Source organism: Streptomyces sp. H51 (assembly GCF_035656535.1).
In the GTDB taxonomy this organism is placed as follows: domain Bacteria; phylum Actinomycetota; class Actinomycetes; order Streptomycetales; family Streptomycetaceae; genus Streptomyces.
Genome location: NZ_JAYMHD010000051.1, coordinates 1 through 57,671, shown reverse-complemented (window position 1 = coordinate 57,671; position 57,671 = coordinate 1). Strand labels below are relative to the sequence as shown.

Genomic DNA, 57,671 nt, shown 5'->3' with positions numbered 1-57,671 from the left:
TGTCGAGTCTAGTGTTCCGCCGTTGCGGTCGGGCTCCGGGCGGTGCGTCGTAGGTCACGCGTTCGGCTGTACCCATGATCGGACCGTCCTACGACCCGTCCTACGGCATGTCCTACGACACGGCTGTGCCCGGCACCTCCGTCGGTGCCGGGCACAGGGGTCGGGGGGCGTTACGCCCGCCCGGCCGTCTTCTGCGTCTTGCGGGTGACCGAGTCGATCACGACCGTGGTGAGCAGGACCGCCGCGGTGATCATGTACTTCACCGGCTCGGCGATGGACTCGAGCTGGAGGCCGTACTGGATGGAGACGATCACCAGGACACCCAGCAGGGCGTTCCAGGTGCGGCCGCGGCCGCCGAACAGCGAGGTGCCGCCGATGACCGCGGCGGCGATCGCGTTCATCAGCAGGTCGCCGGCGCCGGCGCTCTGGTTGGCCGACGCGATCTTCGAGGCCAGGAACAGGCCGCCGACGGCCGCGAAGCCGCCGGAGATCGCGAAGACCGAGATCCGGATCGCGGTGACGTTGATGCCCGCACGCCGCGACGCCTCGACGCTGCCGCCGAGCGCGAAGATCTTGCGGCCGTAGGCGGTGCGGCGCAGCACGAAGTCGGTGCCGATCAGGAACACCAGGAAGATCACCGTGGCCAGCGGCAGGCCCTTGTACTGGTTGTACATCGCGGCCGCGGCGAAGGAGACCACGGCCAGCAGCACCGTGCGCAGGATCGTGTCGCTGAGCGGCCGGGACGGGACGCCCGCGGCCTCCCGGCGCCGGTTGCCCAGGAAGGAGGTGACGAAGAACACCGCGACCACGGCGACGGCCAGCCCGTAGGCGGCGGCCACGTCGGAGAAGAAGTACGTGGTCAGCTTGCCGACCAGGCCGTCGCTGTCGAGGTTGATGGTGCCGTTCTCGCCCAGGATCTTGAGCATGAACCCGAGCCAGAACAGCAGGCCGGCCAGGGTCACGGCGAAGGCGGGGGCGCCGAGCACCGCGAAGAAGAACCCGTGCAGCGCGCCGATGGCCGCGCCGGCCGCGACGGCGACGAGCACGGCGGCCCACTCGGGCCAGCCCTGGTTGACGGCGAGGACGGCGGCGATGGCGCTGGCCGCGCCGCTGACCGAGCCGACAGACAGGTCGATCTCGCCGAGCAGCAGCACGAAGACGATGCCGACGGAGATCATGCCCGTGCCGACCATCGTGACGGTGATGTCGCTGAGGTTCTGCGCGGACAGGAACTGGGAGTTCAGGCTCTGGAAGATGACGCAGATGGCGATCAGGCCGATGACGACCGGGATGGAGCCCAGCTCGCCGCTCTTCATCTTGCGCTTGAACTCGCCGATGTAGCCCGTCAGTCCCTGCTCGCGCACGAGCAGCCGCGGGTCGACCGCGGTCACCGCGGCCGCGGCGGCCTCGGGGTTCTCGACGACGGGTGCGCCCTTCGCGGTCGCGGAGGTCTTGTCGGCGCTCACTGGGAAGCCTCCCCGTTCGTGCTGGTGGCGCGGGCCGCACGCCGGGTCACGGCGTTGTCGGTGGCGCCGGTGATGGCGGAGATGATCTCCTCCTGGGAGGTCGTCTTGACCTCGAAGACGCCGTTGTTGCGGCCCAGACGCAGCACGGCGACCTTGTCCGCCACGGCCTTGACGTCGGCCATGTTGTGGCTGATGAGGATGACGGCGTGGCCGCGCTCGCGCAGCCGCTCGACCAGGTCGAGGACCTGGGCGGTCTGCTCGACGCCGAGCGCCGCGGTGGGCTCGTCGAGGATGACCAGCTTCGGCTCGCCGAGCATGGAGCGGGCGATGGCGACCGTCTGGCGCTGACCGCCGGACAGCGAGGCGATCGGGATGCGCACGCTCGGAATGCGGATGGACAGCGTCCGCAGCAGTTCCTGGGAGCGGCGCTCCATCTCGACCTCGTCGAGGACGCCCCACTTCCGCAGCTCACGGCCGAGGAAGAGGTTGCCGACGACGTCGATGTTGTCGCACAGCGCGAGGTCCTGGTAGACGGTCGCGATGCCCAGGGCCTGGGCGTCGTGCGGCCGGTTGATCTGGACGGCCTTGCCGTCCCATTCGATGACGCCCTCATCGATGGGGTGCACGCCGGCGATCGTCTTGACCAGCGTGGACTTTCCGGCGCCGTTGTCGCCCACCAGGGCGACCACTTCACCGGCGTGGACCTCAAGCTCTACGTCGGTGAGCGCCTGAACGGCACCGAACCGCTTGGAGACCCCGCGCAACGCCAGCACGGGCGTAGCGGACACGTGAACCATCTCCTTCGCCGCCTGACCCGGCGGAAGGTTGTGCAGAAAGTGGGGGAGGCTTGTTCCGTCCGGCGCCCCGCACGAGCTGCGGGGCTGGTGGACGCGGGGCGCCGGAGGAGCCTGGAGCGTCACGTCCCGAGCGGGAATTCGAGGACGAATTCCCGTACCTGGGAAGGGACGTGCGACTGCTTACTGAAGGCCGATCTTCTTGCAGGCCGCGGCGTACTTGCCGGTGCAGATCTCGGACACGCTGTAGACGCCGTCCTTGACGACGGTGTCGTTGATGTTGTCCTTGGTCAGCGAGGTGACCGGGACCAGGACCGACGGGACGTCGGTGGCGCTGCCGCTGGAGACCTTGTCCTTGGCGACGGAGTCCAGGGACTCGCCCTTGGCGAGCGCGACGGCCATCTCGGCGGCCGCGTCGGCCTCCGGAGCGTACGGCTTGTAAACGCTCATGTACTGCTCACCGGCGACGATGCGCTGCACGCCCGCGAGTTCCGCGTCCTGGCCGGTGACCGGCACGGAGAGGCCGGCCGCCTTCAGGGCGGTGATGATACCGCCGGCCATGCCGTCGTTCGCGGAGTAGACGCCCGCGATGTTCTTGGCGCCGACCGCCGAGATCGCGGCCTCCATCTCGGAGTTGGCGTTGTCCGGCGACCACTCCTTGGTGTCGTACTCCTTGGCGATGGTGACCTTGCCGTCGAGGACGGAGTGCGCGCCCTTCTTGAACTGGGCGGCGTTCGGGTCGGTGACCGAGCCGTTGACCATGACGATCTTGGAGGACTTGGTCGCCTTGCCGCCCAGCGCCTTGAGCAGGGCCTCGCCCTGGGTCCGGCCGACCTCCTCGTTGTCGAACGAGGTGTAGGCGCTGATCGGGCCCTCGGCCAGGCGGTCGTAGGCGACGACCTCGATGCCGGCGTCCTTGGCCTTCTGGACGGAGTTCTTGATGGCCTTGGCGTCCACGGCGTCCAGGATCAGCACGTCCACCTTGTTGGTGATCATCGTGTCGACCTGCTGGGCCTGGAGGCTGGCGTCCTGGCGGGCGTTGTTGTACTGGATCGTCGCCTTGTTGTTCGTCAGCTCCTTGATCTTCTTCTCGATCAGCGGGCGGTCGAACTTCTCGTACCGGGCGGTCTTGTTCTCCGGCAGGAGCAGACCGACCTTGATGTTGTCGCCCTTCGCGGCGGACTTCGAGGAGTCCGCCTTGTCGCCGGACTCCTTCGCGCTGCCACAGGCGGCGAGGGATACGGCCATCGCACCGGCGGCGACGGCAACGGCGGCACGACGCATACGCGTGTTCACTTCAGAAACCTCCCTGACGAGGCCGCGTCGTTGCGGCCGAGGTGGCTGGAAGTCAACTCGGCCATACGTGCGACGTCAAGAAGTAAATCCTTAACGGGTTGGCAACGGTGCCATCCGTTATCTAAGTGAAGGCAGGCGCGGCCGCGTTGAGCGTTCCGTCCAAAAGGGTCGAATCACCCATCTCGCTGAGCGCGAGGGCGAGCGCTCCGAGCACCTCCGCACGGCCGCCAAGTGCCCCTGGAAGTACGGACAGTTGACGCGCCGCACTGGGGATCGCGTACCGCCCGACGGACTCCCTTATCGGCCCGAGCAGCAGCTCGCCGGCCTCGGCCAGATCACCACCCAGGACCACCCGGCTCGGGTTCAGAAGGTTGCACAGGTTGGCGACTCCGCTGCCGATGTGGCGGCCGACGTCGGCGATCACCCGACGGCAGCCCGGATCCCCTTCCCGGGCCAGCCGCACGACACCCTCCATCGTCAGGTCGGTGCCGTGACTGGGCTGGAGCAGGGGCAGCACGTAGCGTGCGGCCGTGAAGGTCTCCAGGCAGCCCCGGTTACCGCAGCGGCAGACCGGGCCGGACTCGTCAAGAGTGATATGTCCTATTTCTCCGGCCGTGCCCCCCGGGCCGCGGTAGATCTTCCCGTTGATCACCAGCCCCGCGCCGACACCGCTGGCGACCTTGATGTACGCCAGGTCGCGCACCCCCCGCCCGGCGCCCCAGACCAGCTCGCCGAGGGCGCCGAGGTTGGCGTCGTTGTCCACGTGCACGGGCACGCCGAGCCGCCCCCGCAGTTCCTCGGCGGGCCTGGTGCCGCCCCAGCCGGGCAGGATCGCGGTGGAGCCCAGCGTGCCGGACTCGACGTCGATCGGGCCGGGCACGCCCAGACCCACCCCGGCGATCTTCGACCGGTCGACCCCGGTCGCGGCGATCAGGCGGTCGACCAGCTCCTCCGCCCGGTCGAAGCCCTGGTCCGAGGACGCGTCGACGTCCAGCGGCTCGGATTCCTCGGCCAGCACCTGATGAGCGAGGTTCCCGACCGCGACCCGCAGGTGCGTATGCCCGAAATCCACGCCTATGACGATGCCGGCGTCCCCGCTCAGCGAGACGCTGCGGGCCCGGCGGCCACCCGCCGAGGTGGGCGTGACCTCGACCGTCCCGCCGTCCTTGAGTTCGCGGACGATGTTGGAGACCGTCGCCGCGGACAGTCCCGTGGTCCTCGCGATCTCCGCCTGCGTGAGCGACCCGGCCAGCCGGACGGCACGTACGACCCGCTCCAGGTTGGCTCGGTGCAGCGACGACTGCGACCCTGGAGTCTCCACGACGACCTCCTGCGCACGGGGCCGCTTCGATGAGGCCCCGTCTTTGTCCAACTAGTGAACTCTAAGCTGAGCCGTTCGGGTCGCCTCCCGTCAAGAGGTTGAACCGTTTCGGGGTGCATCCAGACATAACCGCGCGCCCCGCCCCGGTCCGGGAACGGCGCGCGGTCGGACGGCTGCGCAGCGCTACTTCAGCGTCGCCGACGTCAGGCCCGCCTGCACCTGGCGCTGGAAGGACAGGTACACCACCAGCATAGGAACCATCGCGATGGTCACACCCGCGAAGAGCACGGGCAGGTCGGAGGCGTAGCCCTGCTGCTGTTGCAGCTGGATGAGACCCTGGGTGAGGACGTAGCGCTCGGGGTCGTCGCCGCTTTGCGGCTGCATCAGGACCGTCGGCAGGATGAACTGGTTCCACTGGCCGAGCGTGTTGAAGATCCCGACGCTGATCAGACCCGGCTTCGCCATCGGCAGCATGACCTGGAAGAAACTCCGGGTGTGCGAGGCCCCGTCCAGGATCGCCGCCTCGAACACCGCCGTCGGCAGGGTCCGGAAGAAGGCGTGCATGAAGAACACCGTGAACGGCATCGAGTAGGCGATGTAGACCAGGACCAGGCCCTGGTAGGTGTTGAGCATGTCCAGCCGCTTGACCATGAAGAACAGCGGGACGAGGGCCAGGAAGACGGGGAACATGGCGCCGGCGACGAAGAAGTAGTACAGCAGCCGGTTGCCCCAGAACCGGTAGCGGGCCAGCACGTACGCGGCCATGGAGCCGAACAGCATCGTCAGCGGCACGGAGAAGACCAGCACGATGACGGTGTTGAGGAAGTAGTCGCCGATGCCCTTGTCCCAGGCGCGCCGGAACACGTCGAAGGTCCAGTTCTCGGGCCAGCCGAAGGCCGAGCCGCCGATCTGGGCGTCGGTCTTGAAGGAGCTGAGCACCAGCCACAGCAGCGGCAGCACGATCAGCAGGGCCCACAGCGCCAGGAAGCCGTGCGAGAAGACGTTCAGGACGACGCCTTCGCCGCCGCGGTCGGGCCGTACGGGGGCCTCGGCCACGTCCGGCCGCGGCTCGGCGGTGCCGCCCTGGGGGGCGGTCTCCTTGAGGGGTGCGCTCATCGTCGTATCTCCCGCTCAGAACTCGACGCGGTCGCGGCGGGTGGCGCGCAGCATGACCACGGACAGGACCAGGGTGAGCAGCAGCATGACGACGCCCATGGCACAGGCGTATCCGCTCTTGCCGAAGTACTGGAAGTTGCGCATCATCACCGTCGACATCACGTCGCTGTGATGGTCGGGGCCGCCGCCGTAGGCGCCCATGTTCTGGGTCATGGAGGACACCAGGACGAACATGTCCATCGCGACGATGCCCAGGTAGACCCAGGCGGTCTGCACGGTGTCCCACAGCAGCGGCAGGGTGATGCGGAAGAAGGACTGGCCGCGGCCGGCGCCGTCGATGAGGGCGGCCTCGTAGACGTCCTTCGGGATGGACTGCATGGCGGCCGAGAACAGCACCAGGTAGAAGCCGACGCCGTGCCACACCACCGCGACGATCAGCGCCCACAGCACCATGTCGGGCTCATTGAGCCATTCCACCGGGTTGTTCGCGTCGACCAGCCCGGTTTTGATCAGGAAACCGTTGAGCAGGCCGCCGCCGTCACTTCTGTACACCGCGTTGAACAGCACCGCGACGATCGCCAGCGACAGCACCTGCGGAAAGAAGTAGACGACCTTGTAGAACCGGGATCCGGCGACGCCCTGAACTCCGCCGGCCCTGCCGCGCCCGCCCGCGTTCACCATGAACGCGAAGAACAGGGCGAGCAGTATGGTGATCACCGGGATGAAGATCAGGAACAGGATGTTGTGCCAGATGGCCTGCAGGAAGACGTCGTCCTTCAGCAGCGTCCGGTAGTTGTCCAGTCCGACGAACCTGAAGGTCTGCGACTGCCCCTTCCAGTCGGTCAGCGAATAGCCGAACGTCTGGATGTACGGCCAGATCACGAAGATCAGATAAAGCGCCACGGGAACGAAGAGGAATCCCGTGACGAACCTGTACTGCCCTGTGCGCATTGGCGTTTCCTGCCCCTGGTGTCCCGCCCCGGGCCGGATCGCTCCGGCCCGGGACACGGCGTCGCGGTCAGTCCCGGTGGTTCTTCTTGGAGGACGGGTCCTTGGCCTGCTTGTCGACCGCCGCCTGACAGCGCTTCAGCCATTCCTTCGGCTGGATGCGCTTGGCCATCAGCTCGTTGGACGCGGCCTCGATGGCGGCGCCCATCTCGCTGTACCACTCGGTGTACAGGTAGCGGAAGGTGCCGTCACCGGCCGCCTTGGACGCCTCGACCGTGGACTGGGTGCCGGGGCGCAGCTCGACGGTCGGGTCGACCCCGTCCTTGAGGATGGTCAGCGAGTTGGCCTCCTTGGCGAACAGCGTCGACCACTCCTTGGAGAGCATGCGCCGCATGAACTCCTTGGCTCCGGCGAGGTTCTTCGCCTTCGCCGGGATGATGAAGGGCTCGCCGGAGCCGGCCCGGATCGCCTCGAACGGCAGCTTGCTGTCCGGCAGCAGCGGCATCGGCAGGAACTTCATGTCGAAGTCGGCCGGCGTCTGCTTCAGCTGCTCGTTCTCCAGCCACGAGCCGCAGGTGATGAAGGCGGCCTTGTACTGGTTCCAGCGGGTCTGCGACTCGGTGTGGGTCAGGCCGTTGGTGCCGGGCATCAACAGGCCCTTCTCGACGACCTCGTAGATCGCCTCGACGCCCGCCTGCGCCGCCTCGGAGCCCACGAACGCCTTGGGGTCGAGGTTGTCGATCGCCTTCATGGCGTCCAGACCGCCCTTCTTGGCGATCATGTCCATGATGGCGACGTTGATGTAGTACGGGTACTTGCCCTGGTGGGCCAGGCCGCCGATGCCCTGCTTCTTGGCGTCCTGGCAGACGGCGATGAAGTCGTCCCAGGTCTTCGGCGGCTCCCAGCCCTTGTCCTTGAAGAGCTTGCCGGAGTACCACAGGCCCCACACGGTGTAGATGTAGTTGAGGGCGACGATCTTGCCCTCCTGCATGCCCGCGTCCAGGGTGCCGGGGATGATCATGTCCCGGACCTTCTTGGACGGGTCGTCGACCGAGGGTGCGTCGAGCACCGGGGCGAGGTCCAGCAACTGTCCGTTCTTGTACAGGACGTCGACCTTGATCTGCTGGGCGCCGGAGTCGTCCACGATGTCCGGCGGGTTGCCCGCGTTGAAGCGGGGCTGGAGCTTGCCGGTGATCTCCTGCGTGCCGGTGTGGGTGGAGGTGATGCCGAGCTTCTGCTTGTAGCTCGCCTCCCACGCCTTGGCGTAGTTGTCGCCGTAACCGCCCTTGAAGATGACGACGTCGAGCTTGCTGCCCTTCTGCACTCCGAAGGGGTTCGACTTCGAGGTCTTGCCCTGGCCGGAGTCGCCCTCGTCGTCACCCCCGCCGCCGCTCGCGCACGCGGACAGGAGGCTCATCGCGGGTACGGAGATCAGTCCGAGCGCCGCGGACCGCCTGATCAGATCGCGGCGCCCCACACCCGATGTGCCGGTGCCGCCGGTGCCGTTGTTCTCGGCGGAAGTGGATCCCATGCTCAAGTCCTCGCCTTCTCCAGGACTCAGGCGGTGAACCGGATCCTCCCCGGCACCGCGGTCGGTCAAGCAGGGTCATGCAGGAAGTGCGGATCGGTGAATCGCCGACAGGTATAGTCCACTTCCCGCCGACGGAGCAAGATCGAATGCAAGGTTCACCGATGGTCTTATCCGAGTTGAGACCTCGGGGAAACGTGCGGCCCCGCCGGGCACGCTGCCGGAAAAATCCGCGACACAGGCCCCGAATGCCGCAGCCAACACCCTGGACATCACTGCCGACTTGGCCACTGCTGCTCTCCGCGCGACAGAGGTGACAACGTTGTCCGACATGCAGGGAGGGTGCTGTCGCATGCGCTACAGTGCTCGGCACAGACGGGGTCCGGCGGTCGCCTTGACGGCCGCTTTCGCTTTCTTCGCCGGATCCCAGGGGGCGGCGACCGCGCCGCCGGCGAAGGCCGCGGCGGCCGACCGGGGGTGGTGAACCGCTTGTGGCCGACTGCGCACGGGTACGTCCTGGCGTGCGTGCGTGGGTGTCCGGGCTGCGGCGCGTGCACCCGCACGGGCGGGAAGGAGGGTCCGGCACGGGGGACCCTTCGGGGCTCCGCCGACGGCACCCGCTGGAAGACGCTCGACAGACGGTCCGGCGAGTCCTTCGCCTGGGACCGGCAGACCCGCCCGTTCACGGTCGCGTCGCCGGGCGCGTACGCGAAGTACCGCCTGTCCTCGACGGCGAGGCGGACGTCTCGGAGGTCGAACCGCCGGCCTGAGCGCCGCGTCCGGGCGCCGATGCCGGCGTGCCCCCGGCCCACGCACGTCACGTGGGCCGGGGGCACGTCGGCACTCCCTGGCGGGGCCTAACCGACCCGGCAGGGCAGGGTGGTCGCCGTGTCGCCGCCGTCGCCGGTGACGACGTAGCCGAAGGTGGTGCTCGCCCCTGGACTCAGCGAGCCGTTCCAGTCGGCGTTGTGGACCATCACCTCCTGGCCGGTGTAGGTGGCGTTGCCGTTCCACAGGCTGTCGACCTTCTGGCCGGCCGGCAGCGTCCAGTCGACCATCCATCCCAGCATCGGCACGTCACCGGTGTTGGTGACGGTCACCTCGGACTGGTAACCACCGCTCCAGGTGCCCGTGGTCTTGCGGGTGGCCGAGCAGGTGCCGGGGACCGGATCCGTCGGGTCGCCCGGGTCGTGGATGCCGGTGACCTCGCCGTTTCCGCCGTCGAAGACGACGTCGGAGCAGGAGTAGAAGGTCTCCGTGCTGTCCGAGCGCTGCCACACCATGTAGATGATGTGCCGGCCCGACTTGCCCTCGGGGAGCTTGCCGGTCCAGGAGTAGTTGGCCTCGACCGTGCCCGGCGTGCCGTTGAGCGGCGGGTGGTCGACGTCGAGGAAGGGGGTGTCCTCGATGTCGTTCCAGGTCAGCGTCTTGGTCGGGTCGTAGCCGTCCTTGGTGACGTAGACGTGGAACCAGCCCGGGTGCGCGGCCCAGGCGTTGTACGAGAAGTCGACCGTCGCGCCCGACGTGAGGTGGGTCAGCGGCCAGTCGTCGCGCGGCAGGTCGAAGCCGGTGAAGTTCGGGTTGCCGCCGCTGCACAGTTCGCCGTCCGGCACGAAGCCGCGGGTGCGGCCGGCGCCGTCCGAGCGCAGCACCGAGAACCAGTTGTAGAACGGCGTGGTGCCGCTGATCTGCTGGGCGGCCTTGCAGGCCGGGTTGACCGGCTTGATCTCACCGGTGTCGGTGAGGGCGTCCTGCCAGCACAGGAAGGTACGGCTGCCGGGCTTCATCGGAGTGCCGTGGGCCTGGGCCGGCATGCCGGCCGTCAGCACCAGGGCCAGGGCCGGGACGGTGGCGAGCAGGGAGACCAGGACCAGGAAGAGGGCCTTGGTCCGGGTGGAGGGCGCCGTTCGGCGCGCGGTCGTCTCTATTGGCGGGATCATGACATTCGGATTCCTTCAGCTGCGGCCGTGTGTGGGTTACGGGCGTGCGTCGATGGTCCGAGCGTGCGAGGTGGGAGCGCCCCTTGGCGGCGGGTTCCGGTCCACCGTCATGGGAGCGCTCCCACCCCACCACTGGCGAAGCTAGCGTCGAGTGGCCGTGTTGTAAACGCCTGTGACACGGAGGACGTACGCAACGTACGCGGAGGGACGCCCGGGGCCGCCGGATGCGGACACGGCCGAGGGCCGCACCCCCGTCACCGGGGATGCGGCCCTGAACTGCCTTGTGCCGCCGCCTACTTGCGGATCAGGTTGCGCAGCACGTACTGCATGATGCCGCCGTTGCGGTAGTAGTCGGCCTCACCGGGGGTGTCGATGCGGACGACGGCGTCGAACTCGACACCGGTGTCGGTGGTGACCTTGACCGTGCGCGGCGTGGTGCCCTCGTTCAGCTCGGTGACGCCGGTGATGGAGAAGGTCTCCTCGCCGGTCAGGCCGAGGGACTCGGCGGAGGCGCCCTCCGGGAACTGCAGCGGCAGGACGCCCATGCCGATGAGGTTCGAGCGGTGGATGCGCTCGTAGGACTCGGCGATGACGGCCTTGACGCCGAGCAGGGCCGTGCCCTTGGCCGCCCAGTCGCGGGAGGAGCCGGAGCCGTACTCCTTGCCGGCCAGGACGACCAGCGGGACGCCGGCGGCCTGGTAGTTCTGCGAGGCGTCGTAGATGAAGGAGACCGGACCGCCCTCCTGCGTGAAGTCGCGGGTGTAGCCGCCCTCGGTGCCCGGCGCGATCTGGTTGCGCAGGCGGATGTTGGCGAACGTGCCGCGGATCATGACCTCGTGGTTGCCTCGGCGGGAGCCGTAGGAGTTGAAGTCACGACGCTCCACACCGTGCTCGGTGAGGTACTGGCCGGCCGGGGTGTCGGCCTTGATGGCGCCGGCCGGGGAGATGTGGTCGGTGGTGACCGAGTCGCCCAGCTTGGCGAGCACCCGGGCGCCGGAGATGTCGGAGACCGGCTCCGGCTCCATGCCCATGCCCTCGAAGTACGGGGGCTTGCGCACGTACGTCGACTCGGCGTCCCACTCGAAGGTGTTGCCGGTCGGGATGGGCAGCGCCTGCCACTGGGCGTCGCCGGCGAAGACGTCGGAGTAGGACTTGTTGAACATGTCCTCGCCGATGGCGTTCGCCACGACGTCGTTGACCTCGGCCTCGGTGGGCCAGATGTCCTTGAGGAAGACCGGGTTGCCGTCCTGGTCGGTGCCCAGGGCGTCGCGCGTGATGTCCACCTTCATGGAGCCCGCGATGGCGTACGCGACGACCAGCGGCGGGGAGGCCAGGTAGTTCATCTTGACGTCGGGGTTGATGCGGCCCTCGAAGTTCCGGTTGCCGGAGAGGACCGAGGTGACCGCGAGGTCGTGGTCGTTGACGGCCTTGGAGACCTCCTCCGGCAGCGGGCCGGAGTTGCCGATGCAGGTGGTGCAGCCGTAGCCGACGAGGTTGAAGCCGACCTTGTCGAGGTAGGGGGTCAGGCCCGCCTTGTCGAAGTAGTCGGTGACGACCTTGGAACCCGGGGCGAGGGTGGTCTTGACCCAGGGCTTGCGGGTCAGGCCCTTCTCCACGGCCTTCTTCGCGACGAGCGCGGCGGCGACCATCACGTACGGGTTGGAGGTGTTGGTGCAGGAGGTGATGGCGGCCACGGTGACGGCGCCGTGGTCGAGCTCGTAGGTCGTCCCGTCGGGGGCGGTGACCTGGACCGGGTTGCTGGGCGCGCCGTTGGGGGCGACGGCGGGGGCGTCGGAGGCCGGGAAGGACTCCTGGCCCGCCTCGTCCACGACGTCCACGTAGTTGCGTACGTCCTGCTTGAACTGCTCGGCTGCGTTCGCGAGGACGATCCGGTCCTGCGGGCGCTTGGGGCCGGCGATGGACGGGACGACCGTCGACAGGTCCAGCTCGAGCTTCTCGGAGAAGTCGGGCTCGGCCTTCGGGTCCAGCCAGAGGCCCTGCTCCTTGGCGTACGCCTCGACGAGCGCGACCTGCTGGTCGCTGCGGCCGGTCAGACGCAGGTAGTTGAGGGTCTCGTCGTCGATCGGGAAGATCGCGGCGGTGGAGCCGAACTCCGGGGACATGTTGCCGATGGTGGCGCGGTTGGCGAGGCTGGTGGCCGCCACGCCCTCGCCGTAGAACTCGACGAACTTGCCGACGACGCCGTGCTTGCGGAGCATCTCGGTGATGGTGAGCACGAGGTCGGTGGCGGTGGTGCCGGTGGGCAGCTCGCCGGTGAGCTTGAAGCCGACGACGCGCGGGATGAGCATGGAGACCGGCTGGCCGAGCATGGCGGCCTCGGCCTCGATGCCGCCGACGCCCCAGCCGAGCACGCCGAGGCCGTTGACCATGGTGGTGTGCGAGTCGGTGCCGACGAGGGTGTCGGGGTAGGCCTGCCCGTTCCGGACCATGACCGTGCGGGCCAGGTGCTCGATGTTCACCTGGTGGACGATGCCGGTGCCCGGCGGGACGACCTTGAACTCGTCGAACGCGGTCTGGCCCCAGCGCAGGAACTGGTAGCGCTCCTTGTTGCGGCCGTACTCCAGCTCGACGTTCTGCTTGAAGGCGTCGTTGGTGCCGAACTTGTCGGCGATGACGGAGTGGTCGATGACCAGTTCGGCCGGGGCCAGCGGGTTGATCTTCGCCGGGTCGCCGCCGAGCTCCTTGACGGCCTCGCGCATGGTGGCGAGGTCGACGACGCAGGGCACGCCGGTGAAGTCCTGCATGATCACGCGGGCCGGCGTGAACTGGATCTCCTGCGAGGGCTGGGCCTGCGAGTCCCAGCTGCCGAGGGCACGGATGTGGTCGGCGGTGATGTTCGCGCCGTCCTCGGTGCGGAGCAGGTTCTCCAGCAGGACCTTCAGGCTGTAGGGGAGCCGGGCCGAGCCCTCCACCTTGTCCAGGCGGAAGATCTCGTACGACTCGTCGCCCACCTGCAGCGTGCTGCGGGCGTCGAAGCTGTTCGCCGACACGACAGTCTCCTTCATTGATGTGCGCGTACCACCACACCGCAAACCATATGCGGCTACCGCCGCGTGGTGCCGCCACGGCCTCTGGACCAGTCCGCCGGGGCACGACCAGGTAAGGCATGCCTCAGCGGGGTGGCGACTGCGGTGCACCTCGGCAGATATCTCGATGTCGAGATAACTCTAGTACATGGGGGCCGGATGGTCATGCGGGGTCCTTGATCCCTCGCGGTGAAGGTTGAGCGTGGCCGGCGAGAACCGGTGACCGCCGGGTGGTCCCGGCGAAGGTCGAGCGGCTGCCTGCGGAGGCCTCGGGGGGATCCCGTCCCCGGCGGCTTCGCTCCGGGCTTCCTCGGCGAGCGCGAGAGCCGCCGCGCCTGCCCCGATAATGTGTCTTCGCATGACCGGCTCCGAGATCGAGATCACCGCAGGCCTGGTCCGCGACCTGCTGGAAGAGCAGCATCCAGACCTTGCGGGGCTGGCCATCCGCGAGGTGGCGGGCGGCTGGGGCAACCGGATGTGGCGTCTCGGGGACGAGCTGGCCGTGCGCATGCAGTCCATGGACCCCACCCCGGAGGTCCAGCTCAAGGAGCGGCGGTGGCTACCCGTGCTGGCTCCGCGCCTGCCGCTCCCGGTGCCGACTCCGGTGCGGTTCGGTGAACCGTCCGAGCGCTTCCCCAAGTACTGGACCGTGATGACGTGGGTTTCCGGCGAGCCGCTGGACCACGGCTCGATCAGCCGCGGCGACCACGCGGCCGACACGCTGGCGGGCTTCCTCCGGGCCCTGCACGTGGAGGCGCCCGCCGAGGCGCCGATCAGCTCGGACTTCGGCGCTCACCCCAAGAAGTGCACGGACGGCTTCGACTGCTTCTTCGACGCCGTTGTCCCCGCCGGCATGGCAGACGAGGTCCGGGCGGTCTGGGACGATGCCGTCGCGGCCCCCGAGTGGGAGGGCCCGCCGGTATGGGTGCACGGTGACCTTCATCCCGCGAACGTCGTCGTCTCGGACGGAACGCTCTCGGGCATCGTCGACTTCGGTGCCCTGTTCGCCGGCGACCCGGCCTGGGACCTCGCCGCCGCATGGGTGCTGCTGCCCGCGGGCACGGCCGCACGGTTCTTCGGCACGTACGCCCATGCGGACGAGGCGGCGATCCGGCGCGCCCGCGGGCTGGCCGTCGTGAAGAGCCTCTTCCTGATGCTCATGGGACAGAACGGAGACCGGGGCCTTCCCGGGGGCAAGCCGCACTGGGGCCCCGCAGGCCGGGCGGCACTCGATCGTGTTCTGAGATGGGATCCGACGCGGCGGACACGGTGAGCGCTCAGCGAGGGTCGAGTGGCCGCTGCGACCCGGACTTCTTCCGGGGCGAAGTCCAGCAGGACCAGCCGGTCCCGCTCCAGCCACGACCCGTGGCCGACACGGCCGTCGGTCGTCGGCGCGTGGTACCGGCCGGGGAAGCCGCGATCCCTGGTGCTCGGATTCCTGTCGAAGACACACGTGCGCCCCAGCTGTGCACGCAAAGGTAACTGCGCGTTCCGCTACGACGGTTGTGTGCCCATCGGCCGAACGGGGATGCTCACTGCACCTGCTTCACACGATGAACAGGAGCAGCGGGAGCTCAGCAACACACCAACACCGAGAGGGTCGTTGCCGATGAGACTCAGCCTCCGCGCACTCATATGTGCGCTGGTCTCCGCCGTGGCGCTGGCATCCGCCGGTGCCGTTCCGGCGGTGGGCGCAGCCACCACCCCGATCCCCTCGCAGGGATCATCGACGCAGCTCGACGTGGGCAACTGGAACGTCGAGTGGTTCGGTTCGCCGGACTTCGGCCCGACCGACGAGGCGCTGCAACAGGAGAACGTCCGCGACGTCATGTCGGGGGCCGACATGGACGTCTGGGGCCTGTCCGAGGTGGTCAGCACCTCGGCGTTCGACGCGCTCGTCGCCGGCATGCCCGGCTACACCGGCGTCGTGGCGAACGACCCGGTCGTGACGAACGGTGCGCAGTACTACTCCGACTTCGGCAACACCGAGCAGAAGGTCGCGCTCGTCTGGCGCACCAGCATGGCCACGCTGGTGAGCGCGAAGGTCATCCTGACGGACCAGAACAGCAACTTCGCGGGCCGCCCGCCGGTGGAGTTCACGTTGCGGGGAACCTTCGACGGCGTGACCCGGGACCTCGTCTTCATCGTCCTGCACGCGAAGTCCGGGGCCACCGCGGATGCGTGGAACCTCCGCAGCTCCGCGTCGCAGGCTCTCAAGTCCTACCTCGACACCACCTACCCGACGCAGAACGTCTTCGTCATCGGCGACTGGAACGACGACGTCGACACGTCGATAGTGTCCGGGAAGGCATCGCCCTACGCCGACTTCGTGAACGACACGGCCCGCTACGGCTTCCCGACGCGTGCACTGTCGCTGGCCGGGGTGGCGTCGACGACCGGCTACCCGGACTTCATCGACCACCAGCTCAACACCGACGAGGTCCAGGCGAAGTACGTCCCGGGCTCGGCGACCGCTTTCCAGCCCCAGGCGTACGTTCCGAACTACGCCACCACGACCAGCGATCACTACCCGGTGCTGGCCCGCTACGACTTCGTCACCGGCGGGGGCGGGGTGAACCAGCCGCCCACCGCGTCGTTCACGCACTCCTGCACCGATCTCGCGTGCGCCTTCACGGACGGCAGCACCGACGCCGACGGCACGATCGTGAGCCGCAGTTGGGACTTCGGCGACGGACAGAGGTCGAGCGCGACCGACCCGAGCGTCACCTACGCGTCGGCGGGCACCTACCCGGTGTCCCTGACCGTGACGGACAACGGCGGCGCCACGCACACCACGACCGAGAACGTCACCGTCACGGCGGGCGGCGCAGGGGGTCCGGCCAACGTGGTCGTCAACGAAGTGCTGGCCAACGAGCCGGGCAGCGACACCGCGGGCGAGGGCGTCGAGATCGTGAACATCGGCGGCACCGCGATCGACATCGGGGGCTGGACCATCCGTGACGGGACGGCAGTACGCCACACCTTCGCGTCCGGGACGACGTTGCAGCCCGGCAAGGCGATCACAGTGTTCGGCGGAGCCTCCGCCATCCCCGGCGGCATCGTGGCGGTGGCTGCGAGCACCGGTGGCCTCAGCCTGTCCAACAGTGGTGATCAGGTGATCCTCAGGGATTCGGCCGGTGCGACGGTCCAGTCGATGAGCTACTCCTCGAGCCTGTCGAACACCGACGGCGTGTCCGCCAACCGCAGTCCCGACGGCTCCGCGTCCGGGGCCTGGGTCAAGCACAACACGATCAGTTCGCTGGCGCAGTCGCTGGGTCGGCGCGCCGACGGAACGGTGTACTGAGCAGGCAGGCATCGACAGACGCCGGGACCGCTCGGCCGCAGGACGGCGACATCACTTCGTCGACTCCAGAATGCGGTCGAGTGTCCGGCGTCCCGTTCGGCTCATCGTCGGATTGCTCTCGGCGTAGTAACCAGACAAGACCCATCGCCTGTTCGAACGCCCATGCCTTGCCGCGCTCCCATTCCAGATCGTCGCAGGCCAGTGTCCGCCGGAGCACTTCCCGTGGGCCCGGTTGCAGCAGGTGCCAGCCGCTGACCAGATCCAGCGCGGGGTCGGCCGGGCCGAAGCCGCCGGTGTCGAGGACGCCGCTGAGCCGGTCTCCGGCGACCAGTACATTGCCGGGAATCAGGTCACCATGGCTCATCACGTCGGCGGCCGTGCGTGGCAGCTCACGGAAGTGGCTCCACAGTCGGCGCAGCCGGGGCACGTCGAGCAGCCCCTCGCTCTCCTCGAAGCACTTCGCCATCCAGTCGTCGTGGTGAGCGAGAACGCCGCCACGGTTCTCGCCGCTGAAACGCCGCCCGCGCGTCCCGGCGTCCCGCAGGGCTGCGATGAAGGCCGCAAGGTCCTCGGCGAAGGCGTCCGATCCGCTCGGGTCGGCATCGAAGGCGACCGTTCCCGGCAGCCATGTCTGGACCGACCACGGCATGGGGTAACCCGCTCCGGGCCTTCCCAGGGCGACGGGTTCCGGCACGGGGAACCGAGACACCTGTGCCAGCTCCGCGCTCGCCCGGGCTTCCCGTTCCAGAACCGCCGACGTCTCCGCGGGATCCGTCAGGCGCAGCGGGAAACGCGCGGAGAGGTCGTCCCCGATGCGGAAGACGGCGTGGACCGTCCCGGTCGACGGCAGCGGTCGGATCGCCTTGCCGCTCCATCGAGGGAACTGTTCTTGGATCAAGGTCGCGGCGATGTCGGTGGTCACGTCGATCTGGTCATCGTGCATGGTCAATCTCGCAGGCCCTTCCACGTGTCCGTGCGGAACGACGGAATCAGTCCGGAACGACTGAGCCGACAGCAAGTATTCGGACGCCGGGTTGCGGATCAACTGAGATTCTTCGGCGGACGTGGTGTTCCGTCCGGTCCGCGGGGTCTCACCGAGCCGGGTGGGGGCGGCCCGGCCCGGCGGGCGGACGCGTGATGCGGGGCTGGACGCGCTGCCGGAGGCCGTCGCGGGCGGCTGGGCCGGGGCCGGCGCGACGGTCGGCGGGCCTATCCGATCGTGCCGGTCGCGGCGCTGTAGGCGGTGCCGCTGGTGAAGGAGGTGCGGGTGCCCTTGACCCGGACCTTGATCTTGTGGCCCTTGTCGGCACTGGTCAGCTTGTAGGTGGCGGCCGTGGCGTGGGAGATGGCCGTGCTGCCGCGGTACCACTGGTAGGTGCAGGCGGTGGGCTTCACGGACCAGGAGCCGTTCTTCGCGGTGAGGATCGAGCCGACCTTCGCGGTCCCGGAGACCGTGGGGGCCTTGTAGGCGCTGATCCGCTGCCCCGCCAGGGCGGTCAGCTCGCTCCTGTCCCCCGTTCCGGTCAGCTGGTAAAAGCCGTTGTAACCGACACCGAGCACCACGCCGTCGGCGTCCCGCACCAGGGTGTCAGACCCGGCGCCGGCCACTTCCACGATCCGGGCCTTGCTGGGCTGGCCGGGGGCCGTCCGCAGGGCGTCGGCGACGGTCACCGGGGAGCCGATGTCGCTGAGCTGGCCGTAGTTGGCACCGGTGCCGTAGACGACGCCGTACTGGTCCACCGCGAGCACGCTGCTGTGGCCCGCCTCGATGGCGACCGCCTGGTCGATGCCGGGGATCCGCCGGGCCAGCGGATGGTCGTTCGTGTCGACGGTGCCGAGCCCGAGCTGCCCGTACTCGTTCTCACCGGTGACCCACACGTGACCGTCCGAACCGAGCAGGACGACGTTCTCGTAGCTGGCGGCGACGGCCTTGACGCTCAGACCGGCCGGAAGGCCGGTGAAGGCGGTCAGCTGCTTGACCGTCGCCTTGGACGTCAGCGAGCCGCGCACGCTGTAGCCGGCGCCGTACACGCTTCCGTCCGATGCCAGTACGACCGTCTGGAAATGGCCGGCGTCGATGGCGGTGGCGCGCACGCCGGAGGGCAGGCCGGCCAGCGGGGCCAGTTTGTAGTTCGCGCCGACCGGCATCGACGTGGTCAGCTCGCTGTTGCTGTTCCAGCCGGTGCCGTAGACCTTGCCGTCGGAGCCCAGCACCAGGGAGAAGGCTTGCCCGGCCGCCACCGCCTTGGCGGACACCCCGCTGGGCAGCCCCGCCAGCGGGGTCAGCGTGTTCTTCCAGCCCTGACTGTGATCGGCGCTGGTGTCGGTGAGCTGGCCCCCGTCGTTCATGCCGGTGCCGTAGACCTTGCCGTTGGACCCGAGGACCAGGGCGAAGTGGTACCCGGCGGCGATCGACTGAGCCCGCACCCCGCTCGGCAGCCCGGCCAGCGGGGTCGGGGTGGCGCGGGTCCCGGAGCCCGCCTGCACGTCCCAGCCGGTGAGGTAGATTTTGCCGTCACCGCCGATGAAATAGGTGCTGTCGCCGCTCACCGCCATCGTCACCGCGTGCGCCTTGACGGTGGGCGTGTACGCCTGGGCCGGCTGCACGGTCGCGCATATCACGGCGGCCGCGACACCGGCCGCACACGCGAGCTTCTGAACGCGTCTCATCTCGTTGCTTCCCGATTCTCTTCCCGGGGCGGCGCCGCGTAGGAGACCGGCCCGCATGTGCGGCAAACCTAGCGAGCCGCGCAGGTCCAGCAGAGACATGATGGAGACCCGGTGATGATCCGTTACAGCACCCGGACAGTGGAACTCCGCGGAGGGGGACGTGGTGACAACGTCCCCCTCCGCGCGCCGTCGACGCCGGGGACTGAGCGCGCCGGGCCTGGGCAGCCGACAGGGGACCGGTACGTCCCCGAACCACGGGAGGAGACACGGCATGGCCCTCACGTTCCGCAAGAGTTTCCGGATCCTTCCGGGAGTGCGCCTGAACATCAACCGGCATTCCTGGTCCATCACCACCGGCGGTGCGCACGGCCCGAAGCACACGCACAGCAGTACCGGACGTCGTACGACATCGGTGGATTTGCCGGGACCTTTCGGGTGGCGCCGCACCCGTTCCGCGAGGCGCCGTTGACAGCGCGTCACCCGAACGGACCCCCCTGAGATGCCCCATCTCATATCTGAGATAGCCTCAGCCTCATGGCAGACGACTACCTCGTACGCATCGGCAAGCTCATCCGTGACGCCCGGCAGCACCGGGGCTGGACACAGGCGCAGCTCGCGGAGGCTCTGGGCACCAGCCAGAGCGCGGTCAACCGCATCGAGCGCGGCGGCCAGAACATCAGTCTTGAGATGATCGCCCGCATCGGTGAGGCGCTGGAGAGCGAGATCGTCTCGCTGGGCTACGCGGGCCCGATGCATCTGCGGGTGGTGGGCGGCCGACGGCTGTCGGGGGCGATCGACGTCAAGACGAGCAAGAACGCCTGCGTGGCACTGCTGTGCGCCTCGCTGCTCAACAGGGGCCGCACGGTGCTGCGCCGGGTGGCGCGCATCGAGGAGGTGTACCGACTCCTGGAGGTGCTCAACTCCATCGGCGTACGCAGCCGTTGGATCAACGACGGGGTCGACCTCGAACTCGTGCCGCCCGCCCGGCTCGACATCGACGCCATCGACGCCGAGGCGGCCGTGCGCACGCGGTCCATCATCATGTTCCTCGGCCCGCTGCTGCACCGCATGGACAGCTTCCGGCTGCCGTACGCGGGCGGTTGCGACCTGGGGACGCGGACCATCGAGCCGCACATGATCGCGCTGCGCCGGTTCGGTCTCGACATCGCCGCGACCGAGGGGCAGTACCACGCCCGGGTCGACACCTCGGTGCGGCCCGGCCGTCCGATCGTGCTGACCGAGCGCGGCGACACGGTGACCGAGAACGCGCTGCTGGCCGCCGCCCGGCACGACGGCGTCACCGTCATCCGCAACGCCTCCTCCAACTACATGGTCCAGGACCTGTGCTTCTTCCTGGAGGCGCTCGGCGTGCGGGTCGAGGGCATCGGCACCACCACCCTCACCGTGCACGGCGTGCCGGAGATCGACGTCGACGTCGACTACTCGCCCTCCGAGGACCCGGTCGAGGCGATGAGCCTGCTGGCGGCCGCGGTGGTGACGGAGTCGGAGCTGACGGTGCGCCGGGTGCCCATCGAGTTCCTGGAGATCGAGCTGGCGGTCCTGGAGGAGATGGGGCTCGACCACGACCGCACGCCCGAGTACTGCGCGGACAACGGCCGTACCCGCCTGGTCGACCTCACCGTGCGGCCCTCCAAGCTGGAGGCGCCGATCGACAAGATCCACCCGATGCCGTTCCCCGGCCTGAACATCGACAACGTCCCGTTCTTCGCGGCCATCGCCGCCACCGCGCAGGGCAAGACGCTGATCCACGACTGGGTCTACGACAACCGCGCGATCTACCTGACCGACCTCAACCGGCTCGGCGGACGCCTGCAACTCCTCGACCCGCACCGGGTCCTGGTCGAGGGCCCGACCCGCTGGCGCGCCGCGGAGATGATGTGCCCGCCCGCGCTGCGGCCCGCCGTGGTGGTCCTGCTGGCGATGATGGCGGCCGAGGGCACCTCGGTGCTGCGCAACGTGTACGTCATCAACCGCGGTTACGAGGACCTCGCCGAGCGCCTGAACACCATCGGGGCGCAGATCGAGATCTTCCGGGACATCTGACGCGCGAAGGCCGCCGCACCCCGTCTGACCCGCTGTTCAGCAAGGCAGGGAGGGGTGCGGCGGCACCTCTGGGACTTTCCGGGACCCTGCCCCGGCGGGCTACGCCATGTTCGCCCGCATCGCTCGGGGTGGTTGTCGGCGGTGGTGGCGGGCAGGCCGCGCCGCTGGTCCGGGCGGACGGTGTCGATCGCGGTGCCGGCAGTCCGTTCGGTCGGACCTCGTGCGCGGGGGCAGAGGCACTGTGTCTCTCCCGCTCCGAGGACAGCGCTGCTCGTCGCGGCCCGCACCGGTGCCGTACCCGGGCTGCGAACAGAGCACCGCGCACCGTCGACTCCCGCAGCCGGGCGGCCGGTTCACGGTGAGGGCCTCGCGGGTTGGGTGTGGAGTGCGCCGTCCACACCGGCCGAGAGGCCCTCGTGCGCCACCACACTGAACGCCCTCCTGATTCGCCCTGTCACTGCTGCCCTTCGGGGCTGCGGCCGGGCGGATCAGGTGCCTTGAGGAGCGATGTTCCCGATGGTTCCTACCGTTCTTGCGGCCACCCGTCCGGTTCGGCGGCGAGGCGGCTCGCGATGTCGGTCCGCAAGGCCTTCTTGTCGATCTTGCCGACCTTGGTGGACAGCAGCTTCTCCACGATCACCAGACGCTCGGGCAGCTTGAACCTGGCCACCCCGATCTCCTCCATCGCGGTGCGGACCTCCTCCAGCGTGAGCGATGTGCCCGGGCGCAGGACCGCGTAGACGCACACTCGCTCGCCGAGGACGGGATCCGGCATGGCGACCGCCGCGACCTGGCTGACCGCCGGAAGCCTGTAGACGAGGTTCTCGACCTCCTCGGCTGAGATTTTCTCACCACCTCGGTTGATCATGTCCTTGTCGCGGCCCTCGACGACCAGATTGCCCTCCCTCGTGCGGCGGCAGATGTCGCCGGAGCGGTACCAGCCGTCGGCCGTGAAAGCGCGGGCGTTCTGCTCGGCGGCCCGGTAGTAGCCGCGCGGGGTGTACGGGCCCCGGGTGAGCAGAAGGCCGGGTTCGCCGTCGGGGACGTCGCGATCGTGTTCGTCGACGATCCGGACCTCGTCGGCGGGGCATACCGGGCGGCCCTGCGTGGTGCACACGATGTCCTCGGGATCGTCGAGGCGGGTGACGTTGATCAGTCCCTCCGCCATGCCGAAGACCTGCTGCAGCGCCACACCGAGCACCGGCCGGATCTTGCGGGCGAGTTCGTCGGCCAGGCGCGCGCCGCCCACCTGGAGCACTCGCAGGCTCGCCAGCTGCTCCACGCCCTGCTCGGCGGCGTACTCGAGCCAGCGGCCCGCTACCGCCGGGACGACTGCCGTGTGGGTGACCCCCTCGGCGGCGATGGTGGCGAAGGACCGCACCGGTTCCGGCGAGGGCAGGGTGACGACACGTCCGCCGGCGAGCAACGTACCGAGAATGCCGGGGCAGGCCAGCGCGAAATTGTGGCCCGCCGGAATGCTGACGAGATACGCGGTGGTCCCGTCCACCTGGGCGCACCGCGCAACGGCTCGGGCGTTGTAGGCGTAGTCGTCGTGGGTGCGGGAGATGAGCTTGGGCAGTCCGGTCGTACCGCCGGAGAGCAGGAACAGCGCCACGTCGCGGCTGCCGGGCGGGGCGGCGTCCAGCCGCGCCCGGTGTGCCCGGTCGGCCGCGGGGTCCGTCGGCGCCGCGCACAGCGCGGTCAGGTCGATGCTGTCCGGCGCGACGTCGTTCCCCGCGACGAGCACCCGCCACTCGGCTCCGGTGACCGTCCGGACCTCGTCGGCCAGTTCATGGGCGAGAGCCTGGTGATCGAAGTCCCGCATGACGTCGGGCACCGCGATGGCGACGGCCTCGGCGTGAACGGCCAGGTGACCCAGCTCGCTGCGCCGGTGCGCGGGCAGCGCCATGACGGGGATGATGCCCGCCCGCAGACAGGCCAGGGTCAGGACGACGAACTCCCAGCCGTTGCCCAGCTGAACGATGATCCGGTCGCCCTTGCGGATGCCGAGGTCCAGGAGGCGTACCGCTGCCGCGTCGGCCCGTGCGGCGAGTTCCGCGTGGGTCAGCCGCACGCCGGTGCCGGCGTGGGCCACCACGTCCACGAGGGCGGGATCGTCCGGGATGCGGTCCGCTACCGCCCGCAGCAGGTGACCGAGGGGTGCCCCGGCCCAGTAGCCCTCGGCGACGTACCGCGCCGCCTCGTCCTGCGGCCAGGGAATGACGTGGTCAGAGACAGGGCTTGGCATCGTCGGCCTCCTTACGCGTGATCACGGCGTCCAGCGCGACGAGTCCGTGGGCGGTGAGCCGCAGCGGGTTGACCTCGACGGCATCGATCGTGGGATGGGCTACGAGCAGGTCGCCGAGGGCGACGAGGACCCGGCTCAGTTCCTCACCGTCGAGCGCGGGGCCGCCGCGCCACCCGGCGAACAGGGCGCGGCCCGCCAGCTCGTCCGGCATGCCGGCGGCCTCGGAGGAGAAGAGGGGGGCTGTGCGGATCGCGACATCGGCGAGGGCCTCCGCTGTCGTCCCGCCGAGCCCGAGCAGGACGACAGGACCGAAGACAGGGTCGCGGCGGGCGCCGACGATCAGGTCGACACCGGACGGTGCCATCGCCTCGACCAGAAAGCGACGGGCGCCGATCGCCTCCAGGGCGTCCAGCGCGGCGTCGAGGCCGTCCGGGGTCGTGATGCCGAGGTGGACGCCACCGATCTCCGTCTTGTGCAGGACGTTCTTGTCGAGCAGCTTGACCGCCACCGCGTCGCCGCCCAGCTCCGCGAAGGCGGCGTGGGCCGAGGCCCGGTCCTCGCAGGCCCGGCGCGGCGGTGTGGAGATGCCGAGCTGGGTGAGGAACTGCTTCGCCTGGTGTTCGTCGTAGGAGGGAGCGAGGACGACGGAAGCCGGGGCGGCGGCGAGTGGTTCTGTGCGGATGCGGTCCTGGGCGCCGGTGCCGGTGCCGTGGCCCCGGGGTCCGGGGCGGAGGGCAGGAGCGTCGGCCGCCGGGGCTCGGCCGTTCGCCTCGTGAGCCCGTGCGTGGGCTGCGCGAGCCCGGGCATCGGCGAGCAGTGCGGCCGTCGCCGCGGCGACGCCGCGCGGGTCGGCGGCCACGGCGAACCCGCCGTCGACCAGGGCTCGCCGGGTGCGTGTGACCTGCTCACCCGTGCCGCCGACGCCGAGCACCACGGGGACGTCACCCAGCCGCGCGTTCTGCACGGCCGCCACCAGGTCGACGGCATCGGGCTCGTGCAGGGCGTATCCGGCAATCACATCGATGCCCGGGTCGGCGCTGACGGCGGACAGGACACGTCCGAACTCCGGTCCGGGGCGTCCGGTGTCCACCGGGTTGCGCTGGAAGGTGAGCGGCGGCAGCAGCCCGGCCAGCGTCTCCTGTGTCGCGGCGGTCAGTTCGGGGACGTTGGCCCGCCTGCCGCGCAAGTCGTCCAGGAGCAGCAGGCCGGGGCCGGCCTGGGCGGTGACCACGCCCACGCCCGGATCGGCGGACAGGCGGGCACGGGTGACCGCGAGTGCGCAGACCGCGTCCACCAGTTCCCGCTCGTCGTCCACGACCACCGCTCCGGCCTGAGCGAGCGCGGCCCGGGTGGTGCGCCAGGAAGTGGCCAGGGCACCGGTGTGGGAGGCGGCGAACGCGCCGACGTCGTGCCGTCCGACCACCAGGGCCACCACCGGCCGACGGGCCGTGAGCCTGCGTATGCTGGCCACCAGCCGGGGGCCGTCGGCGACCGACTCGATGTGCAGCGCGACGGCCGAGGTGTGCGGATCGTCCGCGAGATGGTCCAGGACGTCCGCGGCGGTGACGTCCACTGCGTTGCCGAGGCCGACAGCGAGACTGACGCCGTGTCCGGCCTCGGCGAGCAGGAACGCCAGCGCGTGATTGACCCCGCCGCTGGCCGCGACCACCGCCACACGGCCCGCAGGGATCTCGGCCGCGCCCGGCACGAAGCTGGCGGTGACCCCGGCGCGCGGGGAGATGAAACCACTGGTGTTGGGGCCGAGCAGCCGGATGCCTGTTTCGGCGACGATGTCGGCGAGCCGCCTCTGGTACTCGATGCCGGGCCCGCCCGCCTCGGCGAATCCGCCGCCGCAGACGACGGCGGCACGGACCCCGGCGGCCGCGGCCGCGGCCAGGACGTCAGGGCAGGCGGGAGCGGGGACACACAGCATGGCGAGGTCGGTCGGGCCGCCGTCGTCGGCAGCGGCGCGGATCGATCCGTACATGGTCTCGTCCCGGCCGTTGACCAGCGCCAGACGGCCGCCCCCCGCAGCGAAACCGGACAGCGAGCGGGCCAGCGCGGCACCGAGCTTGCCCGGCCTGCGGGAGGCACCCACGACGGCGATGCCACGCGGTGCGAACAACGGCGTCAAAGGGCTTGCGGACGCGGAGGTCCGGGCGGCAGCAGGTGGCCGCGCGGCCGCGGAGGCGGGGCCGGTCACGGGGAGCGGGGAGACGGTCTCGGTCATGCCTGTACTCCGACGAGGTCGGCGCGACCGGACAGGACGGTGGTCACGCCGTGATCACGGTCGGCGTCCGGCTCGATCAGCAGGGCCGGAAGCTTCTCCGCCATCCGGGCCTGTTCGCACAGCAGCGTCCGGGTCAGCGGCGTACCGCCGTACACCGCAGCCAGTACGGGCCGGTCGCGATCCGGGAGCGCCGCGAACCGCGCGAGCCTGCCACATGCCTCGGGCAGACCGGCCTCGGTGCCGGGGGCGGCCAGCAGCGCACCCCAGCGCCCGGGCAGGGGGGATGCGGCGAGGGGCAGTTCCTCGGTGCCGTGCACCGCGGTCGGCGTGCCGTCGGCGTCCGTCGCCACTTCCACGAACCGGCCGGGGGCCGCCCAGCCGGCCCGCTCGAACCGTGTCGCCAGCGGATCGGTGGTGTACTCGGCGCTCCAGGCACGATGGCTGGCGTCGATGAAGTCCGGGGCGCGGCGGGCGAGCCGGGCGTCACTGATGCTGCGCGTGAGGAAGTGGTACGCGAACTGCCAGGGCTCGAAGACGTCGTGGTAGCGACCGAAGTGTTCCCACCACGACAAGCTGGGCCGCGCCGAGTCCTGGATCCTGCGGACCGACGGCTGCGCGGCCTCCTCATAGGCCTCGAGTGCGGCCGGGAGGTCGCCGGAATGGTCGGTGAGGGCGCGGGCCAGGGCCATCGCGTCCTCCATCGCCATCTTCGTACCGGATCCGACCGAGAAGTGCGCGGTGTGCACCGCGTCTCCGACGAACACCACCGGCCGCGGTGCCAGGGTGTGCCAGCGGCGGGTGCGGCGCGTATGGAAGTTGCCCCAGCGGGAGTTGTTGGTCAGCAGCCGCCCGCCGTCGATCTGCTCGGCGAACAGCTTCTCCACGTACTCCTTGGAGACGACGTCGCTCACACCGGCCGGCTGGGTGGCGTCGAACCCGTCCAGCCCGGCGCGGCGCCAGGAAGCCTCGTCCGTCTCGACGATGAACGTGGACATCGTGTCGGAGATCGGATACCCGTGCACGGCGAAGACGCCGTGCGGGCCCCGCTCGTGCACGAAGGTCAGCCCGTCGAAGAGGTAGTCGGTGCCGAACCAGATGAACTTGGCCGTGGCTGACTCCACCTGCACGCCGAGGTCGTCGGCCAGCTGTTCGCGGATGCGTGAGCCGGTCCCGTCCGCGGCGACAACCAGGTCGTAGCCGCCCAGATCGTCGAGTCCGACCTCGGTGGAGAAACACAGTTCGGCCCCGACCTCCTGGGCGCGGGACTGCATGAGCGTGAGCAGGGTCCGCCGGACCACCGCGGTCATGCCGTTGCCGCCGCAGCGGATCCGCTCGCCCTTCAGTCGTACCTCGATGTCGTCCCAGCGCCGGCCGTGCCGGTCCAGGGCCTCGCGCAGTACCGGATCCGCCTCGTGGATACCGGCCAGAGTGCGATCGGAGAAGACGACTCCGAAGCCGAAGGTGTCGTCGGCCTTGTTGCGTTCGAAGACGGTGACCTCGATCGAGGGATCCATCCGGCGGAGGAGGGTGGCGAAGAACAGCCCTCCCGGGCCACCGCCGGCTACAGCTATGCGCATTACTTCCCCTGGTGAGACGCGGGGGCGGGGCGGGTGGAGCCCCGTCGGTTCGAGCGGCACCAGCTGTGACACCGCTCGGCGCAACGTACAACATGCCATCAACGACCGTCTAGAGAGTGACACCTATCTTCGATCGACACCTGGTCCGACCGCCTCCGGAGCCGGCGCACCCGTACCCGCCTGACGCAGGCCGGACCGCGGCCGGGCGCACGGCGCCCGAAAGCAGGCCCGGTGCCCGGAGGGGGCCCAGGCACGGGGTGCCCGTGCGGCCCCCGCCCGGCGCGGGCCGGATCCGGTCCGCCGTGCCGTGGGGTTCGGCCGCTGGTTCAGCCGACCGCGATCAGTTCGTCGACGTACGCTTCGGCCGGAGCCCTGAGCAGGCCGTGCGCTTCGAGGAACACCTCGTGCGCGGGCCCGCCGTGCCACCCGGTCGCCAGCAGTTCCGGCGGCAGGTCCGGGTCGCGGAAGGGGATCAGGCGGTAGTCGTGGACCAGCCGCATGCGCTCCACCAGGGCCTCGCGGCCGGTGAGCACGCCCGCGCGGTAACGGGGGAGCCGGGGACGGTAGACCTCCAGCAGCGCGGCGTAGTCCTCGTCCAACCGCTCCAGGTCCCAGGCCCGCGCGGCGATGTCCAGGTCGGCCGCCAGCCCGGCCGACCTGGACCGGAAGGTGTCGAGCCGGACGGCCGGCTGGTCCGCGAACGCGGCCAGCACCTGATCGGTGCGGTCGTGCGGGCTCAGCCAGACCGCCGAGGACAGCGGGCCGAAACCGAACCAGGCGAGCTTCTTGCGCAACCGCTCCCGCAGGGACCGTTCCGGTTCGGGCACCGAGTAGACCACCATGTGCCACTGGTGGTCCCAGGGGCCCCGCACCCGGTCGAAGATGCGTGCCCGCCCCTCGTCCAGCAGCCCCCAGGACGCGTCGGTGAGCACGTACACCGTCTCCCGGCCCTCGCGCCTGCTCTCCAGCCACCCCTCCTTGCGCATCCGGGCCGCCACCACCCGCACGGTGGCCTCCGGGACGTCGAAGCAGGCCATCAGGGCCACCAGCGCACGCAGCCTGACCTCCCCGCCCCGATAGCGCAGATAGTCGCCGAACAGATCGAACACCAACGACCGCGGTTTCACCCGACACCTCCCGACGCGGACCACACCCGCCCGACCGCTACCGGCATCAGGGCGATTCACTTTTCAGACGGAATCCATGATACTGACACTCAACGCCGCTTCACGGAGAGGCGGCGACGGTGGTCGGGTGCGGACCCGTTCGGGCTCGCGCGCCCGCTGTCGGCGGCGCATCGCCGCCCGGAGTCCAGCACCCGGCCGGGTCCGGTTCGCGCTACGCCTTGTAGCGGGCGACCGCCGCCTCGCCGAGGGCGACCATGGCGTCGGTGAGGCGGGCCATCTGGGAGGCGACGGTGCACGCAGGGTCGCACTGCGCGTTGACGAAGCACCCGTCGAAGCCCGCGATCGCGAAGTGGTCGAGCTCCTCGGCGACCGCTTGGGCGATCTCGGGGCCTTCGTCGGCGAAGGCCCCCGAGATCATCACGCGCATGTAGCCGCGGCCCTCGGCGCGCACCTGCCGGTTCATCTCGGCGACCTCCGCCTCCGTGGCCTCGTCGCTCATGATGAGCAGGATGTGCAGCCGCAGGAATTCGGGCCTGGCCGTGAAGACCTCGGCCGTGCGGTTCATGTACCAGGCCATCCGCTCGCGGTGCGTGCCCCCCTCCGGGGGGTGCGCGTGCGCCGCGCGCATGGCGGCGAAGAACTCATGGGCACCACGCGCCATCACCGCCGAGAGCAGTCCGCCCTTGGAGTGGAAGTGGTAGTAGATCGCACTTCTCGGCAGCCCGGTCTCGGCGATGATCGATGAGATCGAGGTGCCCGCGTACCCGCGCAGCGACATGACGTGAGCCGCGGCGTCAAGGATCTCTTCCCTGGAGCGCCGCCCGCGCCGGTTGCCGTTCTGGGCTGTGGTTCCCCTCTTCATTCCTCAGATTTTAGGGCCTGTCCGCCGGTCGACCGTCGTCGGAAAACCGCGCTGCACACGCTCTTGACGTGAGGCCGTACGCATGTGAGCGTAGCCATTATTAGACGGATCGATCGGTCCAATAATGGTCCAGCCAGTGACCACCGTTGGATGCCTCGATCGATCCGATTCTTCTGGAACGGTCACTGGAGATCGGTATGCCCCAGCTTGAGCGGGGCGAGGCCGCCGTCATCGGCCGGATGTCGCCGCAGCGGGTGTGCGGCGACGTCTTCGGCGCCGTGGGCCCGCCTTCATGAACAACGCCCGGCACTCCTCGGTTCGGCCCTGATCGGCCCGTGCCGCTCACCTTCGGGCGCAAAGCCGGGCGGGACGAGTCGCCATCGGCCGCAGCGCTGGTTCGCCCTCCCGGCATGCCGTTCGTGTAAACGCCGGCGCACTCCTGCCGCGTCCGGACGGTCGCCCTGCACCTGATGGCCGTGCGGCCCGACGAGAGGCATGGCGTCCCGGCGGCTGCACCGACGAGGGGCGACGCCGACCGGGCCACGCACCGCCCAAGCCCTCGACCCCACCTCTCTTGAACGACCTCTCTCAATCTCCATCCCGGCCGGGCCCCCGTGCGCCCGGTCGGTCAGTGAAAGGAGACACCCATGACCGGTGTCAAGGAGCTCGCGTACGTCGTGTACGAGGTCAGCGACCTCGCCGACTGGGAGCGTTTCGGCGTGACGCTGCTCGGTATGCAGCTGGGGCAGAAGGATGACAACGGCTTCACCCTGCGCACCGACGAGAAGGCACACCGCTGGATCATCACCGAGGGACCGGCCGACGACCTGGTGGTCAGCGGCTACGAGGTCGAGTCGGCGGAGTCCCTCGACGAGCTCGTCGCCAGGCTCACCGAGGCCGGCGTCGAGGTCGCCGAGGGCGGGGCCGACCTGGCCGCGGCGCGACGCGTCGAGCGCCTGGTCCAGGTCGCGGACCCGATGGGCAACCGCATCGAGCTGGTCACCGGTCTCGCGGACGCCGACACCCCGTTCGCCTCCGGCCTCCTGCTCGGCGAGTTCGTCACCGGTGCCGGTGGTGCCGGCCACCAGGTGATGCTCTCCAAGGGCGTCGCGCGCGAGGAGTACATGGCCTTTTACGAGGGCCTGCTCGGCTTCAGGATCAGCGACATGATCGTCCAGGAGCTCGCGCCGGGCATCATCGCCGACCTGATCTTCCTGCACTGCAACCCGCGCCATCACAGCGTCGCGTTCGGTGACATGCCGCACCCGAAGAAGACCCACCATTTCATGCTCGAGGTCACCGACATCCGTGACGTGGGCTTGGCCTACGACCGGTGCATGGACGCCAAGCAGCCCTTCGAGATGACGCTGGGCATGCACCCCAACGACCACATGTTCAGCTTCTACGTCCGCACGCCCTCCGGTTTCTCGGTCGAGTACGGCTGGGGCGGCCTGCTCATCGACGACGAGACCTGGCAGGTCCGCACACTCGACCGCCTCCACAGCTGGGGCCACCGCCCGCCGGAGGTCGTGCGCGACCTGCTCGGCCAGTCTCGGTCCACCAACCAGAACACCGGAGGAGCCCACTGATGGCCCTGCAGCAGAACGACATCTCCCGGTACGTCCAGACCACGGACTTCAAGATCCACTACAACGAGGCCGGCGAAGGCCACCCCGTCGTACTCCTGCACGGCGGCGGCCCCGGGGCGACCGGGTGGAGCAACTACTCCCCCAACATCGAGGCGCTCTCGAAGCACTTCCGCGTGATCGCGCCGGACATGCCGGGCTGGGGCGACTCCGACGCAGTCGACTTCGCCACGCTGGACCACGTCGAGGCTGCCTGCCAGCTGCTCGATGCCCTGGGTATCGAGAAGGCGGCGTTCGTCGGCAACTCGATGGGCGGCCACACCTCGCTCCGGCTCGCGGCCGAGCGCCCCGAGCGCGTCTCCCACCTCATAACCATGGGTGCGCCACTGCGGATGAAGCCGATCCTCTTCGGCGCCGGCGGCGGCCCCACCGAAGGCCTGAAGATCATGTACGACACTTTCACCGACGCGACGCCCGAGGGCATGCGCCGCCTCGTCGAGATCATGGTCTACGACAAGGCCCGCTTCGCCACACCGGAACTGTGCAAGCTCCGCTCGCAGGCCGCGCTCAAGCGTCCCGAGCACCTGCGCAACATCGCCTCGGCCGCTCCGAAGGCCCCGATCCCGATCTGGATCGACCTGGACAAGATCTCGGACATCACCGCGCCCGCGCTGCTGATACACGGCCGCGACGACCGCGTGGTCTCCTTCGAATCCACCCTCTTCCTGGCCGCCGGCATTCCCGACTCCCGCGTCCACCTCATCAACCGCTGCGGCCACTGGGCCCAGCTGGAGCACGCCGACGAGTTCAACCGCCAGGTGATCGACTTCGTCACCCACCACTGACACGCCCCGCGCCGCACCCGCGCCGATCCCCTGTGCGCCGCCGGGTCTGTGTCGACCCGGCGACGGCCGACGAGACCCGGCGGCGTGGGCGTACGGTGCACGGCTTCCGCAGACGTGTCCCGCATCCGGCAGACGCGACCTGCATCCGGCAGACGCGACCTGCATTCCATGTAAGTGCCTTGTTTTCCCGAGGAGTTGAATATGAGCACCACGCGTGTTGCCGAGACGGACGTCCTGGTCGTGGGCGCCGGCCCGGCGGGCGCCGCAGCCGGTGCGCTGCTGGCGACGTACGGTGTCCGTACGATCGTGCTGAACAAGTACGGCGCGGTCGCGAACACACCGCGCGCCCACATCACCAATCAGCGCACCATGGAGGTGCTGCGCGACCTGGGGGTCGAGGACGAGGGCAAGCGGGCCGCGACGCCCCAGCACCTGATGGGCGAGCATGTGTGGGCCACCGCCCTCACCGGTGCGGAGCTCGGACGGCTGCGGACCTGGTACACCCATCCGCGGTTCAAGGCCGAGCACGACCTGGCCAGCCCGACCGCCGTGTGCGACCTGCCCCAGGACCTGATGGAGCCGATCCTGCTGCAGGCCGCCACCAAGCGCGGCGCGATTCTGCGGGTCAACACCGAACTGCTCTCCTTCACCCAGGACGACGACGGTGTCACCGCCACCGTTCTGGACCGGGTGACCGGTGAGGAGTACCAGATCCGGTCGAGATACCTGATCGGCGCCGACGGCGGCAGATCGCGCGTCGTGGAGCAGCTGGGTATTCCGCTCGAGGGGGAGATGGGACTCGGCGGATCGATCAACGTCGTCTTCGAGGCGGACCTGACCCACCTGGTCGAGCACCGGCCGGGCGACATGTACTGGTTCATCCAGCCCGGCGTCGGCCACGACGGCAACGGCATCGGTGTGCTGCGTATGGTCCGGCCCTGGAACAAATGGGTCGCCGTGTGGGGGTACGACATCGAACAGGGCACCCCGGAACTCACCGATGAGTTCGGCACGAGCATCGTCCACCAGCTCATCGGCGATGACACTGTCCAGGTGAAGATCGAGTCCGTCTCCACCTGGGCGGTCAACCACGTCCACGCCACCGAGAACCGGGTCGGCCGCGTCTTTTGCGTCGGTGACGCCGTGCACCGCCACTCGCCGATGAACGGCCTGGGCTCCAACACCTCGATCCAGGACTCGTTCAACCTGTGCTGGAAGCTCGCGCTGGTCCTGCGCGGCCAGGCGGGACCCGGCCTGCTGGAGACGTACAGCGACGAGCGGCTGCCCGTGGCCCGCCAGATCGTCGAGCGGACCACGGCGAGCAACCACTTGATGCCGCCCCTGTTCATGGCCCTGCGTCTGCCGCCCGCCGCCGGGCCCGACGCGCTGGCCGCCGCGCTCGAGACTCTCCAGGCCCCCACCGCCGAAGGCGCGGAGCGGCGCGCCGCCTTCGACGCGGCGGTGCAAGGCACGCTGCTCTGTTTCAACACCCATGGTGTGGAGACCAACCAGAACTACCGGTCCGGTGCTCTGGTGACCGACGGCACGCCGGCCCCCATCGCGCCCAGGGACGAGGAGATCCACTACTTCCCCACCACCTACCCCGGACGGCACCTGCCGCACGCGTGGCTGCTCGACGGGCAGCGCAAGGTCGCCGTCATCGACCTGTGCGGCCGTGGCCGGTTCACGCTCCTGACCGGCATCCGCGGTGACGCCTGGCGCGAGGCCGCCGCCGAGGTCACGGCGCAGACAGGTGTGGAGGTCGAGGTTGTCTCCATCGGTCGCGGGTGCGACTACGAGGACCGGTACGGCGACTGGGCCGCTGTCTCGGAGATCGGCGAGAGCGGCGCGGTGCTGGTCCGCCCCGACCACATCGTCGGCTGGCGCAGCACGGAGCGGGCCGACGACCCGAACGGCGCCCTGCTCAACGTCGTGCGGTCGATCCTGCGGACCACGGCTTCCTGAAGAGCACAGGAGCCGGGGGGAGCGCTCAGGGCCGGTGCGACGCGTTCTGGCGGTCATGAGGCAGGCCGTCCAGCACCACCGGCAGCGTCCACCGCCCTCCACGCCGATCCCCCTTCCTCCCTGGCCTGCTCGACGAACCGGAGGAAGAGAAGAAGGGGGAGACCCGTTCCACCGGTACGGCGGATGCCGGAGAGGGCGCGTGGAGTGGAGCGGTTCACCGGGGCTCGGGGACGCGTCGCCGGACCGCCGCCCCCGGCCCGCGACGCGGTGGGGCGGCGGCCGGTCCCGCCGGCCGCGGACGCGCTGTCCGATGCAGCGCCCGCGACCGGCGGGGCCTCGGGGTCAGCGGCCCTGGAGGGAGCGGACGTTGTCGCCGAAGGTCCACCCCCGCGATCCGTCCCAGTTGATCGACCAGGTCATCAGGCCCTTGAGGCCGCCGCGGTAGGTGTTCCAGGCGCCGGCCACCAGCGAGGGCGACATGTAGCCGCCGCCCGCGCCCGGCTGGGCCGGAAGTCCCGGCGCCTGCTTGTCGTACGGCACCCGGATCGTGGTGCCCTGGACGACCAGGCCCTTGTCGAGGCAGTCGGTCTGGGCGATGAAGCCCTCGACCGTGCCGGCGGAGTAGGAGTCGCCGGAGCAGCCGTACATGCTGCCGTTGTAGTACTGCATGTTCAGCCACCACAGCCGGCCGTTGTCGGCGTACTTCTTGATGATCGGCAGGTACGCGCCCCAGATCGAGCCGTAGGCCACGCTGCCCCCGGTCACGTACGCCGTCTCCGGCGCCATGGTCAGGCCGAAGCCGGGCGGCATCCGTTGCAGCACGCCGTCGATGATGCGGACCAGGTTGGCCTGGGAGGTGGAGAGCTGGTTGATGTTCCCGCTGCCGACCAGGCCGGTCTCGATGTCGATGTCGATGCCGTCGAAGTTGTACTTCTTCAGGATCGGCACCACCGTCTCGACGAACCGGTCCGCGACGGTGCTGGAGCTGAGGTCGATGCCGGCCGCCGCGCCGCCGATCGACAGCAGCAGCGTCGCGCCGTTCGCCTTGGCGTCGCACATCTCGGCCGGGGTGGAGACCTTCACGGTGACGTCCATGCCGTCCTCCCACAGGACGGTGCCGTCCGAACGGATCACGGGGAAGGCGGCGTTGATGACGTTGTAGCCGTGCTGCCGGATGCGGGGGTCGTTGATCGGCACCCAGCCGAAGGGCGGGTGGACGCCGTTGGCGGCCCCGTCCCAGTTCTCCCAGTAGCCCTGGAGCACCTTGCCGGAGGGGCGCCCGTTGAGCGGGCAGGTGTCGGCCAGGGTCTCCTCGCCCGCCGCCGCGGCGGGTGGTGACAGGGGTGCGGCCAGCAGGGCCAGGGCCGCGCCCAGCAGGCCCAGCGCCCGCCGCGCAACTCGTGTTCGTCTCGCCATTCCCGGCTCCTTTCGAGGGCTGTCGGTCCCGCGGGGGCCGTGCCGTGGCCGCCGTGCCGCGGGTGTCGTGGAGGTGCGGTGCAGTGTGGTGTGCGGACGGGTCAGCAGGAGCCCAGGTCCTTCCAGACGCCGGAGGTGCCCGGCTCCTCACCGCGCGTCCACCAGGCGGCCCGCCAGGCGTGGCCGCGGTGGAGTGCGCTCTGGCCGCCGGTGTAGGCCTTCGCCGCGTCCCAGGGAGCGGCGGAGGAGCACTCGGCCGGGACGGTGGGCGGCTGACCGCCACCGCCGCCGACCTGGACGTCGACGCAGTTGTAGAAGGCGTTGGGGGTGTCGGCGACGTTCCACACCGCGAGGATCTTGTGCTTGCCGCCGGGCAGGCCGGACAGGGTGTGCGAGATGTTGGACGGCGGTTGGGTGTTGCCCTGGTCGAACCGCTTGAACAGGGTGCCGTCGACGTAGTAGTCCCAGGTGCTGGTGCTGTGCGCGGCGGTCAGCCGCCACTGGAAGGTGACCGTGCTGGACACCGGGGTCACCGGCCAGTTCTTGGTCTCGTCGTCCAGTACGCGCCAGCGGCTGCCGCCGCTGCACAGGCGCGAGCCCTTGGGTGCCTCGACGCTCTGCGGCTCGTACTGCAGACCGTCGCAGCCGGTGACCCGCCCGGTGGCGCAATGGTCCTGGCGGCTGGGCGGGGAGGTGATCCAGCCGTGGGCACTGGCGGGGCTCGCCGTGGTGACGACGGCCGCCAGGGGCAGGGCCAGCGCGAAGGCCGCGAAGGCCAGGAGGGAGGTCAGCAGTCTTCTCGGACTCATGTGAGGGGGCTCCTTCTCAGCCGGCGCGCCCGGCGGATCCGCCCGGCGCGCGGAGCCGGCATGTGGGGGGCGCCACGGCGAGCCGCTCCACCGCCGTGGCATGTCCCTGATGAAGGTAGGGCGGTGGCAGCACACCGTTAAGACCGCTATCGGTTCACGCTCACCCGCCGTACGGGACCGTCGGCGGCACCGGCCCGCAGGGGCCGGCCCCGCGGAGCGCTCCGCCGTATCCGCAGGCCGGAAGGGGTGCCGGGGGTCCGGAAAGAGCCCGGGATCCGTCCACGGGTCCCCGACAGTGCGTCACGTACGGGATGATTGATCCCGCTTCGTGAGCATGTCTGAATTTGGTACAGACCAATGCCGGAGGGTGGGCCGGGAGGCTCCTTCCGCACGGTCGGCAGGTCCGGCGCCGATACAGATCCCGTTGTACCGGTTCACGCGCTGGACCGGGTCGGTCGCTGTACGTGACGATGGGTCCGCCGAGCGTGGCGCAGCACGTTCGGCAGCGGAGAGGTACCCGACAGCACGAGGCACAGGGGAAGGCGGCTGCGACGATGACCGGCAACGGCGTGGGGGCGGGCGGGAGTTCCGGGCAGGCCGGGGGCAACGGAAGCTGCGAGCCGGAACTCTCCGACAGCCTGAAGACATTCGGCGCGGTCCTCAAGGCCCTGCGCGAGGAATCCCGCCTGACGCAGGAGCAGTTCGCGCCGCTGGTGCGGTACTCGGTCGCCTACATCGCCAAGATCGAACAGGGCAAGCGGTTCCCGCCACGGGATCTGCTGGAGCGGTCGGAGGAGGTGCTGGGGGCGGCCGCGGGGAGGGTGCTGGGGGCGGCGGCCCGCAGTCTGACGCGGAAGGCGGGGCTGGCGTCGTGGTTCCGGCAGTGGGCGGGGATCGAGGAGGAAGCGATCTCGTTGTATGCGTACGAGTGCGCTGTGATTCCGGGCTTGCTCCAGCCGGAGCCGTACATTCGCGCGCTCTTCGAGCGGCGTCTTCCGCCTCTGTCGGAGGAGCAGTTCGAGCAACAGGTCACGGCTCGGCTCGAACGTCAGCGTCTCCTGACGGAGCGGCCGAACAGCTCGTTCGGCTTCATCGTCGAGCAGGCCCTGCTGGATCGCCGCCTGGCGGGCGACGGAGTCACCCACACGCTGCTCAGCACCCTGCTCGAAGTCGGCCGGCTCCGGAACGTGGAGATCCAGGTCATGCCTCGGATCCAGGAGGATCACTCCGGTTTCGAGGGGCCTCTCTACCTCGCCGAGACGGCGGAGAATCGCTGGGTGGGCTACGTCGAGGCGCACGACTGCAGCATGCTCGTCACCGACCCGAAAGCCGCAAGCGCCATGCTTCAGCGCTATGGCAGGATGCGCTCACAGGCTCTGAGTCACCAGGCCACCGCGAGCCTGCTGGAGCAGATGCGAGGAGCGTTATGAGCACCACCGAACTTGCTTGGTTCAAGAGCAGCTACAGCGGCGGTGGGGGCGGCAACTGCGTCGAGGTCGCCGTGCGTGCCGAGGCCGTTCTCGTCCGGGACTCCAAGGACACGGACAGGCGGGCGCTGGCCCTGTCCCGCGACGCGTGGTCGGCGTTCACGGCGCTGGCGGCGGGCTCCCGCGTCTGAACTTCCGGTGGGGCAGCGTGTGCCGCTGCCCCACCGGCCGCTACGACCCGTCCACGGGGGTCACGGGCACAGCGGGCCGTCCTGGACGGTGCAGCTCACCTGCCAGGCGGTCCACGCACCGCTGTCGTAGCGCATCCGGAACCAGTAGTTGCCGTCCCGGCCGATGGCCGCGATGGTGAAGTTCGTCAGGCTGCCCCCCAGATGGTCGATCTGGATCCGGCTCTGGACCCATCCCTCCATGGACTGCCAGCCGTTCCAGGAGCCGTCGGGGTAGGTCCAGTTCGTCCACACCGCGTGGTCGGTGCCGACGACGAACTGCTGCTTGGTCCCGTTGGCGAACTTCGTGGTCGAGATGCCGTACTCGCAGATGTACTTGCGGCCCTTGTTCGTGCAGGAGGTGGCCGCCTGCGACGGCGCCGCCGCGGCCCCCACCCCCGCGAAGGCGGCGATGGCCGCGACCGCCGTGAGGGCTCTCCTGAATCCGCGCATGCGCACGCTCCTTGGTCGAATGGTGTGGTGGCTCAGAAGTCGTCCGCGCCGTTGCGCAGTTCGGGGGTCCAGTAGCCGGTGAGCGACTTGGCCGGGTCGACGGCGATGCCGCCGCTGCCGGGCGCGGTGACGGCGATGACCGTGGAGTCGCCCTCCAGCGTGAGGGAGAACGCCGACACCGGCTCCGTGTCCTCGTCGGTCCCGCCGTCGGAGAACTTCACCAGGGCGTAGGCCGGGGCCCCCGGTTCGAGCACGACCGGCGTGGCCGGCTTGCTCTTGGCCACGGCCGGCACGTCCTGCTTGTGGCTCTCCAGGAACTGCACGTGCGGGAAACCCGGCAGCTTGCAGGAGCGGTGCGAGGTGTTCTTCGCCGTGAGGACGAGGTGGGTGTAGGGCGGGCCGTCCTGCCTGGCGGCGGTGACGGTGATGTCCCCTGCCGTGCAGACCGCGTCGGAGGCGGAGGCCTGCTTGCCGGACGAGCCGGCCGTCCCCGTGGAGCCGCCGGCGCCGCTGGAACCCGCCGAAGCCGACGAGTCGGCCGCACCCGCCGAATCCGAGGTGCCGGTGCTCTTGCCGTCCCCCGCCGCCACGGTCGCCGAAGCGGCGGCCGAGGAGGTGCCCGCGGACTCCGCGTCGCTGTCCGTGCCGCCCTGGCAGGCGGTCAGGGACAGGGTGAGGGCCGTGCCCGCGACAGCGAGCAGCATGGAGCGGTGACGCCTGGTGTTCATGAGATCTCCCCGTTGGGTGGTACGCCGTGTGCGTACGGCTGTCGTTCGACGGCGGGCGGTCCGTGCCCCGGCGGCAAGCGTGTGACCGGGGCGTCCGCGTCTGCCTCCAGTCGATCATTTCGGGCCGGTGCCGCCCAGGCGGTTCTCCCGGCAGAAGTACGGTCGGCCATACTTCTGCCGGGGCTCGCGTCCGGACGAGCCGGACGATCGGGGACATCGACGGTGCGGGACGGCACGCCTTCCACGGAGGACTTCGGGCAGCGGTTAAGAGGCCTGCGGGCCCGTGCCGGGCTCAGCCAGGAGGCGCTCTCCCATGCGGCCGGGGTGAGTGTCCGGGCACTGGCGGACATGGAACGCGGGCGCACCCGGGGACCGCAGCGCCGTACCGTCCAGGCGCTGGCCGAGGCGCTGGGGCTGGACGACGACGAGGCCGCGGACCTGGAGAGGGCCGCCGCCGCGGGCCGTCCGCGCCCGGGTGCGGCCGGCGGCCCGTCCGCACCCGGCACCCTGGCCCTGCCGCGTGACATCGCGGACTTCACCGCCCGCGGCCCGGCCCTCGCCCGGCTGCTGGACCTGGCACGGGACGCCGACCGGGGCGGGCCGATGGTCACCCTGGTCACCGGGCAGCCCGGCCTGGGCAAGACCGCGTTCGCGGTGCACGCCGCGCACCGTCTCGCCCCGCACTTCCCGGACGGGCGGTTCGCCCTGGACCTGCACGGCATGGATCCCGAACCGGTCACCCCCAGGGACGCGCTGGCCCGGCTGCTGGGCGCGGTGGGCATCCCCGACGCGGCGGTGCCGGCCGGCACCGAGGACCGGGCCGGCCTGTGGCGGTCCCTGGCCGGGCAGCGACGACTGCTCCTGCTGCTGGACAACGCCGCCGACGAGGCCCAGATCAGCCCCCTGCTGCCCGGCACCGGGCCGTCCCTGACCATCGTCACCAGCCGCCAGTCCCTGGCGGGCCTGGAATCCGTCCACCGCTGCGATCTGGCTCTGCTGCGGCGCGAGGAGGCGGTGGAACTCCTGAGCCGCATCATCGGCCCGGAACGGGTGGCGGCGGAGGCACAGGCCGCGCGTGATCTGTCCGACCTGTGCGGACACCTGCCGCTGGCCGTCCGGATCGCCGGCCAGCGGCTCGTCAGCCGGCCGCACGAACGGCTGGGCAAGCTCGTCGCCCGCCTCACCGCCGAGGGGCGGCGGCTGGACGGCCTCCAGGCCGGAAGCCTGCGGGTGCGCGCCGCCTTCGCGCTGTCGTACCGGCAACTGCGCCCGGAATCGCGGACCTTCCTGCGCCGCGCCGCGCTGGCGGCCGGCCCGGACTTCAGCCCCGAGACCGGCGCGCTCCTGGCCGGTCTGCCCTACGACGAGGCCGTCGCCTGCGCGGAGGAACTGACCGACGCCGGACTGCTCCAGAGCGATCCCGCCACCGAGCGCTACCGCTTCCACGACCTGCTCAGGCTGTACGCGGCCGAGCAGGTGACGGCCGAGGACGGACCCGGGGTCCGCGACGCCGCCCTGGACCGGACCGCGCACTGGATGCTGCGCCGGGCCACCGTCGCCGCGCTGCACTTCGACGTCCACCATGACGGCACCACGCCGTACGGCGACCCGGACCCGGAGGGAGCGCCTGCCGGGAAGGAGGAGGCCCGGGCCTGGCTGGAGGCCGAGCAGGCGCAGTGGCTGGCCGCACTGCGCCGGGCGCACGACACCGGCCGGCACCGGCAGGTCCTGGACACGGCGGAGGCGATGCACTGGTTCTCCGACCGCAACCAGCACTGGGAGCAGTGGGTGGAGGTGTTCCGGCGTTCCGCCGACTCCGCCCGCGCCCTGGGCAGCAGGCGGGAGGAGGCGGTCCACCTGAACTATCTCGCCTGGGCCCACAACCTCTGCGTCCACGACCCCCGTGCCGCCCTGACGAGCGCCGACGCCGCGCTGATGGCGGCCCGCGAGTGCGGGGACGGGCTCCAGGAGGGCTGGGCGCTCGGCTACAGCGCCGGCGCGCTCCACCGGCTGGGCCGGACGCGGGAGGCGCAGCAGCGCCTGCACGAGGCGGCCCGCCGCCTGGCCGAGCAGGACACCCCGCAGTCCCGGCTGGCCGAGCTGACGGTGCTCAACTCCCTGGGCAGCCTGCTGCGCCAGGCCGGCCGGCCGGCGGAAGCCCTGGACATCCACCGCCGCAGCGAGCGGATCTGCCGCGCGGGGATACCGGGCCGGACGGAGGAGCTGATCACGCTGTACCACGCGGTCGCCCGGCAGCAGATCGGCAACGACCTGGCCGCCCTGGGACGCTGGCACGAGGCGGAACCGCCGCTGCGGCAGGCCCTGGCCGCCTTCGAGGAGGCGCAGATGCCGGCCTGGGCGGAGGCTACGCGGCTCGACCTCGGCCAGGTGCTCACCGCCACGGGCCACCGGGAGGCCCGGCAGACGCTGCTCGCCGCCCGCGACGCCCTGACCGCGCTGAGGAGCCCGCGACAGGCCGAGGCCGCCGTCGCACTCGCCTCGCTCGACGAGACCACCGCCGGCACGTGAGGCCCGGCGGGGCCTTCGGTGTGTCCCAACTCCCTTCAGCGGTAAGGAATCGGCCGCATCAATACCGGTCTCCCCGGGCAGCATCCGTGCGTGGACACGCACACACAAGTCCATAGTGCAAAACACGACACTCGAGAGCGGTCGGCTGTGCGACGTGACTTTCACGGCGGCTGATCGCTGCACGGGACACAGGTATTGCATAGCATCCACGCGAAGACGCACAGAGTTGTGAGAGGCCGTGAAGGTGATGGGCGGTCACGACCGTTTCGACAGTGCGGACGAGTCGAGGGGCAACAGACGCTGGGCGGACGCCCCGCCCTTGTTCGATGACGAGCTTCCCGCCCCCCGGTCGGCGCGCACCGTGCCCCTCGCCGCGCTGCTGGGCTTCGCGCTGCTGAGCACCGTCGACATCCTGCGGGCCGGTCTCTCCCCGGCCGCCGAGGCGACCTGTGTGCTGCTCCTCCTGGGGAACCTCGGCCTGCAGTTCCTGCACTCCGCGCCGGGCGGCAACCGGGCGCCCCTGCCCCGCAGGTGCCTGACCCTCGCCTTCCAGGCGCTGCTGACCTGTCTGCCGCTGCTGCTGTTCCACGCGTACTGGGCGACGATGGCCGGCTGCCTGGCGGCGTCGCTGCTGCTGCTCCTGCCGCCCCCGGTGGCCTGGCCGCTGTACGGCGTCGTGGGGCTCGGCATGCTGATCCTGCCGGCGTTCGACGGCCGGTCGGTCCTCGACGGCGTCCTGCTCTGCCAGACCACGCTGCTGACCGGGTTCGCCCTGTTCGGCCTGGCCCGGCTGGCGGAGCTGGTCACGCGGCTGCACGCGGCGAGCGGTGAACTCGCCCGGCGGGCCGTCACCGGGGAACGGCTGCGCTTCGCCCGGGACCTCCACGACCTGCTCGGTTGCAGCCTCTCCGCGATCACGCTGAAGAGCGAACTGGTCCACCGGCTCATTCCCACCCAGCCCACACGCGCGATGAAGGAGGTCGACGAGGTGCTGTCCATCGCCGAGCAGTCCCTCACCGACGTCCGCAAGGTCGCGAGCGGCTTCCGCGAGCTGTCCCTGCGGCAGGAGGTCAGGTCGGCGCGGTCGCTGCTCGACGCCGCCGGGATCGACGTACGGACGGAGGTCGACCTGGGGCCGCTCTCCTCGCACCTGGACACCGCGCTCGCCACCACGCTGCGGGAGGCCGTCACCAATCTGCTGCGGCACAGCAACGCCTCACGCTGCCGCATCGAGGCCGTGCAGCTGGACGGTCTGGTCCGGCTGGTGGTCGAGAACGACGGCGTCGACCCCGCCCACCACGACCCCTCGCCCTACGGCGGCAACGGACTGGTCAATCTGCACGCGCGGATGACCGCGGTGGGCGGACGGCTGGAGTCGGGGCCCTGGCGGGACGGCACGTTCCGGCTGCTGGCCGAGGTGCCCGTGCCGAGCCCCTCGTCCACCGCGCGGGTGGGCGGCTGACCGGCCCGCGACGCCGCTCCCCCACCCGGCGCGGCTCCCTACACGGCGCCGCCCTGCCCCGCCGGCAGCCGCAGGACGAGAGCGGCCGGCATGTGGGGGGCGGCCGCCAGGTCGTTCTCGGTGATGCCGAGGGACGCGAGCGTCTGCCACGGCGGCACACCGGCCGCGGGGGTGGAGGCGGCGTCCTTGTCGTTCCCGGGTTCGTTCATGAGGACCTCTCTCCGGACAGGGTGCGGGACGTCGGACGGTCGCCGCGGCGCGCGAACCGCAGCCACAGCAGCTGGGAGATGAGCCAGCGCCGCATCGCGCCGAGGTGGGCGGGCGAGCCGTGCACGTCGTCGAACGTCTTGAAGCGCACGTCGTCGAGCGTGCGGCGCAGCAGCGCCTGGTCCTCGGGCGGAATGATCTCGTCGCGGCCGCTGGCGACGTACCGTACGGGAATCCGCACCTGCCGCAGCTGCTCCGGGGTGAGCGCGAACTGCTGCAGCAGGTAATGGAGTTCTGCCGGGCTCGCGCTTCCGGTGAGGCGGCGCAGGGTGTCGGCCGTGATGCCGGGCACCCGGGGCCACCAGGCGTCGTCGGTGAAGAAGCCGGCGACGGGCGCGCCCACGGTGAGGACCCGGCGGATGCGGGAGTCGTCGGCGGCGGCGCGCACGGCGAGGTGGCCGCTGAAGCTGAGGGCGAGCATCGAGGTGTCGGAGACCCGGGCGCGGTCGGCGAGTTCGTCGAGCAGGAAGCCGAGGATGCGCCAGGAGTCGGGGCCGTAGGTGAAGGTGTTCTCGCCGACGCCCGGCAGTTCGGTGACGACGGCGGCGAAGCCGAGTTTGCGCAGCAGCGGCAGCAGGGGTGCCCACTGTTCCTTCACGCTGACGATGCCGCCCATGACGATCAGCAGCGGGCGGGGGCGGTCGAGTCCGGTGGCCCAGCAGACGACGGTGCCGTCGCAGTGCTCGAACTCCAGGCGCTCGATGCCCCCTTGGTGCTGGCGCCAGCGGTCGAAGGTCTCGACGCACAGGCGCTGGGCGTGGACGCGGTCGGCGTCGCCGTGGTACGGGAACCGGGCGAGCGCGAAGTGGCGGCAGGCGTCGAGGAGGTCGCCGCGGTCGGCGGCGGCCCGGCCCTCGGCGGTCCACACCGCGGCCCACGACCCGGGGTCCCCGACGGTGTCGTTGGTGATCCGGGTGAGGACGCGCGTGGCGTGCCCGGCCGTCATGCCCTGTCCCCGGGCGTGCAGGCGGGCGAATTCCTTGAGTTCTTCGAGATGGTCCATCGGTCTCCTAGCGCGGGAACCACCGGTTCGCACCGGTGGCGCCGTCGGGGCGGCGGGGGCGCCGAGGGAGACCCTGGAGACCCTGCCCGCCGGATCCCGCCGGAGCGGCTCTGCACCCCCAGTGTTCCGGGGCCCGCTTGCGCGGTGCTTGTACGCGGGCAGCGCCGCCTGTGCGCGGGCGGCAGGGCCGCCGGACGCGGGAGGCCGGACCGCCGGGTGCGGGCGATCGGACCGCCGGACACGGCCGCCCGGGCCGAGCCGCCAGGCGCGGGCGACCAGGCCGGGCCGCCGGACACGAGCAGCCGGGCCGGACCGCCGGACACGGCCGACCAGGCCGAACCGCCAGACGCGGGCGACCAGGCCGGGCCGCCGGACACGAGCAGCCGGGCCCGACCGCCGGACACGGCCGACCAGGCCGAGCCGCCAGGCGCGGGCGACCAGGCCGGGCCGCCGGACACGAGCAGCCGGGCCCGACCGCCGGACACAGCCGACCAGGCCGGACCGCCAAGCGCGACCAGGCCGGACCGCCAGGCGCGGCCGACCGGACCGGACCGCCGGACACGGGCGACCGGGCCGGGCCGCCAGGCGCGGGCCGCCAGGTGCGGGCGGGGGGTCAGGCCAGGGCGGCCAGGTAGGCCTCGACGGCGTCGGCCGCGACGGCCGGGCCGTCGGCGGACCGTATGCGCTCGCGCATGGCCCGCACCCGCTCGGTCACCGCGGCGTCGCCGGTCAGCCGCTCGGCGGCCTCGCGCAGGCTCCGCACGGTGACGTCCTCCTTGGCCAGCAGGCGGCCGAGGCCCAGCTCCTGCACGCGCAGGGCGTTCGCCCGCTGCTCGTTCGTCTGGGGCACCAGGACCATGGGCACGCCGTTGTCCAGCGACTCCATGGTGCTGTTCATGCCGCCGTGGCTGATGAACAGCCGTGCGTGGCGCAGCACGTCGAGCTGGGGCGCGTACCGCCGTACGTCGACGTTCGCGGGCAGCGGCCCGAGGGCGGCCGGGTCGGTGTGCTCGCCGACGGTGATCAGGACGTCCCACTCGGAGTCGCCGAACGCCTCGATGGCCATGCGGAAGAACTCCGGCCAGCCCCTGGCCGAGGTGCCGAGCGAGACCAGCAGGACGGGGCGGTCCGGCGAGGCCGGCTGCCAGGTGCCCTGGTAGGGGCGTTCGGCGATGCAGGGGCCGGTGAAGACGAACCGTTCGTCGAAGGTCTCGCCCGCGTACTGGAATTCGCGGGGGAGGAAGACGAGGGCGAGCTTCTCGATGTGCGTGAGGAAGCCCATAGGATCGGCGGGCAGTCCGAACCGGGGCAGCAGCGCCGCCAGCTTCATCGCGGCTTCGACGATCCGAGGGTCGTCCGGCGCGGCCACCGGGAACCTCTCCCGGATGGAGAAGTGTTCGTTCGCGGCCAGCACCGGATACGTCCGGATCAGCGGGATGCCGTGCGTGGCGGCGAAGAAGCGCGCTCCCCACGCCATGAAGTCGTGGACGATCACGTCCGGCCGGTTCGCCTCGTAGAACGGGGTGACCTGGGCGACGAGGGAGGTGGCCTCGTCCAGGCTGCGCAGCCCCTCGCCCGCGGTCTCCTCGGGCGTCAGGGGGGCCTGGTAGAAGTCGCCGAAGACCGAGTCGTAGCGGACCGGTTCGGCGCCGGCGGCCTTCATGATGGGGGCGAAGTGGTCGGTCACGGTGCAGGTGACGCGGTGGCCCCTTCGCACCAGCTCCTCGATCACGCCGACCGTGGGGTTGACATGGCCTACGGCCGGGAAGTCGAAGAAAGCGATGTGACGTCGCACGGGTGGCTCCTCCCGCTGGTCCGGATTCCGTCAGTTGCGTCAGTGCCGTGGGTTACGTGGATGCCGTGGTGACGTGGGTTCCGTCCGGTTCGCCGGGTGCCGCCGACCGGCGTACCTCGTCGAGGAGTTCCGCCTGCCGCAGGGTGTCGCGGGGGTCCGGGAGGGTTCCGGAGCGCACGGCGGCGGCGAAGGCCGCGACGGTGGCCGCCACCTGGTCGTGCGGCGCGAGCGTGATCTCCTCGGTCTTCCCGTCGCGGTGCAGGCCGATCACCGGGACGTGGTCGGCGGGCGGGGTGAACGCCCGGTCGACGGTGATGCCGCCCTCGCTGCCCCACAGTTCGTACGACGAGCGGTAGGCGTGCTCCATGCCGAAGGTGATCTGGGCGGTGACGGTGCCGGGTGTGCTCAGCAACGCGGCGCCGGAGGTCTCCACCTGCCGCCCCGCGCCCCGGACGAGGCGGGCGCCGGTGACGTCGAGAGCGGCGCCCAGGAAGTGCAGCGCGGCCCGCAGCGGGTAGATCCCGACGTCGGCCAGCGCCCCGCCGCCGAGGTGCGGGTCGTAGCGGATGTCGCCGTCGGGCAGCGGGGGGATGGTGAACGCGGCGTGGAAGGAGCGCGGTTCGCCGATCGCGCCGTCGGCGACCAGGCGTCGTACGGCCTCGTGCCAGCGGTGATGGACGAACATCACGTTCTCCATGAGCACCAGGCCGCGGGCGGCGGCCAGTCGGAGCAGCCGTGCGGTGCTGTGGCGGTCGGTGGACAGCGGCTTCTCGGCGAGGACGTGCCGGCCCGTGCGCAGTGCCGCCTCGGTCCACTCGGCGTGCAGCGCCGCGGGCAGCGGCACGTAGACGGCCTGGACGTCGTCCTGTTCGAGCAGTGCGTCATATCCGTGGACGGGCCGGCCGCCGAAGCGGTCGGCGACCTCACGCGCCTTGGCCGCGTCCCGGCTGGCGACCGCCGCGATCTCGATGCCGGGGTCGGCGGCGAAGGCGGGGAGCATGCGGCGCACGGCGATGCCCGCGCAGCCGATCACCCCGATCCGCAGGGGGCCGGTCACCGGGACCTCACCGCCGTCGCGTTGAGGCAGGCGAGCAGGGTGCGGGCCTGGACGTTGAGGTAGTGGCCGTGCCGGACCAGGGAGGTGAGCTGCCCCGGGGTGACCCAGGCGTAACCGGGCGGCGGGTCCTGCGGGGCGTCGGTCTCGTCCGCGTCGACGATGAGGTAGCGGCTCACGGCGTTGAGGAAGCGGCCGCCCTCCTCGGAGTGCACGGCCTCGTAGCGGACCCGGTCGGGGCCGGCGTTCTCCACCGTGTCGAGGAACAACGGGCGTTGACCGGCGGGAAGGTGGGCGTAGTTGTCGGGCGTGTACTGCACGGTCGGCCCGAGTTCGACGGTGTCGAGGAAGCCGGCCTCGACCCGGGCGTGCACCAGGACGTGCGGGACGCCGCCGAACCGCCGGGTGAGGAAGGCGGTGACGCCGGCGCCGACCGGCTCGAACAGGGGCTGGGTCCAGCCGGTCACCTCGCGGTTGCCCGCCTGCACGGACACGGCGACGACGTCGAAGTAGCGGCCCGCCTCGTGCTCGATGGTGCTCTCGCGGCGTTTCCAGCCGGGGAGGTTGTCCAGCGGGACGCGTTCGGCGCGCACGCTGTGCCGGGTGCGCTCGCCGGTGATCCAGGACAGCAGCTCGGTGTCGGTGAGCAGCGCGCCGCCCCAGGCGTCGCCGAACGGCAGGCAGGACAGCACCGTGCGCGAGTCCATGTTGACCACGTTGTCCAGGTGCAGCAGTTCGGCGATCTGGCCGAGGGTGAGCCAGCAGAAGTCGTCGAGGAGCGGGACGTCGCCGGTCGCCTCGACCACCATGTTGCGGTTGGACTTGTGGTGGAACCACGAGCCGTGTTCGGACTGGAGCACGTCGGCGACGATCCGGCCGCGGTCCGGCCCGACGAAGTACTCGATGTATTTGACGTCCGCCCCCTTGTGGGCCTTGGTGTAGTTGCTGCGGGTCGCCTGGACGGTGGGCGAGAGCTGGAGCAGATTGGGGTTGCCGGGCTCCATCTTGGCCTGCATCAGGAAGTGCAGCACGCCGTCGAACTCCTTGACGACGATGCCCAGGATGCCCACCTCGGGCTGTTTGATGATGGGCTGGTACCAGTCGGCGCAGGGGCCGTCGCCGTGCGGTTCGCCCTGCTCGACGACGTGCAGGCCCTCGACGGAGAAGAACCGTCCGCTGCGGTGCACCAGGTTGCCGGTGGACTCCTGGAACGACCAGCCGTCCAGGTCCGCGAACGGTATCCGCTCGACGCGGAAGGTGTTGGCCCGGCCTCGCCCGGCCAGCCAGGCCGCGAAGTCGCCGGTGCCGAGGTGGGCGCCTTCGGTGGTGGCCGCCGAGCGCGCGATGCGGTCCGGCAGGGTCGCGTTCTCACGTCTCTGGAGGGTGTGGGTCGACGGCATCGGGGTAACTCCCTGTCTTTCTGGTGCGGAGAGCGCGGCCGGGTCAGGCACGGTCGGCCGCGAGGAAGTCGTTGAGGACCCTGCGGTAGTAGTGGGGGCCGAAGCCCAGGTCCGCGACCTGCGGTACCAGGGCGCGCAGCTTCTCGGTGGAGATGGCGTACTCGGCGCCCGCGTCGACGTACGTCTTGCGCGGGGTGAGCCGCAGCGCGCGGGCGAGGTGGTCGACGATGTCGTCGACCGGGACCGCGAATCCGGAGGCCACGTTGACCGTGTCGGCCCGCAGCCCCGCGGCGAGCAGCCGGTCGGTGATCGTCAGCATGTCGGCGACGCCGATCAGGTCGCGGACCGCGCGCCGGTGCAGGAACACCGACCCCGACCGGACCTGCCGCACCAGGGTGGGGATGAGCTGGTGGTGGCGCCCGTGCGGTCCGACCAGGTGTGCCAGCCGGAGGATGAGGTGGTCGGCCCCCGAGTCGCGTAACTGCTCCTCGAGCGCGAGTTTGTGGGCGCCGTAGGGGGTGGCGGGGCGGACCGGGGCGTCCTCCCTGCCCGGTCCCTCGGCGAGGCCGTACATTCCGGTCGCGGCCGTCGAGAAGAACAGGAGCAGTTGTCCGCCCGCGGCGCACCGCTTCGCGACGTCGCGCAGCAGTGCGGCTTCCCGCGCGTAGTCCGCGTCGGTGGCGCCGCTCGTCCTGGACTCCCCAGCCGCGAGGGCCACGGTGCCCGGATGCCGGCCGGCCAGCGGACGCAGACTCCGTGCCAGGAATCCGGTTCCCACTATCTCCATCGTCTTCCCGGTCTCCTGTCGGGAGGCGGCCCGGTGGCTGGGAGCCGGTCGGCGGACCCGGTCCGCGGGCAGGCGTGCTCGGGGCCCGTCCGGGGAGAGGTGTCCGGGACGCGGGCCGGGGTGCCCGGGGCCCGTCCGGGGAGGGGTACGCCGACGGGCTCTCAGCCGTGCTGGGCCACGAACTCCTTGATCGTGGCGGTCATGTAGTCGAGCATTTCGTCGGTGAGCCCCGGGTAGACGCCGATCCAGAAGGTGTGCTCGGTGACGACGTCGCTGTTGGTGAGGTCGCCGACGACCCGGAAGGGCTTGCCGGTGTAGGCGGGCTGCCGGGTGAGGTTGCCGGCGAACAGCCGCCGGGTGCCGATCTTGTGCTCTTCGAGGTGGGCGACGAGTTCGGCGCGGGTGAAGCGGGCCTCGGGGTCGACGGTGATGACGAACCCGAACCAGCTCGGGTCGGACTTCCGGGTGGGCTCCGGCAGCAGCAGGCCGGGGACGCCGTCCAGTCCCTCGCGCAGCCGGCGCCAGTTGCGCCGCCGCGCCTCGATGAAGCCGTCCAGCTTGTCGAGCTGGGCGAGGCCCAGCGCGGCCTGGATGTCGGTGCCCTTCAGGTTGTAACCGACGTGGGAGAAGATGTACTTGTGGTCGTACCCGGCCGGCAGGTCGCCCAGCTGGTACTCGAACCGCTTGAAGCAGGTGTTGTTCATGCCGGGTTCGCACCAGCAGTCGCGGCCCCAGTCGCGCAGCGACTCCACGATGCGGGCCAGGCCCAGGTCGGAGGTGAGCAGGCAGCCGCCCTCGCCCATGGTGAGGTGGTGCGCCGGGTAGAAGCTGACCGTGGTCATGTGGCCGAAGGTGCCGGTGAGCCGGCCGTCGTAGGTGGAGCCGACCGCGTCGCAGTTGTCCTCGATGAGGTAGAGGCCGTGTTCCTCGGCGAGCTGGGCCACCTCGGCGACCTCGAAGGGGTTGCCGAGCGCGTGCGCGATGATGATCGCCCGGGTCTTGGGGCCGATGGCCTGGGCCACCCGCTCGGCCGTGGTGTTGTACGTGGCCAGTTCCACGTCCACGAAGACCGGGACGAGCCCGTTCTGCAGGATCGGGTTGACGGTGGTGGGAAAGCCCGCGGCGACCGTGATCACCTCGTCGCCCGGCTTCAGCGCCCGGTCCCCGAGTTCGTGCTGGGTGAGGGCGGAGACGGCCAGCAGGTTCGCCGACGAACCCGAGTTGGTCAGGTGGGCCTTGCGCCGCTTCAGCCGCTTGGCGAACGCGGACTCGAACTTCTTCGAGCTGGGTCCGGCGGCGATCCGCATGGTCAGCGCCGCCTCGACGAGGGCGACCCGGTCCGCCTCGTCCAGGACCGCGCCGGACGGCCAGATCTCGGTCACGCCGGGCACGAACTCCCGGTCGGGCGCGGTCTCGCGGTGGTACCTGCGGACCTCGTCCAGCACCAGTTCCTTGTGGTCGATGGTGTCGCTCATCGTCATGTCCTTCCGTTGACCGGTGCCGGCACAGCGGCTGCGAGCAGGTCGCGCAGCGAGTCGTCGAGGGTGCGGCGCGGCCGCCATCCCAGGAGCCGCAGCGCCCGTGAGACGTCGAGTTGCTGCCACGCCACGTCGGTGCGCGGGGACGGGGCGGGGGCGGCCTCGACGACGGGGACGTCCACGCCGCTGAGGCGGACCATGCGGTCGACCAGCGCGCGCATCGGTACCGCCTCGCCGCGGCCGACGTTGATCACCCGGCCGCCGACGTCGGCCTTCGGCGCGGTGGCGGCGGCCCGTACGGCGTCGACGGCGTCGTGCGCGTCGACCAGGTCGCGGCGGGCGCGCAGCGGCGGGAGCCGCAGCTCGTCGGGGTGCTCGCCCAGGGACCGGGCGACGGCGGCCGCGCCGAGGTGTGCGGCGACCCGGCCGAAGAGGCTGCCGGCCGGCACCCCGGCACCGATCACGTTGGCGAGGCGGAGGACCACACCGTCCAGGCCGTCGTCGGCCGCGGCCCGCAGAACGGTCCGGGTGCCGAGCAGTTTGCTGCGCCCGTACGGTGTGACGGGTGCGGGCTGCTGCTCCTCGCGGGTGCCGGCGCCCGGTGTTCCGGCGCCGTACTCGTGGACGGTGCCGAGCTGGATCAGCCGCGGCGGGTGCGGCAGTCCGGCGAGCGCCCGGGTGAGGCGGACGACCAGGTCCGCGTTGCCCGCGGTCATCTCGGCCTCGTCGCCCTGCCAGACCCGGCCGGCGGCGTTGACCACCACGTCGGGCCGCAGCGAGCCGAAGAGGGCGGCGAGGTCCCGTGCGTCGGCGGCGAGCAGGTCCATGGCCACGTGGCGTACGTCCGCCGGCCCGTCCTGGGCCGGTGCACGGGACACCAGGTGCACCCGGGCGCCGTCGGCGTGGAACGCCTCGCCGATACGGCGGCCCAGGTAGCCGGTGCCGCCCAGCACCGTCACGCGCGGCCCGGCCGCCGCGCCGCGGTCAGCCGTGTTCACGGCCGGCCCCGTACTTGACGGCCTTCCACCAGTCGGGGTGGTCGCGGTACCAGGCCACCGTGGCGGCCAGGCCCTCCTCGAACCCGATCTCGGGCGCGTAGCCGAGCTCCTCGCGGATCTTGGACTCGTCGATGGAGTACCGCAGGTCGTGCGCCTTGCGGTCGGCGACGTGGCGGATCATCTCCGGACCGGATCCGGTCAGTTCGAGCAGGCGCTCGGTGATGGCGCGGTTGGTGCGCTCGTTGCCGCCGCCGATGTTGTAGATCTCGCCGGCCCGGCCACGGTCGAGCACCAGGTGGATGCCGCGGCAGTGGTCGTCCACGTGCAGCCATTCGCGGATGTTGCGTCCGTCGCCGTACAGCGGCACCGGCCGGCCTTCCAGCAGGTTGGTGACGAACAGCGGGATGAGCTTCTCGGGGTGCTGGTAGGGCCCGTAGTTGTTGGAGCAGCGGGTGATGGAGAGGTTCACCCCGTGCGTGCGCCAGTAGGTGCGGGCGACCAGGTCGGAGCAGGCCTTGGAGGCCGCGTAGGGGGTGTTGGGCAGCAGCGGCCAGTCCTCGGTCCAGGAGCCCTGCTCGATGGAGCCGTACACCTCGTCGGTGGAGACGTGCACGACCCGCTCGACCCCGCTGTCCAGCACGGCGTCGAGGAGGGTCTGGGTGCCCAGCACGTTGGTGCGGAAGAACGGGCCCGCGCCCTCCAGCGAGCGGTCCACGTGGGACTCCGCGGCGAAGTGCACCACGGCGTCGTGTCCGGGCAGCAGTTCGCGCAGCAGGTCCAGGTCGCAGATGTCGCCCCGGACGAACTCCAGGCGCGGGTGCGCGGCGGGCAGGTTGTCGCGGTTGCCCGCGTAGGTCAGCTTGTCCAGCGCGGTGACCCGGGCGTCCTCCCAGCCCGGGTAGGCGTTCCGGAGGAGGTTGCGGACGAAGTTGGAGCCGATGAAGCCGGCCGCTCCGGTGACGAGGATCCTCATGCCGCCACCTCCACTCTGGTGTGGTCGCCGACGACCAGGCGGTAACGGTCCGTGCTCTGCTCGCTGGTGCCGACCGAGGCGGAGCGGCCGATGACGGAACTGCGCAGGCCCTGGACGCCGGTGACCGACGCGCCGTCCAGTGCGATGGAGTACTCCAGCCGGCTTCCGGTGACCGTGCAGGCGCGCCCGATGGACGTGTGCGGGCCGATGTGGCTGTCCTCCACGACCGTGCCGGCGCCGATGATCACCGGTCCCTCGATGCGGGAGCGCAGGATGCGCGCCCCCTCTTCGACGACGACCGGCCCGGCGAGCACGCTGGCCCCGTCGATCTCCCCGTGCAGGGCCGGCCGCAGGCTCTCCAGGACGTGCTGGTTGCAGTCGAGGAGGTCCTCGACGTTGCCGGTGTCCTTCCAGTAGCCCTGGTACTGGCCGGCCCGCACGTCCGCGCCCGTCGACACCAGCCACTGGATCGCGTCGGTGATCTCCAGTTCGCCGCGGGCGCTGGGCCGGATGGAGCGGACCGCGTCGTGGATGGCGGCGGTGAAGAAGTACACGCCCATCAGGGCCAGGTCGCTGCGCGGCCGCTCGGGCTTCTCCACCAGGCGCAGCACCTCGCCGCCGGGGCCGAGTTCGGCGACGCCGAAGGCGCGCGGGTCCGGCACCTTGTAGACCACGACGTGGGCGGCCGGGCGGTGCGCGGCGAACTCCTCCGCGATGGCGGCGATCCCCTCGGGCAGCATGTTGTCGCCGAGGTACATGACGAAGTCGTCGTCGCCGAGGAAGTCGCGGGCGATGGCGACGGTGTGGGCGAGGCCGAGCGGAGCCTCCTGCTGGATGTAGGTCAGCCGCGCCCCGAGCCGGGAGCCGTCCCCGAGCGCCTGCTGGATCTCCTGGGCACGGTCGCCGACGATGACGCCGACCTCGGTCACGCCGAGGTCGAGGATGTTGCCGAGGACGTATTCCAGGACCGGCCTGTTCGCGATGGGGATGAGCTGTTTGGGCATGGAGTAGCTGAAGGGCCGCAGGCGGGTGCCCGATCCGCCGGCCAGCACCAGAGCCTTCATGGGAGGTCCTCTCGCTTCATGTGTTGATGCCTCTTCGGTCCGGTGCGCGGTTCGCGGCAGACAGGGCCCGCGACCCCGTCCTCCTCGCCCCGGTGCGCGGGCGGTCGGCGGCACCGGGGCGACACCGGGTCGGATGCCGGCCGGTCGCCGGGTCGGGCGACGGCCGGTCGCCGGGTGGCGGTCGATCGCCGGGTCGGGCGACGGCCGGTCGCCGGGTGGCGGTCGATCGCCGGGTCGGGCGACGGCCGGTCGCCGGGTGGCGGTCGATCGCCGGGTGGCGGTCGATCGCCGGGTCAGGTGCCGGCCGGTCGCCGGGTGGCGGTCGATCGCCGGGTCAGGTGCCGGCGAAGTCCGGCAGCGTGCCCGCAGCCAGGGCCTCGGCGAGCGTCGGTGCCTTCGCGTCCTTGTCCGAGACCAGCGGTGTCCCGGCGCACTCCCAGGGAAGGTCCAGGTCGGGGTCGAGCGGGTTGATGTCGATCTGTGTTCCGGGGACGTACGTGGTGGAGACGACGTAGCAGATGCAGGCGTCGTCGGTGAGCGCCAGGAATCCGTGGCCGACGCCCTCCGGCACGTACACGGACCGGCCGGAGGCGGCGTCGAGTTCGTTGACCCGGTGCCCGCCGAAGGTGGGCGAGCCGACCCGCAGGTCGACGACGATGTCGCGCAGCGCGCCGCGGACGCAGGTGACGAACTTCGCCTGTCCGGGCGGGATGGTCACGCTGTGGATGCCGCGCAGGGTGTGGCGCCGGGACACCGAGTAGTTGATCTGGCGGGGCTGGAAGACGATCCCCGCGGAACGCTCCAGTTCGTCGGTGCGCAGCGACTCGTAGAACACGCCCCGACTGTCGGGTATGTGGTCCGGCTCGATCAGAAAAGTGCCGGGGATACCGGTCTCCTCGACGCGCACGCTCGCCCCCTCCTGCTGAAATCGACTGGCCTCGGTGCCGTGCGGTGACGGACGCCCGCGGCTCAGCCGCGGTGCTCCGCGGTCAGCCGCTCCAGGACCGGGACGACGTCCTTGGGTGCCGGGGCGGCCAGCATGTCCTCGTACAGGGCGCGCGCGCCGAGCTGGAAGGAGGGCTCCTCGATCAGCCGGACGAGGTCCTTCTGGATGCTGTCGACGTCGATCGCCGCGGGGTCGGCGACCAGTCCGGCGCCCCGGCGGGCGACGTACCGGGCGGTGACCATCTCGTCCCACATCGGCAGCGGCACGACGAGCTGCGGCACCTTGAACGCGACGGCGGCGGCGAACGTCCCGCCGCCTCCGTGGTGGATGATCGCCGAGCTGGTGGGCAGCACCTGGCTGAGCGGGATGTACTCCAGGGCGCGGACGTTGTCCGGGAGCGTGCCGGCCGCTTCCAGCTGCTCGCTGTTCAGCGTCGCGACCAGTTCCAGGTCCAGGCCGGCGACGGACTCGAAGAACTCCTTCATCGGGAAGCCGCTGTGCCGGCCGGCCAGCAGGCGGCGGCTGACTCCCAGGGTGAGCACGGCCCGGGGGCGTTCGGGGCGGGCGTGCAGCCAGCCGGGAAGCGTGGTGCCGCCGCTGTAGGGGACGCGGCGGACGGGGACGTACGTCAGGTCCACCGGGGTGCGCATCCGGGACTGGGTCAGGTCCATGGTCCACTGGCCGGTCAGCGTCTCCTCGGTGAAGTCGAGGCCGTAGCGCTCCAGGACCGGGCGCAGCCACGGCATCCACGGGTCCTCGGTCAGGCCGGACGACGGATCGGCCAGCTCCTGACGCGTCCTGGCCCGGACCAGGCCGATGTTGTCGGTGCCGAACAGCAGGCGCGCGTGCGCGGCGCCGCAGGCGCGGGCGGCCACCGCGCCGGTCGGCGCCAGCGGGTCCCACAGGACGAGGTCGGGACGCCAGTCCCTGGCGAACTCGACCAGTGCGTCCAGGACCGGCCGGCGTCCGCCCTCGACGGCCGGCGGCGGGTAGTACGCGTTGAACATGCCCCCGAGCACGGCCCTGGCGGTGCGCCAGGAGTCCGGGTCGTCGGGGTCGAGCGCCAGGGTGGGCCGGTCGGGGCCCGCGCCGGCGATGAGGGGCGCGAGCGAGGCGGTGAGTTCCTCCTTGCCGCCCAGCGAGACCGCGGTGAGGCCGGCCGAGGTGATGTTCTCGATCACCTTCTGGTCGACCACACCTTCGGGGCTGGCCACCACGACCTCGTGGCCGGCGCTCTGCAGCGCCCACGCCAGCGGAATGGCTGGATAAAGATGTGCCGATGCCGGAAAGATGGTGAAAAGAACGCGCATCGCTGACCTCTCCGAGACTGCCGGCGCCATGCCGACGCGTACGGTTCGCACGCATCCTGCGGGCGCCCTCTAAAGAGCCGCTTGTGCACCGCGAGCGGCGCGCACGGGGGCGCCGCAGCGCCTCCGGCCCCGGAGCCCGGTCCCGGCCTTGGATTCGCCGCGGACGGCGGATCGGCATCAACTCTTCATTGCAAGTGGGCCAGTTACGCCGTTGTGTGTCAGCAGGGGTTTGAATGCCGCACAATTTTTACGAGGTTGACTTACGATCTCCGCAGGATGGAGGCCGTGGAGATGATCGAGACTCACGAACGGTCCGACAGCTTGTACGACTTGAGCAACGCCCGCCTCTACAGGGGAGTTCGGTGATGCTGAACCTCCAGGACCATCCCGCCGTGCTCTGTATCAAAGGCCACGAACGGTCCGACAGCGCGGGCGAGTCGAGCGACGCGCACGTCTCCCGGGGAGTTCGGTGATACGCATCCTGATCGCCGAGGACATGAACATGGTTCGCGGCGCCTTGGTGGCGCTGCTCAATCTCCAGGACGATCTCGACGTGGTGTGTGAGGTGGCACGCGGGGACGAGATCGTCGACATGGCCCTCAAGCACCGGCCCGACGTCGCCATCATCGACATCGATCTGCCCGGTGTCGACGGCCTGTCGGCGGCCGGCCGGCTGCGCGAACGGCTCCCGCAGTGCCGGGTCCTCATCCTCACGAGCCTGGGCCGCCCCGGCGCCCTGCGCCGGGCCCTGGAGACCCGGGTCGCCGGCTACCTCCGCAAGGACGCCCCGTCCTCCGAACTCGCCACCGCGGTACGGCGGGTGGCGGCGGGGCATCGGGCCGTCGACCCGGAACTGGCGCTGGCCGCCTGGGGGGAGTACGAGAGCCCCCTCACCGACCGGGAGACGGAGGTGCTGCGGCTGGCGGCGGAGGGCGCGGAGCCGCGGGAGATCGCCTCCAGGCTGCGCCTGTCGGCGGGGACGGTGCGCAACTACCTGACGACCATCGTCGCCAAGCTGAACGCCCGCAACCGCGTCGACGCGATCCGCATCGCGAGGGACGCCGACTGGCTGCTGTGACGGGGGCGGTGGCCGCCGACTTGGGGCGCAGCGCCCGCGCAGGCGCGGCGGGAGGTCCGCGGGCCACGGCGGGGCGTCACCGGGCCACGGCGGGGCGAGGCCGGGCGCCGGGTGTCCTCATCGAACGGCGTTCTGAGCGACGGGCTTTGGCCGATCACAAGGGGTGCTCCCTAGCGTGCGGCGCAGGCAACAAGCTGCGTCGACGCGAAGGAGCGGCCGGTGGCCGTCGATACGACTCATTCCAGTGGCACGAGCGCCTCCAGGGAGGCGGACGGTACGGCCCTCCCGGTTCACGAGGTCCGCCGGCTGGACCGGGTGATCATCCGGTTCGCGGGTGACTCGGGTGACGGTATGCAGCTCACCGGTGACCGTTTCACTTCGGAGACGGCGTCGTTCGGCAACGACCTGTCGACGCTGCCGAACTTCCCCGCCGAGATCCGCGCTCCCGCAGGCACCCTGCCGGGCGTGTCGTCGTTCCAGCTGCACTTCGCCGACCACGACATCCTCACCCCCGGCGACGCCCCGAACGTACT

Annotated in this window: 43 protein-coding genes and 3 pseudogenes; 14 read left to right on the top strand and 32 right to left on the bottom strand. The window is 70.7% G+C overall.

Annotated elements, in window-relative coordinates:
* Positions 1-170 precede the first annotated feature (170 nt).
* The 7 genes from VKA29_RS17115 to ngcE all read right to left on the bottom strand — a co-directional run bounded on the left by VKA29_RS17115 (position 171) and on the right by ngcE (position 8,472).
* Positions 171-1,466, bottom strand: coding sequence for a sugar ABC transporter permease (locus VKA29_RS17115; RefSeq protein ID WP_324786616.1), 1,296 nt, complete (start codon positions 1,464-1,466; stop codon positions 171-173).
* A complete protein-coding gene (locus VKA29_RS17110) occupies positions 1,463-2,263 on the bottom strand; it encodes an ATP-binding cassette domain-containing protein (protein ID WP_324786614.1) in 801 nt (266 codons plus the stop codon). The genes VKA29_RS17115 and VKA29_RS17110 overlap by 4 nt, the downstream gene beginning before the upstream one ends.
* A gap of 180 nt (positions 2,264-2,443) precedes the next feature.
* Positions 2,444-3,544 (bottom strand): substrate-binding domain-containing protein, encoded by a 1,101-nt coding sequence (locus VKA29_RS17105; RefSeq protein ID WP_324786980.1) that lies wholly within the window; start codon positions 3,542-3,544, stop codon positions 2,444-2,446.
* Between the two features lie 133 nt (positions 3,545-3,677).
* Positions 3,678-4,877, bottom strand: a complete 1,200-nt coding sequence (locus VKA29_RS17100) for an ROK family transcriptional regulator (RefSeq protein WP_324786611.1) — start codon at positions 4,875-4,877, stop codon at positions 3,678-3,680.
* A gap of 183 nt (positions 4,878-5,060) precedes the next feature.
* Positions 5,061-5,993 (bottom strand): carbohydrate ABC transporter permease, encoded by a 933-nt coding sequence (locus VKA29_RS17095; RefSeq protein ID WP_324786609.1) that lies wholly within the window; start codon positions 5,991-5,993, stop codon positions 5,061-5,063.
* A 15-nt stretch (positions 5,994-6,008) separates the two neighbouring features.
* Complete coding sequence (locus VKA29_RS17090; RefSeq protein ID WP_324786607.1) at positions 6,009-6,944, bottom strand: sugar ABC transporter permease; 936 nt, start codon at positions 6,942-6,944, stop codon at positions 6,009-6,011.
* 67 nt (positions 6,945-7,011) lie between these two features.
* Positions 7,012-8,472, bottom strand: coding sequence for an N-acetylglucosamine/diacetylchitobiose ABC transporter substrate-binding protein (gene ngcE, locus VKA29_RS17085; RefSeq protein WP_324786606.1), 1,461 nt, complete (start codon positions 8,470-8,472; stop codon positions 7,012-7,014).
* A gap of 576 nt (positions 8,473-9,048) precedes the next feature.
* Here ngcE and VKA29_RS36995 point away from each other — a divergent pair.
* A pseudogene (locus VKA29_RS36995) lies at positions 9,049-9,239 on the top strand (hypothetical protein); the annotation flags it as partial.
* Positions 9,240-9,326: 87 nt separating this feature from the next.
* On the opposite strand, the gene VKA29_RS17080 reads toward VKA29_RS36995, so the two are convergent.
* Positions 9,327-10,409: a lytic polysaccharide monooxygenase auxiliary activity family 9 protein gene (locus tag VKA29_RS17080; protein WP_324786604.1), complete on the bottom strand. Its 1,083-nt coding sequence runs from the start codon at positions 10,407-10,409 to the stop codon at positions 9,327-9,329.
* Between the two features lie 293 nt (positions 10,410-10,702).
* On the bottom strand, positions 10,703-13,420 hold the full coding sequence (gene acnA / locus VKA29_RS17075) for an aconitate hydratase AcnA (RefSeq protein ID WP_324786602.1): 2,718 nt from the start codon (positions 13,418-13,420) through the stop codon (positions 10,703-10,705).
* 394 nt (positions 13,421-13,814) lie between these two features.
* On the opposite strand from acnA, the gene VKA29_RS17070 reads away from it, so the two are divergent.
* Positions 13,815-14,729, top strand: coding sequence for an aminoglycoside phosphotransferase family protein (locus VKA29_RS17070; protein ID WP_324786601.1), 915 nt, complete (start codon positions 13,815-13,817; stop codon positions 14,727-14,729).
* Between the two features lie 336 nt (positions 14,730-15,065).
* On the top strand, positions 15,066-16,760 hold the full coding sequence (locus tag VKA29_RS17065) for a lamin tail domain-containing protein (RefSeq protein WP_324786600.1): 1,695 nt from the start codon (positions 15,066-15,068) through the stop codon (positions 16,758-16,760).
* A gap of 51 nt (positions 16,761-16,811) precedes the next feature.
* On the opposite strand, the pseudogene VKA29_RS17060 reads toward VKA29_RS17065, so the two are convergent.
* Positions 16,812-17,703: pseudogene (locus VKA29_RS17060) on the bottom strand (aminoglycoside phosphotransferase family protein).
* A 266-nt stretch (positions 17,704-17,969) separates the two neighbouring features.
* Complete coding sequence (locus VKA29_RS17055) at positions 17,970-19,430, bottom strand: hypothetical protein (protein WP_324786598.1); 1,461 nt, start codon at positions 19,428-19,430, stop codon at positions 17,970-17,972.
* A 271-nt stretch (positions 19,431-19,701) separates the two neighbouring features.
* On the opposite strand from VKA29_RS17055, the gene VKA29_RS17050 reads away from it, so the two are divergent.
* Both VKA29_RS17050 and VKA29_RS17045 read left to right on the top strand, forming a co-directional pair.
* Positions 19,702-19,899: a DUF4236 domain-containing protein gene (locus tag VKA29_RS17050; protein WP_324786597.1), complete on the top strand. Its 198-nt coding sequence runs from the start codon at positions 19,702-19,704 to the stop codon at positions 19,897-19,899.
* Positions 19,900-19,964: 65 nt separating this feature from the next.
* On the top strand, positions 19,965-21,494 hold the full coding sequence (locus tag VKA29_RS17045) for a UDP-N-acetylglucosamine 1-carboxyvinyltransferase (protein ID WP_324786595.1): 1,530 nt from the start codon (positions 19,965-19,967) through the stop codon (positions 21,492-21,494).
* 523 nt (positions 21,495-22,017) lie between these two features.
* Here VKA29_RS17045 and VKA29_RS17040 read toward each other — a convergent pair.
* The 5 genes from VKA29_RS17040 to VKA29_RS17020 all read right to left on the bottom strand — a co-directional run bounded on the left by VKA29_RS17040 (position 22,018) and on the right by VKA29_RS17020 (position 29,538).
* Positions 22,018-23,742: a (2,3-dihydroxybenzoyl)adenylate synthase gene (locus VKA29_RS17040; protein ID WP_324786593.1), complete on the bottom strand. Its 1,725-nt coding sequence runs from the start codon at positions 23,740-23,742 to the stop codon at positions 22,018-22,020.
* Positions 23,723-25,972 carry an acetate--CoA ligase family protein gene (locus VKA29_RS17035; RefSeq protein ID WP_324786591.1) on the bottom strand — a complete coding sequence of 750 codons (2,250 nt, stop codon included), beginning with the start codon at positions 25,970-25,972 and terminating at the stop codon, positions 23,723-23,725. Before VKA29_RS17035 ends, VKA29_RS17040 begins: the two co-directional genes overlap by 20 nt.
* The gene (locus VKA29_RS17030) at positions 25,969-27,549 is read right to left on the bottom strand and encodes an FAD-dependent monooxygenase (RefSeq protein ID WP_324786589.1); all 1,581 of its coding nucleotides are present in this window, start codon (positions 27,547-27,549) and stop codon (positions 25,969-25,971) included. Before VKA29_RS17030 ends, VKA29_RS17035 begins: the two co-directional genes overlap by 4 nt.
* A 326-nt stretch (positions 27,550-27,875) precedes the next feature.
* Positions 27,876-28,676, bottom strand: a complete 801-nt coding sequence (locus tag VKA29_RS17025; RefSeq protein ID WP_324786587.1) for a PaaX family transcriptional regulator C-terminal domain-containing protein — start codon at positions 28,674-28,676, stop codon at positions 27,876-27,878.
* Between the two features lie 211 nt (positions 28,677-28,887).
* A complete protein-coding gene (locus VKA29_RS17020; protein WP_324786585.1) occupies positions 28,888-29,538 on the bottom strand; it encodes a TetR/AcrR family transcriptional regulator in 651 nt (216 codons plus the stop codon).
* 647 nt (positions 29,539-30,185) lie between these two features.
* On the opposite strand from VKA29_RS17020, the gene VKA29_RS17015 reads away from it, so the two are divergent.
* The 3 genes from VKA29_RS17015 to VKA29_RS17005 all read left to right on the top strand — a co-directional run bounded on the left by VKA29_RS17015 (position 30,186) and on the right by VKA29_RS17005 (position 33,934).
* A complete protein-coding gene (locus VKA29_RS17015) occupies positions 30,186-31,127 on the top strand; it encodes a VOC family protein (RefSeq protein WP_324786583.1) in 942 nt (313 codons plus the stop codon).
* Complete coding sequence (locus tag VKA29_RS17010; protein WP_324786581.1) at positions 31,127-31,969, top strand: alpha/beta hydrolase; 843 nt, start codon at positions 31,127-31,129, stop codon at positions 31,967-31,969. Before VKA29_RS17015 ends, VKA29_RS17010 begins: the two co-directional genes overlap by 1 nt.
* A gap of 201 nt (positions 31,970-32,170) precedes the next feature.
* On the top strand, positions 32,171-33,934 hold the full coding sequence (locus VKA29_RS17005) for an FAD-dependent monooxygenase (protein WP_324786579.1): 1,764 nt from the start codon (positions 32,171-32,173) through the stop codon (positions 33,932-33,934).
* 342 nt (positions 33,935-34,276) lie between these two features.
* On the opposite strand, the gene VKA29_RS17000 is transcribed toward VKA29_RS17005, so the two are convergent.
* Together VKA29_RS17000 and VKA29_RS16995 are read right to left on the bottom strand one after the other, a co-directional pair.
* Positions 34,277-35,350: a chitinase gene (locus VKA29_RS17000; protein ID WP_324786577.1), complete on the bottom strand. Its 1,074-nt coding sequence runs from the start codon at positions 35,348-35,350 to the stop codon at positions 34,277-34,279.
* Positions 35,351-35,451: 101 nt separating this feature from the next.
* Positions 35,452-36,159 (bottom strand): lytic polysaccharide monooxygenase, encoded by a 708-nt coding sequence (locus VKA29_RS16995; protein WP_324786575.1) that lies wholly within the window; start codon positions 36,157-36,159, stop codon positions 35,452-35,454.
* A gap of 554 nt (positions 36,160-36,713) precedes the next feature.
* Here VKA29_RS16995 and VKA29_RS16990 point away from each other — a divergent pair.
* Positions 36,714-37,589 carry a helix-turn-helix transcriptional regulator gene (locus tag VKA29_RS16990; RefSeq protein ID WP_324786573.1) on the top strand — a complete coding sequence of 292 codons (876 nt, stop codon included), beginning with the start codon at positions 36,714-36,716 and terminating at the stop codon, positions 37,587-37,589.
* Entirely contained in the window at positions 37,586-37,777 is a 192-nt protein-coding gene (locus tag VKA29_RS16985) for a DUF397 domain-containing protein (RefSeq protein WP_324786571.1), read from the top strand. The genes VKA29_RS16990 and VKA29_RS16985 overlap by 4 nt, the downstream gene beginning before the upstream one ends.
* 60 nt (positions 37,778-37,837) lie before the next feature.
* On the opposite strand, the gene VKA29_RS16980 is transcribed toward VKA29_RS16985, so the two are convergent.
* Positions 37,838-38,266 (bottom strand): hypothetical protein, encoded by a 429-nt coding sequence (locus VKA29_RS16980; protein ID WP_324786569.1) that lies wholly within the window; start codon positions 38,264-38,266, stop codon positions 37,838-37,840.
* 32 nt (positions 38,267-38,298) lie between these two features.
* Positions 38,299-38,994: a DUF4232 domain-containing protein gene (locus VKA29_RS16975; RefSeq protein ID WP_324786567.1), complete on the bottom strand. Its 696-nt coding sequence runs from the start codon at positions 38,992-38,994 to the stop codon at positions 38,299-38,301.
* 222 nt (positions 38,995-39,216) lie between these two features.
* Here VKA29_RS16975 and VKA29_RS16970 point away from each other — a divergent pair, with 222 nt between their 5' ends.
* Together VKA29_RS16970 and VKA29_RS16965 are read left to right on the top strand one after the other, a co-directional pair.
* Complete coding sequence (locus VKA29_RS16970) at positions 39,217-41,523, top strand: ATP-binding protein (protein ID WP_324786564.1); 2,307 nt, start codon at positions 39,217-39,219, stop codon at positions 41,521-41,523.
* A 319-nt stretch (positions 41,524-41,842) separates the two neighbouring features.
* Entirely contained in the window at positions 41,843-42,985 is a 1,143-nt protein-coding gene (locus VKA29_RS16965) for a sensor histidine kinase (RefSeq protein WP_324786562.1), read from the top strand.
* 38 nt (positions 42,986-43,023) lie between these two features.
* Here VKA29_RS16965 and VKA29_RS16960 read toward each other — a convergent pair whose 3' ends face one another.
* From VKA29_RS16960 to VKA29_RS16905, 12 genes are all read right to left on the bottom strand, one after another.
* Complete coding sequence (locus tag VKA29_RS16960) at positions 43,024-43,194, bottom strand: hypothetical protein (protein WP_324786560.1); 171 nt, start codon at positions 43,192-43,194, stop codon at positions 43,024-43,026.
* Positions 43,191-44,255, bottom strand: a complete 1,065-nt coding sequence (locus tag VKA29_RS16955; protein ID WP_324786558.1) for an alpha/beta fold hydrolase — start codon at positions 44,253-44,255, stop codon at positions 43,191-43,193. The genes VKA29_RS16960 and VKA29_RS16955 overlap by 4 nt, the downstream gene beginning before the upstream one ends.
* Before the next feature lie 613 nt (positions 44,256-44,868).
* Positions 44,869-46,050 (bottom strand): macrolide family glycosyltransferase, encoded by a 1,182-nt coding sequence (locus VKA29_RS16950; RefSeq protein ID WP_324786555.1) that lies wholly within the window; start codon positions 46,048-46,050, stop codon positions 44,869-44,871.
* 52 nt (positions 46,051-46,102) lie between these two features.
* Positions 46,103-47,107, bottom strand: a complete 1,005-nt coding sequence (locus VKA29_RS16945; protein ID WP_324786554.1) for a Gfo/Idh/MocA family oxidoreductase — start codon at positions 47,105-47,107, stop codon at positions 46,103-46,105.
* Positions 47,104-48,504, bottom strand: a complete 1,401-nt coding sequence (locus VKA29_RS16940; protein WP_324786552.1) for an NDP-hexose 2,3-dehydratase family protein — start codon at positions 48,502-48,504, stop codon at positions 47,104-47,106. The genes VKA29_RS16945 and VKA29_RS16940 overlap by 4 nt, the downstream gene beginning before the upstream one ends.
* Positions 48,505-48,547: 43 nt before the next feature.
* On the bottom strand, positions 48,548-49,291 hold the full coding sequence (locus VKA29_RS16935) for an NAD-dependent epimerase/dehydratase family protein (protein ID WP_324786551.1): 744 nt from the start codon (positions 49,289-49,291) through the stop codon (positions 48,548-48,550).
* A gap of 161 nt (positions 49,292-49,452) precedes the next feature.
* Positions 49,453-50,772 carry a lipopolysaccharide biosynthesis protein RfbH gene (rfbH, locus tag VKA29_RS16930; protein WP_420718509.1) on the bottom strand — a complete coding sequence of 440 codons (1,320 nt, stop codon included), beginning with the start codon at positions 50,770-50,772 and terminating at the stop codon, positions 49,453-49,455.
* The gene (locus VKA29_RS16925) at positions 50,769-51,767 is read right to left on the bottom strand and encodes an NAD(P)-dependent oxidoreductase (protein ID WP_324786548.1); all 999 of its coding nucleotides are present in this window, start codon (positions 51,765-51,767) and stop codon (positions 50,769-50,771) included. Before VKA29_RS16925 ends, rfbH begins: the two co-directional genes overlap by 4 nt.
* Positions 51,754-52,740 carry a dTDP-glucose 4,6-dehydratase gene (gene rfbB / locus VKA29_RS16920; protein WP_324786546.1) on the bottom strand — a complete coding sequence of 329 codons (987 nt, stop codon included), beginning with the start codon at positions 52,738-52,740 and terminating at the stop codon, positions 51,754-51,756. Before rfbB ends, VKA29_RS16925 begins: the two co-directional genes overlap by 14 nt.
* Positions 52,737-53,804 carry a glucose-1-phosphate thymidylyltransferase gene (locus VKA29_RS16915; protein WP_324786544.1) on the bottom strand — a complete coding sequence of 356 codons (1,068 nt, stop codon included), beginning with the start codon at positions 53,802-53,804 and terminating at the stop codon, positions 52,737-52,739. Before VKA29_RS16915 ends, rfbB begins: the two co-directional genes overlap by 4 nt.
* Before the next feature lie 334 nt (positions 53,805-54,138).
* On the bottom strand, positions 54,139-54,711 hold the full coding sequence (locus VKA29_RS16910) for a dTDP-4-dehydrorhamnose 3,5-epimerase family protein (protein ID WP_324786542.1): 573 nt from the start codon (positions 54,709-54,711) through the stop codon (positions 54,139-54,141).
* Positions 54,712-54,773: 62 nt separating this feature from the next.
* The gene (locus tag VKA29_RS16905; RefSeq protein ID WP_324786540.1) at positions 54,774-56,060 is read right to left on the bottom strand and encodes a nucleotide disphospho-sugar-binding domain-containing protein; all 1,287 of its coding nucleotides are present in this window, start codon (positions 56,058-56,060) and stop codon (positions 54,774-54,776) included.
* A 469-nt stretch (positions 56,061-56,529) separates the two neighbouring features.
* Between VKA29_RS16905 and VKA29_RS16900 the strand changes: the two genes are divergently transcribed.
* Together VKA29_RS16900 and VKA29_RS16895 are read left to right on the top strand one after the other, a co-directional pair.
* Entirely contained in the window at positions 56,530-57,138 is a 609-nt protein-coding gene (locus VKA29_RS16900; protein ID WP_324786539.1) for a response regulator transcription factor, read from the top strand.
* A 219-nt stretch (positions 57,139-57,357) separates the two neighbouring features.
* Positions 57,358-57,671 (top strand): annotated as a pseudogene (locus VKA29_RS16895) (2-oxoglutarate ferredoxin oxidoreductase subunit alpha); the annotation flags it as partial.

What these genes read in the sequence shown, in the direction of transcription:
- VKA29_RS17065 (WP_324786600.1), top strand. Translation starts at nt 15,066, where the DNA reads ATGAGACTCAGCCTCCGCGCACTCATATGTGCGCTGGTCTCCGCCGTG.
- VKA29_RS16960 (WP_324786560.1), bottom strand. Translation starts at nt 43,194, where the DNA reads ATGAACGAACCCGGGAACGACAAGGACGCCGCCTCCACCCCCGCGGCC.
- VKA29_RS17090 (WP_324786607.1), bottom strand. Translation starts at nt 6,944, where the DNA reads ATGCGCACAGGGCAGTACAGGTTCGTCACGGGATTCCTCTTCGTTCCC.
- VKA29_RS17020 (WP_324786585.1), bottom strand. Translation starts at nt 29,538, where the DNA reads ATGAAGAGGGGAACCACAGCCCAGAACGGCAACCGGCGCGGGCGGCGC.
- VKA29_RS17055 (WP_324786598.1), bottom strand. Translation starts at nt 19,430, where the DNA reads ATGAGACGCGTTCAGAAGCTCGCGTGTGCGGCCGGTGTCGCGGCCGCC.
- VKA29_RS16955 (WP_324786558.1), bottom strand. Translation starts at nt 44,255, where the DNA reads ATGGACCATCTCGAAGAACTCAAGGAATTCGCCCGCCTGCACGCCCGG.
- VKA29_RS17000 (WP_324786577.1), bottom strand. Translation starts at nt 35,350, where the DNA reads ATGGCGAGACGAACACGAGTTGCGCGGCGGGCGCTGGGCCTGCTGGGC.
- VKA29_RS17050 (WP_324786597.1), top strand. Translation starts at nt 19,702, where the DNA reads ATGGCCCTCACGTTCCGCAAGAGTTTCCGGATCCTTCCGGGAGTGCGC.
- VKA29_RS16985 (WP_324786571.1), top strand. Translation starts at nt 37,586, where the DNA reads ATGAGCACCACCGAACTTGCTTGGTTCAAGAGCAGCTACAGCGGCGGT.
- VKA29_RS17040 (WP_324786593.1), bottom strand. Translation starts at nt 23,742, where the DNA reads ATGCCAAGCCCTGTCTCTGACCACGTCATTCCCTGGCCGCAGGACGAG.
- VKA29_RS17035 (WP_324786591.1), bottom strand. Translation starts at nt 25,972, where the DNA reads ATGACCGAGACCGTCTCCCCGCTCCCCGTGACCGGCCCCGCCTCCGCG.
- VKA29_RS16905 (WP_324786540.1), bottom strand. Translation starts at nt 56,060, where the DNA reads ATGCGCGTTCTTTTCACCATCTTTCCGGCATCGGCACATCTTTATCCA.
- VKA29_RS16975 (WP_324786567.1), bottom strand. Translation starts at nt 38,994, where the DNA reads ATGAACACCAGGCGTCACCGCTCCATGCTGCTCGCTGTCGCGGGCACG.
- ngcE (WP_324786606.1), bottom strand. Translation starts at nt 8,472, where the DNA reads ATGGGATCCACTTCCGCCGAGAACAACGGCACCGGCGGCACCGGCACA.
- rfbB (WP_324786546.1), bottom strand. Translation starts at nt 52,740, where the DNA reads ATGAGGATCCTCGTCACCGGAGCGGCCGGCTTCATCGGCTCCAACTTC.
- VKA29_RS16995 (WP_324786575.1), bottom strand. Translation starts at nt 36,159, where the DNA reads ATGAGTCCGAGAAGACTGCTGACCTCCCTCCTGGCCTTCGCGGCCTTC.
- VKA29_RS16935 (WP_324786551.1), bottom strand. Translation starts at nt 49,291, where the DNA reads ATGGAGATAGTGGGAACCGGATTCCTGGCACGGAGTCTGCGTCCGCTG.
- VKA29_RS17110 (WP_324786614.1), bottom strand. Translation starts at nt 2,263, where the DNA reads ATGGTTCACGTGTCCGCTACGCCCGTGCTGGCGTTGCGCGGGGTCTCC.
- VKA29_RS16940 (WP_324786552.1), bottom strand. Translation starts at nt 48,504, where the DNA reads ATGCCGTCGACCCACACCCTCCAGAGACGTGAGAACGCGACCCTGCCG.
- VKA29_RS17030 (WP_324786589.1), bottom strand. Translation starts at nt 27,549, where the DNA reads ATGCGCATAGCTGTAGCCGGCGGTGGCCCGGGAGGGCTGTTCTTCGCC.
- VKA29_RS17005 (WP_324786579.1), top strand. Translation starts at nt 32,171, where the DNA reads ATGAGCACCACGCGTGTTGCCGAGACGGACGTCCTGGTCGTGGGCGCC.
- VKA29_RS17070 (WP_324786601.1), top strand. Translation starts at nt 13,815, where the DNA reads ATGACCGGCTCCGAGATCGAGATCACCGCAGGCCTGGTCCGCGACCTG.
- VKA29_RS17095 (WP_324786609.1), bottom strand. Translation starts at nt 5,993, where the DNA reads ATGAGCGCACCCCTCAAGGAGACCGCCCCCCAGGGCGGCACCGCCGAG.
- VKA29_RS17045 (WP_324786595.1), top strand. Translation starts at nt 19,965, where the DNA reads ATGGCAGACGACTACCTCGTACGCATCGGCAAGCTCATCCGTGACGCC.
- VKA29_RS16980 (WP_324786569.1), bottom strand. Translation starts at nt 38,266, where the DNA reads ATGCGCGGATTCAGGAGAGCCCTCACGGCGGTCGCGGCCATCGCCGCC.
- VKA29_RS17080 (WP_324786604.1), bottom strand. Translation starts at nt 10,409, where the DNA reads ATGATCCCGCCAATAGAGACGACCGCGCGCCGAACGGCGCCCTCCACC.
- VKA29_RS17015 (WP_324786583.1), top strand. Translation starts at nt 30,186, where the DNA reads ATGACCGGTGTCAAGGAGCTCGCGTACGTCGTGTACGAGGTCAGCGAC.
- VKA29_RS16915 (WP_324786544.1), bottom strand. Translation starts at nt 53,804, where the DNA reads ATGAAGGCTCTGGTGCTGGCCGGCGGATCGGGCACCCGCCTGCGGCCC.
- VKA29_RS16990 (WP_324786573.1), top strand. Translation starts at nt 36,714, where the DNA reads ATGACCGGCAACGGCGTGGGGGCGGGCGGGAGTTCCGGGCAGGCCGGG.
- VKA29_RS17010 (WP_324786581.1), top strand. Translation starts at nt 31,127, where the DNA reads ATGGCCCTGCAGCAGAACGACATCTCCCGGTACGTCCAGACCACGGAC.
- VKA29_RS17105 (WP_324786980.1), bottom strand. Translation starts at nt 3,544, where the DNA reads ATGCGTCGTGCCGCCGTTGCCGTCGCCGCCGGTGCGATGGCCGTATCC.
- rfbH (WP_420718509.1), bottom strand. Translation starts at nt 50,772, where the DNA reads ATGACGATGAGCGACACCATCGACCACAAGGAACTGGTGCTGGACGAG.